Source organism: Muribaculum sp. NM65_B17, assembly GCF_004793735.1.
Lineage (GTDB): Bacteria > Bacteroidota > Bacteroidia > Bacteroidales > Muribaculaceae > Muribaculum > Muribaculum gordoncarteri.
The window spans coordinates 1-57,671 of the sequence record NZ_SRYY01000010.1; the positions used below are offsets into that span (position 1 = coordinate 1).

Sequence of the window (57,671 nt, forward strand, 5' to 3'; positions counted from 1 at the left end):
TAAAGCCGCAGAGGTAAAGAAAGAGATCACTTTTCACGTGAGCCGCCACACCTTCGCCACCCTGATGCTTACGCTCGATGTTGACCTATACACGACAAGCAAACTGTTAGGCCACAAGAATATTGTCACAACGCAAATCTACGCAAAAATCATCGAATGCCGTCAACCGCGTGGACGAAATCTTTAAGTGAAGACAACAAAGACAGGCAACCCCGACATCTATGCTGAGGTTGTCTGTTGTTTTAGTGTGATTAAGCTATTTTTATTCGTTTCGGCTATCAACCGTATATGGCGTATCGGTTTAGAATAATAATCTGACGCCTGCAGAGAGCGAGATTGTCTTTCTTTCCCAACCTTATTTGAAAAAAGGATATTGCGTTCTGAACATATAGGACAAATGTTTCCCTATTTCAACTGCAACTTCGCTAATCACACCTATATTGAATCAGTTTGAAAAGCTGGCCGACATAGATTCTTTATTCTCGCTGTCATTTCGAGACTGCCTACCGGTGATTACTTACTGTATATAAGAACCTACACATAAGTGAAGTCAAACATATTATGAAACAGGAGATCGGAAACTTTCTATTACCGAAATGTTGATATCCCAGATGCTATGTCAGTTGGCATGATTCGCATATAAATCGAGTTCCTCAAAGGAGAAAGAGTGGATATAACCTATATAATCAAACACTAACAATATAATCTAAAACCATCAGTATTACAGTATAACAATTAAATTTCAGGGAATAAAGTTTCGCCTATCCCGGAAGTAGACCGCTATATCGAAAATATTTGTTAATTTTGCATCGTCTTTGGGTGAACAGACGGTTAAACGTCTGCGAGAGGGAACCCGGTATAAAGCCGGGACAGTGCCAGCTACTGTAAAGTCCGTTATGGTATGTCAGCTATGGTCACTTCAGCAAGGAGGGAAGGCCGACAATACCGGGCTAAGTCAGGAAACCTGCCTAATAACATCTTTTAGAGTAATTATTTCTGGAATAAAATAATTGACTATGGTAAAATATATCTTCAGGCAGATTCATCTTTAGCTGTCAGTTCCGTTCGGACTTATTGTCGTTATTATTTGTCTGTCCGGCGCCTTATTGATATTCGAGAGGGATTTCGGACATATAGGACAAACAGAGGTGGAGAGTAATGGCAGGACACCTTTGCCAATGGATTCGATTCTCAATTCGGCACAACTATATTTGGCTGATGGCAATCATATTGTCGGTGTTACGATCTATCCCGATTCGGGACATGCTTAAAAAGTTATGCTTGCCAAGCCAGCAATGGCTGCTATTTGGGTTAACCAGTACACAGGAGAAGTCATGGGAAAGTATGACCGTCCGGCAGTTTTCAAAGTGGCAAGTGCCGCGCACCGCCGATTATTCGGGAAATCCAAGGCTGAGGGCGCTTTCGGTGCAATAACTGGTAAACTTGCGATTGGAATCACTACTATCGCTTTACTCATGATAATCATTTCAGGCCTGATAGTATGGAGACCGAGTAAAGGGCACGTTAGAAATAAATTCAAGATTTCGATCACCAAAGGAACCTATAAGTTCTTGTATGACTTCCATTGTGTCGGAGGTGCAGTGAGTGCCTTGATTATTACAGTATGTATCCTTACCGGTCTCAACTGGTCATTCGGATGGTATAGAAAGTTACTCTACAGCACTTTCGGAACCGAGGTGGCTGAAACCACAAGCCATAAGACTCCTGCTGAAAATTTTCCGGCCTGGGACTATGCCTACAGCAAGCTCTCATCAGAATATCCTGACAAAGAAATCCGAATGTATCAGAATGAGGCAGATATCGTTGTCGGTGGGTGTGGAAACCAACAGGCGACCGACACGTATAAGATCAATCCTGCCAACGGCGAAGTTTCCTCTGTAACGACATATGAGGATAAAGCGGAATCCAATCATATCAAGGGATGGATCTACTCACTACATGTTGGTTCCTGGCTCGGATGGCTTACCAAAATCATATATCTGGTCTGTGTGCTTATCGGTGCTGTTCTGCCAATTACCGGTTATTATCTATGGATAAAGCGATTGATTCTAAAGAAATGTCACAGCGCATAATTATGGTTACTGGCGGATAACGCAGCGTAAAAAGCTTTTTTGCCGAACAGCAAGCATTGGGAATGCCGGCACACCCTACTTATATTGCGACAGCAAGAGTGATGGACGAAGAAATGCGACGCAGAGTGGAGTTTCACAAAATTCGACATTGCAATCTATGGATAGCTGTTATTTCCCCTCTACTTTCGGTTATATTGCTCGTTCTTTATATGAAATACCGCATAGGGGGCTATACAGGTGATTGTTGTGGTGCGTCATCCCTCATTTGCAAAGTTTCAATGATATTTGGTGTAGTATTATCCTTAGTCCTATGAAACTCGTTTTTATCCGTCATACTTCTGTAGATGTATCGAAAGGTGTTTGCTACGGGAATACAGATATCAATCTTGCTCCTTCTTTCCCTCAGGAAGCCAGCGCAGTTAAAGACAATCTCAGTGCTTATCGATTTGACAAAACTTTTTGCAGCCCATTGTCGCGATGTGTAAAACTCGCTGAATTTTGCGGATATCCCGAAGCAATAAAAGACAATCGTCTGAAAGAAATTAATTTCGGCGCGTGGGAAATGCAGTCATATGATGCAATAAAAGATCCGACCTTACAGGCTTGGTTCGATGATTATATAAATGTCAGACCACCGCAAGGCGAATCAGTTAAAGACCAGCGGAAGCGCCTTGAGGATTTTATCGAAGAAATAAAAGAACTCAATGAAGAATCTATAATCGGTGTATTCACTCATGGAGGCATACTCATCAACGCACTTGTGGTATGTGGGAATAAAACTTATGATGAAGTATATAATGATATTCCTCCCTATGGTTCTATAATAGTAATAGAAGTCTGACTCCCAATGTGATAAAAATCATGAAGATTTCAGTTCTCCTATTTATTGATATAGCCTTCACTACATCCGTATAATCGAAATCACGATGATTTTCACCTATATACGGTTTATACACACTTTCACCGAAATAATCGTGTGTACCTCCAAAACGGCAGTCAAGTATACCGGCCAGTGCAGCTTCAGGATAGCCGCTGTTTGGACTTGCATGACAGCGGCCATATTTCCTTACAAATGACAGAAGTCTCATTTTGCCTGAAACAAAAATCATCAGAAGTGCTGTGAGACGAGCCGGAATATAATTTGCCAAATCATCAATTTTTGCAGCCATACAACCGAAATCAAGGTATCGTTCATTCTTGTATCCTATCATAGAATCAAGAGTGTTTACCATCTTATATGCCATCATTCCCGGAACGCCAAGTAGGGCATACCAGAAAAGAGGTGCTACTACTCCGTCACTCAGATTTTCAGCAAGGGTTTCGAGTGCTGCAGTTCTGATTTCCTGAGGAGAGAGATTTGCCGTGTTTCTTCCAACAATTCTTCCAACCTGAATCCTTCCATTTTCAAGCGAAATATCTACAGCCTCAAATACCATTCTCCCTTCTTTAATGAGCGTTGTTCCTGCAAGACAATAGAAAATCATAAAAGCCTGAACTACAACATTTAACCACGCATAAGGAGAAATGACATCAAGAAGAAGCCATGTTGCAATATAAGTGCCAACAATTAGAGCAACCGCCGTCAACCTTCCTTTTAATCGTTTGGATTTGCCATGATTAAATTTGTGTTCACAAACGCTGATTATTTTCCCAAACCACACTATGGGATGCGGCAACCTTGTCGGGTCTCCGAACAACAAATCTAATGTTCAACCTATGATTAAAGGTAAAACTGTTATAATAACATCCATTCTTTTATAGCTTTTATGAATATATCATTTTGCGCATGCTCTTGTGCCGCTATTCTAAAATATTCAGGCGTAAGTCCCTCGAAGTTTGATGCGTCACGAATGAGAATCCCATAATTCTCAACCATCCATTCCTTGAGTTCTGATGCAGCTTTATGCGGGAGTCGTGCCAACAGAAAATTACAGTCGGTCGGTTCCACCTCAATATCGGTCTCCCTTAAAGCCGCGGACAATCGCAATGCTTCTTCATGCAATGTCTGCCGGTCAATATTTGTCCCATCATTATTGTCGAGAAGATAATGGGCAGCCTCAATAGCAATAGCATTGACAGACCAAGGCATCCGCAATCTGCGCAAGGAGTCGAGTAAGCTTTTCGGCCCTATCGCATAACCGATTCTAAGACCAGGAATCATAAACTGTTTGGTCAGGGAATTTAGAACGACAATATTCTCTCTTTCCCAAACATCGTCAACTGAAAGAACCGTCTTGACAGAATAGAGCGCATAAGCCTGATCTATAATAAAAACTTTGTTCTTACATTGGTCAATCGTTGCAAGAAGTCTGTTTCTGTCGAATATTTGTCCCGTCGGATTATTTGGGTTGCACAGCCAGACGACATCAGCATCGGATCCCTCAATATCATTCATTGAATGGAAATAGGATATCGTATGGGTAAAAACGCCTGCGGCATCCTGATACTCCCTGAATGTCGGCACTATTATCGCCGATTTTTTGCCTTCGAAGAGGTGAGCAAGAAGATAAATCGCCTCGGTGGCACCATTGGTTACTATAATGCTTTCCTGAGGTAAATCATAAATCGATGCCAAATGCTGTTCAATACTTTTAGGTTCCGGCTCGGGATAGTTCCTGAAAACGGCACCACATTCATGCAAATGCTCCAGCAGACGGTCATGACAGACATTCTGAGGGATATTTGTACTGAAATTTATATGGATCTTACCGCTGTAGCGGTAGAGATCATCACCATGCCCGTCAATCATCTTTCTTGAATAATCGAATAGATTTTATCCACATCCAAATATTTTCTCAGCCAGTCTGCCAGCAGGTTATATTGCTCATCTCGGAAAGTTGCCGGGTCGCACTTCTCATTAGTTCTCCGATCCATGAACGGACTGAGAATTAGTTCGATAACCACTGGATTATCAAGTATGCCATGGATATAACTGCCCCAACATTTTTCATCAATCATGCAGCCTTCGGGTGTACCATCTTCAAACCAGATAAAAGGATTATTTGTATCAGTACGCCCCATGTGTATTTCGTACCCTTTGCAGATTCTGTCATCATCAAGGAAGCGGAAATTAACTTGTCGAGTTGTTTTCTCCTGACATATTACTGTTCTGGCAGGAAGAAGTCCTAATCCGGGAAGTGATTTCAGCTCTCCTTCGATGCTGTCCGGATCTTCCACAATGTCACCCATCATCTGGTAGCCGCCACAAATACCAATTACGGTCTTCCCTTCATCGCGAGCCTCTCTGATAGCTTTAGCCAAACCCTTTTTTCGCAGTCCAAGCAAATCAGACAGCGTATTTTTACTTCCGGGAAGAATTACGATGTCGGCATCAGCCAAATCATTCGAATCGGCCGCATAATAAAGATTGACTTGAGGATGCCGCTCAAGCACATTGAAATCAGTAAAATTAGAGATGTGGTCGAGAAGAACGACCGCCACATTTACTTTGTCTTTTTTTGCACTCTTTTCTTTTCCGGCAATAGATACAGAATCCTCTTCCTCGATATGTATATGGGAAGCTATAGGGACAACCCCGAGCACAGGGACTCCGCACAACTCTTCCAGTTGCTGTCTTCCATCCTCGAACAATCGTAGATCTCCACGGAATTTATTGATGATTATGCCTTTTATCAATCTGCGATGTTCCGGAGTCTGGAGCATTATAGAGCCATAGACACTTGCAAAAACCCCACCTCGATCTATATCCGCCACAAGAATAACTTTTGCCCCTGCATAAAAGGCCATCGACATATTGACAATATCCCCGTCGCGCAAATTAAGCTCCGAGATGCTGCCCGCTCCTTCGAGCACAATGGGATTATATCGTGCATTCAATCGGTCGAAAGCCTCGTGGGCAATTCGGCGCAGTTCCTCTTTCCCCTCTTTACGAAAATATTGATAAGCGTCGGTGTTGCCTGAGGGACGGCCATTAAGCACAACCTGCGAAGTATGTTCGCCGGAAGGTTTAAGGAGAATAGGATTCATGTCTGTAGTACAGTCTATCCCGGCCGCTTCCGCCTGAACAGCCTGTGCGCGTCCTATTTCAAAGCCATCCGGTGTCGCATACGAGTTAAGCGCCATATTCTGAGCCTTGAAGGGAGCAGGATGATAGCCGTCCTGCATAAAAATTCTGCAAAGTCCGGTGGCAATAAGGCTTTTACCCACATCGCTTCCAGTTCCGGCGAGCATAACAGGAGCTAATCTTTTCATTTCAGTTTACGTTTATATCCAAACTGCCGCCATATTTCTTCGCTACATTCCGATTGCTGAAGTTCGTAGCGGGACATTATAAAAAACAAATCCGACAGACGGTTCAGGTAAATCAAGATTTCCATAGGAACAGCATCCACTTCGTGCAGTTTCCATAGCCAACGCTCCGCTTTGCGTGCCAATACTCTTGTATGATGTAACTCCGATGCTAACGGAGTTCCTCCAGGCAAAATAAAGCTCGTGTCAGGAGTGCATAGGGCATTGATTGCGTCAATCTGTTTTTCCAGAAGTTCAACTAAATTATCCGGCAGACTATTCGGATTCTTTTCCTTCATGTCGCTGCGGGTCGCGACAAGACTCATCGATGTCATGAGGTTTAGTTGTATTTCTTTCAGTAATGGCTGCCACTCATGGTCGGATGGCATGGATGTTCGGACAATACCGATCGCTACATTCAATTCGTCAATGCAACCGTTCGCTTCAATTCTAACATCGGTTTTAAGCACTCTCAGACCACCATGAATAGCCGTTGTACCGGAGTCGCCGGTTCTTGTATATATTCTTTTCATTTTATTCCCATAGTTTAAAAATGTCGGTCTCAGCCCAATAAAAATGGGTGTATCCGGCAAAGACATTCTTGTATCTATAGACAGGAGTCGCTACTTTTTCGCTGCGGATATTGTATTGCTGTGCCACAGACGGAAGTCCGGACAAATCTAAAGTATCCGAATAGTGGAATTCATGTCCTGAAATTTCGAAATTATCAAATTTGACTCTTCGGTAGCCGAGTTTCAGTCGGGCATTCTTCATTGATGCCTTTAGCGGAAAGACTCCACACATTTTTTTACCGTTTATTTCCTCTGAGAGATAAATCATACCGCCACATTCAGCAAGAATTTTGCCGTCTTTTTCTGCAAAATTCTTTATAGCAGTTCTCATCTCCCTATTTTCCTCCAGATCATCAGCATAAAGTTCCGGATACCCCCCGGGAAGATATACTAAATCAGCTTTTGGAATCGCCTTGTCATGCAATGGAGAGAAATAAACTATATTGGCATTAAAACGCTCCACATTCGCGGGATAGATGAAGTTGAAAGCTTCATCGCGAGCGACTGCAACGGTCAGATTCCTCTTTGATTGAACGACCGATGGCATTTGTCGACAGTCAATCATAGTAGCTTCAAGTAAACCATTTATATCAACCGTACTTCCCACTTCCTTGGCTGCAGCATCCACAAAACGCTCTATCTCCGAAAGAGAATCGAGCGAAAGACCGAGATGACGCGAAGGTGTCTGCAATGATTCATTTTTCCTTATATAACCTAAATTTACCACGTTGATGATTTCACATGCTTCTTTTAAAAACGCATAATGGTTTTCAGATGCAACCCTGTTGAAAATAACGCCTGTCACCTTCACATCAGGGCAGAACCGCGTGAATCCATATATCGTGGCAGCAACTGAAAAAGATGTCGAGGCAGCATTAATTAGCAAAACTACCGGCACATCGAGTGTCCGAGCAATATCCGCCGCACTACCATTCATCCCGTCAAAACCATCGAACATCCCCATAGCCCCCTCGATGATACTGACATCTGCCGATTCGGAATATCTACCAAAAAGTTCTTTTACATGTCTTTCGGAAGACATAAACAAATCAAGATTCACGGAATCCCTTCCGGTGGAAATACGATGATACTGCGTGTCGATATAATCCGGACCGCACTTGAATGGCTGCACGACAATATTCCTGTTTGTCAATGCCCGCATGAGTCCGAGCGACAGCGTGGTTTTCCCGCTTCCGGATGATGTGGCGGCTATCATAAATGATGGTTTCATGACTTTATCCTACTTAATACTTTTCCATCGTCGGCCAGCAAAACCGATTCAAAAATATTCGAAAAAATTTCCGCACAGTGCTTATGACAAAGTGTTAACAATGCTGGAAAGAATAGAGCTGAGTCTTCTTCGTTTAAAAGTGATGGCAGTTCACGGGCAAGATTGAATCGGTCAATGACCTGAAGAGCGTCATCAGAACATCCCGAGTTTTTTGCCAAAGACTTGAGAAAGGCTCTGTTTACCGTGACTTTATGACTGTGGGTGTCCATATTCCCTTCTGCAAGTTTCACCGCTTTGCCAAGCATTATCCCAATCGCCATTTTTGGCACGTTTTTCTCTCTTCCTATTTCCATAGTTTCACCGACCGCATTTCCATAATGGATAAATGCATGTGGAGGAAGATTAGGATATAGCATTTTCATAAAGCGCTCACTCTTTCCGCCAGAATTGACGACTATACAATCGCAATTCATGGCAAGAGCCACATCCATTTCCCGACGGATACAATCAATAAACGCTTCATGTGAGAAAGGCCTTATAATGCCGGTAGTTCCGATTATAGAAACACCGCCGACAACCCCGACTCTGGAATTGAAAGTCTTATCGCATAAGACCTCTCCATTCTCCAAAGAGATGGTTACATCAAGCCCTCCGGCATAGATTGAGGACAATTCATTCTGTATATTTTTGCGTGGAGTAGGATTTATCGCTGGTTCTCCGACTTTAAGTCCAAGTCCGGGTAATGTTACCGTTCCGATTCCCCTGCCACCATGAAAAGAGATTCCCGGGCGAGAGGAATAAGAAACTATTGCAATAATCCGGCAACCATCTGTTACATCAGGATCATCTCCAGAATCCTTAATCACGCTTGCTGCCGCCGACTGAGAATTAACAACAACTGCTTCCACAGGCATTCTCATTGTTTCACCTTCGGGTATCTTAAAAGACACCTCATTCAATTTTTCTCCGGAAACGAGGGCTATCAAAGCTGCTTTCGCGGCGGCAGCCGCACAGGACCCGGTTGTAAAACCGGTGTGCAACGGAAAGAATTCCGGAAGTAGTTTTTCAATTTCTCTACGCAGACCATGCTTACCATCGACCACAATGAAATTGTCAGACAATTTTGGCCGACGGACTACGAATACTTTCACATTTCTGGACAACGCGGCATCTACCTTTTCCATGAATCCGCCGGTATCTCCACTTTCCTTTGTAAGAACCGCATCGGGTGATATCTCATCTATCAAAGGGCCTGCATCAGAGTCTTTGTAGTACACAATTTTTGATTGTGGAAATCCTGACTGCCGGACTTTTTCCTTCGACTCTTCGCGGTTAAGGATGCGAAACCAAGTATCATTATGCTTCCAGAATTTTTTAAGTCTGGGAATCGTCTGTACTCCCGTAAGTGTCAATAGGCATTTTATGCCGTCCTCTTCCATTTTCAATACTGCTTCTTCATAATCATCGCACCATACAACATTATGACTTGCGATTTCCGGATATTTGCGTTCAAATCTTATAACAGGGATGGAAAGTTTCGCTGCAATTTCAACTATTGTAGAATGGAGATGCTCCGCAAATGGATGAGCGGCATCAATGATTTAGTCCGGCAAAATAAAGTCATCATCTCGCCCGTCATCTCGCCGCTGATATGCATGCCGTGAGCACAGTCAATCTCTTGAAGCGAGCTTCGAGTGGAGTAATAGTATTTTCCCTCTCCGTCGTCAAGTGTCTTAACTGCAATGCGCCCTTCCGTAGTACCTCCGAAAACAAGTATCATTTTCTAAACAGATGCTTAAAGCTGTCAGCATATAGTCTTGAAAGACCTTCTCGATTGTCTATCGCCTTGCCTACTACAAGCAGCGTGGTGAGTGTGAGATTATTGTCATGAACTATTTTGGCAAGATCTTTGAGTACACCGCGATAGATTTTCTCTTCTTTCCAGGTTAGTTTATAGCATGCGGCTACCGGTGTTTCGGGAGGATACGCCATCAGCAGTTCCTTCTGAACTTCATCCACTATTCCGGCACTCAGATATATGCACATAGTGCTTTGTGAGGCCGCAAGCTTGTGCAACTGTTCTTTTTCTGGCATTGGCGTACGTCCTTCTCCACGAGTGAGAATAATAGTCTGTACTTTTTCAGGAATCGTAAACTGGGAACGCAAGGCGGCTGCGGCTGCCTGAAAAGAAGAAATGCCCGGAGTAATATGGTATGACATTCCGAATCTATCGAAAAATGACATCTGCTCCTGAATTGCTCCATAGATACAAGGGTCGCCTGTATGCAGTCTTACAATAAGTTTGTCGCGGTCATAGAACTCTTTCATAAGTTCAAATTGTTCTTCAAGATTCATTGATGCCGAACTTCTGACAACGCACCCCGGTTTTGCACAGTATGTCAGTTCTTTAGGAACAAGGCTACCGGCATAAAGAATCAGATCGGCTCGTTCAAGAAAACACCGTCCGCGAACCGACACAAGATCGGGATCTCCGGGACCTGCCCCGACAATTTCAATATGACCGCCGCGCAAGGCACCACGGTCGACAGCTACCGCAAAAGTAAAATCGGATGCTTCCGTAATTTTGGCTTTTTGCTTCTCAAGAATCAGTCTTCCCCCACCAGACGCTTTTATGGCGCAACTTTCAGCAACGCCTGCGACACCTGTAACCTCACGGACTTTTTCAGACGGATTTGGCACCCCGATATCCCGGAGTTGGTCAGAAGTATAGATATTGCAAGACTCCACGTTTTTCCAATGAGTAAGTTCTTTCACGACTGCCTCGTCTTTTTTGAGGTCTATCGTTGAAACAGACTTGATTGACAATGGAGATATATCATTATCAACCAAATGTTTATTGATATAGTCCGCAACTCCGGCAGGGTAACAGCCTCGGCGACAACCTACACCAAGATTCAATATACGTGGACGGAAATAAAAAATAGAACAATCGGAATAGTATATATACGGAGTAACTGCGATTATCAACTTGTAGTCTTTTGCTCCCTTGATCTCCTCTATCACTTTTACATTCGACGGCAAATTACTCTCCATCATATCGGTTCCGTCATCCCGAACATCCAGAAGCAATGCGACAGGGTCGCCATTAACAAGCGTAGATATTGCCCTATTCATTTCTTCGTGGGTTGCTTCACAAATCCAGCCATATTGCTGCGACAGGGTATCAAGAGCCCAATATCCGGTATTATCACTTTGGGTAGTTATCACCAGGTTGCCCCCTATGACATGAGCGACTTCCCTGCAGATGGCGTTCGCACCTCCGATATGTCCTGAGAGCACAGATATGACATTTCGTCCGACACTATCCACACAAACTATAGCAGGGTCAGTATGCTTGTTTTTTATGAAAGGAGCAATCATACGGACACATACGCCAAGGGCTCCAATGAAAACAATCGCACGACTATTGTCGAAGATATTTTCGTTAAAATCCTTGATTTTCGTGAGTTGGAAATCCTTAAGTTCAGACTGAATCTTTGTCGCCAGACTGAGCCCGGTTTCATTGAGGTAAACTATATGTTTCATATCGCTTTTATTATCGTTATTGGATTATGGGAATCAAGACTGAGAATGTGAGACTTCACGATCTGCCTTCCGCAGCTTTCTACTGCCGCAGTGAATGTCCTGCAGCTATCCTCGCTCACTGAGTTAAACACAACCGTGCCACCGGGGCGTAAATGATGAAATATACGTTTTACCATTTCTTCAAGTTTACCGCCGTGACCGCCTATAAACACGGCATCCGGTTCGGGATATCGGATTAAGTCACATTCCATGAAATCGGAGATAACCCCTTCTATTCCTGGAGTTCCGAATTCACGTGCATTAGCTTCCAACAATCTCCGCGATTCCTCCCGGCGCTCGAATGATATGATGTTCAGTTCGGGAAAATGCAGCTTAGCCTCGATAGAAACCGAACCTGTACAAAAACCGACATCCCACATTGTGGATTTACCATACAGATCCATCATGGCAAGCGACAGCAGACGGACGGGCATCTTGGTTATCATATTTTCCCTTCCTTCAAGGTGGCTGAAAAGATTTTCCGGTATTCCGAAAAGTCGTACTTTAGGTTTCATCATTTGAAGTATCACACAATTAGGCACTCTGAATTCAGTCGAGACAGCTTCATCCAAAGCAAGAGTTCTCACTGTTTCAGACGAATTGCCAAGACATTCGCCTAGATACATTACATAGTTGGAGTATCCGTAATCCAACATTCTGGCTGCAATCTCTGCCGGACCTTTCTTTCGGTCGGTAAGAACACCGATAAGCTGTTGATTTCGGATCAATGCAACATCCAGATTCTTCCAAGGACGTCCTGTTACCGAAACATTAACCATTTCGGAATAAGGGAGCAACAATCTATGGGCAAGAAGCTGCAATGAATTAAAAGAGGGGAAAACAGCTATTTCGGCATTAGGGAATTCCCGCTGAAGGGTGACCGCGAAACCATAGAAAAGAGGGTCTCCGGAAGCGAACACGACAATCTCCCGGTATGGGAGATAGCGATCATATACATCCTCCAATGGCACGGAAATGTCAATCCATACTGCATCTGCCGGCATAAGGTGAGCCACCAGCTCATGATGACGTTTTCCGCCTGAAAATACTTTTCCGCCTCGGATTGCCGCAAGTACTTCAGGAGCGAAAAACTGCTCGTTACTGTCCGATAATCCTATTACCGTGAATTTCTTGTCAGACATCTCTTCCGGGTTTTAACTGTTCGGCATCAGGCCAGCAGAGGATTGAGTTTACGAGTGTCGCAGCAAGGTTGCTTCCTCCTTTGCGTCCTTCAACGATGATTTTCGGTATACCGACAAAGGGTTTTACCATATGTTTGCTCTCACATACATGGACGAATCCAACCGGCGCGGCAACTATACCACAGGGGCCGGCCTTTTTGTGACGTATGAGCGTGCATAGTTCCATCAAAGCCGTAGGAGCATTCCCGAATACATACAAGGCATCCGGATGTTCTTTGGCAGCAAGCCGTATGCCGGCTTGAGTTCTGGTAATTCCTTTTTCCTTGGAAAGCTGGGTGGTGGCGGGATCGTTGAGATAACACTTTACTTCTATCCCAAGACGTTCAATGGCACCTTTCCTTATGCCTGACGCGGCCATTGTGACATCAGTGATAATTGTCCTTACCTTCCCTTCTGTCAATGCGGTATAAATCCGCTCAACAGCGTTATCGTCTACTCTCAGGATATTCTCCATGTCAAAATCCGCCGTGGTATGTATGGCGTGTAGTAACGGCCATTTATTCCCGATCGGTATATCGGGATTGACAAGTTCTTTCTCTATCGTGCGGAAACTTTCAACCATGATTGATTGTCCAGGTCTTTCATCATCCTTAGTTTCGTTTCTATAATAACCGCGAGGAGTAATAATGCTTTTATTCCATTGATACGACTGCGAGTTGCCGATTATGACAACAGTGAACATATCGACATCCTCAGAATCAAAATCGCGAAGCGTGGTCACTCTCACTTCTTCCTGGTCGCGTCCTGCTTGACGAACATATCCGACAGGCGTCTCAGGGCTACGACCTTGCAGGAATAACTCTTTCAAACGATAAAGCTCCCAATATCGCCCTGTGCTTTTGGGATTGTAAACAGCAGTAACAAAATCGGCATCCACGGCAGCTTTGATTCGTCTTTCGATAATAGCCCAGGGTGTCATCAGGTCGCTCAATGATATTACACAGAAATCATGACCGACTGGAACTCCGAGCAATGATGCCGCTTTTTGAAACGCGCTTATGCCGGGAATGACTTCCACCTCGGCATCAACTTCTTTTTCCTTCAGCATTTCATAGACGAGCGGAGCCATACCATAAATTCCTGAATCGCCGGAACTAATAACGCATACATCCCGACCCTCTTCGGCAATCTCAACCGCTTCTTCGATGCGTTTTTGTTCCTGCTTCATTCCATTCTCCACTATTTCGACATCTCCTTTCAAGAGATGGGATATAAAAGGAATGTAGTAATTATATCCTACTACTATACCGGCATTTTGCAGAGCTTCGATTGCGCGTGAAGTCATATCTCCCTCCCCTCCCGGTCCTATACCTACGACTGTTATTTTACTTTTCATCTCTAATTAATATATATCGTACAACTTCCACCGGCGTGTCAAGATGCAGACCGGAGATAGAAGATGTTCCGTGGTCGGATTGTACAGTTATTTCAAGATTTATTTTTTCTTTTAGCATAGACATAAGAAGTTCTCGGTCTATATCCTCAAGGACCCGCACTTTTTTTCACGTGTCTATGATGTGTGACACTTCGTCAGGTGCTTCTGCCTTAATCGAAGCTTCTGTTTCATGCACAATGAGGAGATTCCTGAAGTTACCACAGTCAATGAATTTAATTTTTTCGCTACAGTACTGATTGTTAAGCATATCTATTATTTCATGACATTGACGAGGTGAGACTTCAGAACCGTAATGAGAAGTCAGAATGCCATCGTGATGAGAAATCAGATTACACCTCAGACAAAAATCTCTGTCCTTGACTTCGAGACCATAACCTAATGCTTCAAACCATGATCGTGTACATAAATCTTTAGGAACATTTTCACGCATATGCTGCAGCGCAGGCATATAGGCAAAATGCGCAGGCGTCAGATTCCCCAATGCATGATGGGGATCATCGTCCATACCGTCGATAATTATCAGCAACTTCTTCATATCAATTCTTTCACCGCATCCAACAAAGCACCTATCGACTTTACCAGACGGCCGTTAATATTGTAACTGTCTCCATCAACCTCAATAATAATTTCGTTGGAGAGATTGCTGTCAGCCTCGATTCCTTGTCTTGCAAGTGCTTTCTTAACCATATTGAATCTTGGGCCTTCACCAATCAGCCTGACCACCCTATCCATCTTATGACAGATTTTGAAAAGCCCCCTTTCCCGATCAAACACTACTCCATCGCGATGGAAATATCTGCTCATTTCTCCTTCAAGCGCCAGATCTTCAGGTGTTCCTATAGTAACTCCATGAAGTTTATCGAGCAGCCATATCTTATCAGCTATCTGAAGTGCGAGTTCCAAATCATGTGTGGATAAAAAGACTGTTTTGTCTTTTTCACGGGCAAGACGCTGAAGCAACAGCATGATTTCTACTTTACTCGGATAATCAAGAAAAGCTGTCGGCTCGTCAAGGAAAATTACCGGAGTCTCTTGTGCGAGAGCTTTGGCAATCATCACTTTCTGACGTTCTCCATCGCTAAGGGTCTGAATCATCCGCCCGCTGAGGTTTCCTATCCCGACAAGTGAAATAGCTTCCGCTACGATTTGCCGGTCATTTCCATTCATGTGCCCCCAGAAGCCGGTATAAGGACTTCGGCCAAGCCCAACGAGTTCTTCTACCGACATATTATTGAGGTTCAGTTTCTCTGTCAAGACAACACCGATAACCTTGGAAAGCTCGGCGTCCGAATAATCGGATAAAGGTTTATTGTCGATGAAAATCTCGCCTTTTATAGGGGGAAGAAATGCAGTCAGCGTTTTTAATAATGTGGACTTGCCTGCGCCATTGGGACCGAGAAGACAAGTCAGTTCCCCCGAATAAAGCGAAGCACTGACACTGCGGGTTATGACAGTGGTTCTGCTGCCACTTCTGTACCCGGTCTCTAAATCGACTATTCTGATAGTTTCTATCTTATGACTCATACTTCGCTTTTACGTTTGTTAAACAACACCCACATAACAACCGGAGCGCCTACGAGTGCCGTCACGGAATTGACAGGAAGGGCTCCTTCGAATCCCGGCAAACGGGCAATCAAGTTGCATAACAGAGCAAGCGAGGCTCCTCCTAGTAACGACGCAGGAAGAATCGCGGCATGATTCGATGTGTGGAAAAGACCACGACATATATGTGGAACTGCTAGACCCAAAAATACTATAGGACCGCAATAAGCCGTGACGACAGCCACCAAAATTCCTGAACAGCCTATAACGAGCAATCTCGCCCGTTTGATATTGAGGCCCAAATTGCGTGCGTATGAGTCGCCGAGCAGCAAGAGATTAAGAGTCTTTATGAGGAAAAATGCTGAAGGGAGAATAATGAGCATGAGGACTATAAATACCCACGTCTGCCCACCTGATACCCGCGAAAAACTACCAAGACCCCATATTACATAAGCTCGAATATCCTCCTCGGCACTAAAAAACTTCAGAACGCCGATAATGGCATTCGCGATATAACCGATCATGACCCCCATGATAAGCAGTGTCACATTGCCTCTGACCTTTTGGGCGACAAAGGCGATCAATGCCATAATCAGCAGTGAACCTATTATGGCTGACATTGTGATTGTCACTTCGCCGATAACACCGAGTTTGCTCAGAGCCACACCACCGATGCTCCCGGACAGCAAAACCACACACGCCACGCCAAGGCTCGCTCCCGAACTAATGCCCAGTACCGACGGTCCTGCCAACGGATTGCGGAACACTGTCTGCATCAACAAACCGCTTACGCCCAGTCCGGCACCTGCCATCATTGCCGTAAGGGACTGCGGCAAACGGGATTTCATGACAATATTAGTCCATATCCGATTGTCGCTTTTGGCTCCGAACAGTATGGCGATAACATCTCCCGCCGGTATCCTGGCCGTACCCAACAGTAGATTCAGAACAAGAAAGACTATTATTGATCCTATCAATAACAGCATTAGGAAAATCCTTGTATTGCGGTTCATTTCAGTAGGTTCATTTCAGTAGATGATAATAACCTGGAGTATGTTCAGGAAGAATATCCGGATGGAAAACATGGATAAAATCGGCAAGAACCACTTCCGGTTCAACCGGCATTTTTTCATAAAATGGGACCTCTTTCATATTGCAATATATTACACCGTGATTTTTCCATGCGTCAAAATCCGTATATCTGTTATCCTGCTCTTTTAGTACGTTATAACTGAAGTCGCCATCGAAACTGTTTACAATGCGCCAGTATTCGGCGTTGGCGGCATTCGTATATACAGTCTCATAATCAAGAGCCACTCCACCCGACTCAGTATTGTCTTTCAGAAAATAACTGCCGCCGGCATCGCGGAAGAGCTGTGCGAGGAAACTTTTGCCACCGACTGCGTACCAGTTGCCGCCGCGCATTTCACCGCTGAAAACAGTAGGCCGGGTCTTGACTGTATCTGCCAACGCCTTCAGGTCGTTATACCGTCCTTCGATAGCGCTGAATTCTTTGTTGGCTTTTTCTGCATTGCCAGTGAGCAAGCCAATCACTTTTATCCATTCAGCCTGACCGAGTGGGCTGAGTTCCTTGTAACCGAGATGAGGAATCATCGGTATGTCAACGTTGCGGATGGCATCGTAGCCTCCTCTCTTGAATGGAGATATGAATATTACGTCGGGATTTAGCGCCATTATGACCTCATTGTCAAAATTGCCCTCGATTCCGATTTTATGTGTCTTGCCCTCTTTGAGCTGTCTGTTCATTTTTTCATTGTGCAGATGTCGCGTACTTGTTATCCCTACAACCTTTTCAGGTATGTCAAGCTTAATAAAATTAGATAGTTGAAGAGATGTCATGCAGATTGCCGTCTCTACAGGAATGTTAAGGCGGGTATAACCTTCGGGCATAGTCCCTGAGTAATCTTTATCAGTCAAGGCAAAGTGAAATCGTTCCGCTTCACGATTCTCAGGATCATTGATATCGAGAAGGACTATGTCGTCAAGATAATTCACTTTGAAGCCTTTGGCATACTTCGGTGAGACCATGGAAATGGAATCTACTGTCATATTTTCGTCATCACCTTGTCCTGAAGAAGTATGGCTTCCTCCACAAGAACAAGTAAGAATAACAGATACAAATGTAGCAATCAATCCTAAAAGTTTCATATTCTTCTTTTTATTTCATTCTGGGATGTATATTATCTCTCCGTTTTCAAGCTGATAGGCAGAACCTACTCGCCGACCTTTCGAGCCGGTTGCCTGGTTTTCAGTATCCGACGGGGTATATTTTTTAATTTTATTGCCCTCCTTCATAATAATTTCCATATTCTCAGTTCCTGGATTTTTCACTATGGTATAATCTTCTTTGGAGAATATTTCGTTCATGTTGAAATGTGCGACCAATGCAACCATAAGCGCCACTGCGAATACCATTGCGACATCAAACAGATTTGTCAGCATGCCCAAGGGATTGTCGCTGTTTTCATCTTCTGTCATTATCGGATTCTGTCTCATTGCGCTGTAATTTTTTGGAAAACAAAATCGAGGTCATTAAACGAACGGGCATAAAAGCGCTTGTTCATTTGCAGTGCGGCCAAGCCTATTGCCGCCACAGCCATTCCGACAACAGTTGTCGCAAAAGCGACCTGCATGTTATAAGCCATTGAAACAATATCACCGCTTGCCAGACCAATTAACGCAGGTCCCATCGGGATAAGAGTACCCATCAGTCCCAGCATGGGACCGAGCTTTATAAGTATTCTGTATTTTGAAAGCTGTTTCTGCACGTCAACCTGAAAATCTGCAAGAAGATGCTCGCAATATATCTTATCATCTTTGTGAGATAAAAGATTTTGAAAACATGCCGCCACACAGTCTTTACCGGGACTATCCAGTTGCTCTTGAGCTAAATCAAGCTCTTCTGGAGAATAATTCTGTATCATCTGTCTGAAAATACCGGCAATCTTCATTTTCTGCTTGTACTCGTTATAGAAACAGAACAGAACCCAGACCGCACGCATTGCAAGGTACAACAAGAGAATGATTACCGGAATGAGCAGTCCGTTAGAGATTACGAAGAGAATGTCAGATAGAGTTTTCATAAAAGGCCGTAGAATAAAATATTAACCAAAGTTGCAACAAGGACAGTCTTATAAAACACATTTAAGTTCGCTGCCAAGTATCTTAGAAGCACTACAAATCCTGCGGAGAGTGAAAAAACTATACACCCCACCATTGCTCCGACAAGAGTAAAATCCATTCCGGGGAACTGACCCACAAAAAGATAGGCAAATACACACACCGGAGCCAAAAGCATCAAACCGGGATAATAATCTAATATTTTCTTCAGAAGTGCGCCTGAAAAGAAATACGCGTACATTATCAGCTGTTCAACAAATTCAAGAGTGGATATATCTGACGTATTCAGAACGCTTAAAGCTTCAAGTCTTGACATGCCTGAAAACATAATTGTAGCCAGATATCCCGCAACGCCGAAGAAAAGTGACCATATTACAGATATTTTCAAGGACATGAGCGACATCTTCACTTCTGAAGAGAAGAAAATGATAAAGCATAACGATATAAGCATCCAGCTCATTTCCGCCTCCTTTTCTTTAATACAATAACCGCAAATATCAAAATCAGACAGCCGGCAATTATAAATATTACAACGCCGGAAATATTATCGCTGTCGAAAATAGACAATATATTGCCGCTGTTTTCTTTCAATACTTTAGCACCTGCCGGATTTGCAGTAGCTTTAGCCATGTTATCCTTGAAATTTTCCGAAATCTTACCCTCAAGATTTGAGCCAATGAATTCCTGCAACTTTTTATTGCCGCATACAAATTCCGTACATGGCGCACCATGATTTTCTGTAATCTGCGCATTCAGAGATGCCGTATTCAGCAGTTGCTCTTTATTTGCCTTCCAAAATCCTTTGCGGGCACTTTCAAGCATTGTCGCCGTCATTTCCTGCATAGCGGCAGGATTTACGTTCTCGAAGTAGTCTTTAACTCCGAGATTTTCTTTATCAAAGATATATAATTCATATAGATCATCATAAATATCCTTTGGCAGAGCGCTGCTTCTGGTAGCGCTCCAGCCAAAAATATTTCTGAAAATTTCTCCGAACATCTGAGCTGTCGTCGCATCTCCTTTCATTCGTTGTCGAATAAATTCAGGATTTAGGATCGTTGCTCTTGTCTCGACCGCCACAGCCTCACGTGTATCCTGAAGTCTGGGAAGATAGGAATTGCGGTAATCGGCAAAGACTGCATCCGGTTCCTTGCCGTTAATGGCTGCCGATGTCAGCGAAAGCGCACCGGTAAATTCATAAACGTGATCAAGAGAAATCGGTCCCCAGGTGTTGCTTTGACGAGGTTGTACGATAACATCTGTCTTCGATATAGCCGCAGAGAACAAATCTTTATTCATAGTCCCCCAGTTGTCGTCATCGCCATAAACAGCACACATATTGTTGAGATATCCGTCGACGAGTTCTGCCTTGTCGTCCCATTCGCCCGAACTTTCAGTATATCGCAGCATACCGGTACTGTAGCCAGAATTAACGGGACCGAATACTCTCATATTGGAAAGTTCACGCGCACGCTGTGGAGATTCTCCTTTTTCGACAAGCTCTTTCTCCTGCGCCAGCGTCCCCTCGGCGACAAAATTAGGATATATGTCATCTTTCGCTCCGGCCGCGAGCTCCACAGCTTCGGTCAACATTTTTAAACGGGAAGCGGCAATATCGCGCAACTGCCCCGATACCTGCACGAGAATGTTAATTCGAGGACGCCCCAAAGTCTCGGACGGTGTAAGTTTTAAATCCATCACGCGTCCCTGTTCATCCCTTACCGGCTCTACGCCCAACATTCTCATTGCCTGAGCAATGGTCGCTCCATGCGACGATATGAACTCACCGGCCCAGAAAGTATAGCTTACTTTACGGGGATATTCGCCGTGTTTAGAGAGATAATTTTTCAGTGTCTGTTCTGCAAGAACGACACCGTCATCCCATGCCTTCGGACCAGGAGTTGCTTCTGCATTTATACTGTACATATTCCTGCCCATAGGAAGGACATTGGGATTCAATACAGGATCGCCACCAGGAGCCGGCCAAACAGGAATCCCATTCAGCGCATTCACCATACTGTTAATTTCCGCACCTGCCGATTCTGTCAGCAGCCTGCGGTATTCGAGCGCCTCTTCACCGGTTTCGGAATGAGAAACACCGTTGAGACAATCTGTTATCTCCTTTTTTGCCATCGGCAGATAACGGTGAGCGATGAAAGTGAAATCCTGCAGTTCTTCTTTTGTAATCTTCCCTCTCTCAAAATCTTTTTTGGCTTTTTCATAAGCCTGTTTATCCGCACACACTGCAAGGACACTGGTTGTCATATCTGCAGGAGAATAAGACTCCCCCATAACATAATATGCGCCGGTGATTTTTTCATTAGCAAGCTCTTCGACAAATGAATCTATTTTCTTAAGTTCATCAATGGAATATGTTCCTGTCGGCACAGAATCAAGTCCGAAGTCTTTTTGCAGACCCAGATCCATGATTTTATTTTTAAGAGCGTTTGTGTTTCGTGACGGGTCTGCGATAGCATCATGTATTTCTTCGATTAGCGAGGCATATTTCTTTCTCATTCCGCTCTCTACGTAAGGGGGTGTCAGATGGGTCACTATCACAGCATGGCTTCTGCGTTTTGCGATAATAGCTTCACCAACATTACCGGTGGTATAGAAATAGAAATGCGGACGATTGCCGATCAGAACTTCCGCCCAGTCTGCCTGTGACAGTCCGGCATTCTTGCCAGGTGTAAACTCAAGGTTGCCATGAGTACCGAAATGGATAACCGCGTCCGCATCAAACCCTTTCTGCATATAAAGATATGGCGCAATATATGAATGAGGTGGTGGTACATCAACACCATGAACCAGTCTGAAATCGTCATCATCCAGAGCCGGTCTCGGCTGAGGAAACAGAAGGATGTTGCCATAACGCAATGCAGCGACAGCAAGGCTGTCACCTCTTGCCAACAAGCTGCCGGGAGCTTTGCCGTAACGTTCCTCGACCTCGTTATATTTTTCCGGAAGCAGAACATCCTTTACCCATCTTTCATATTCGTTTTTATTAATCCAAACCGGATGTGACTCGTTCATGAAAGTTTCCTGCGCTGCCGGAGCATACGACCCCATGACGCTCCCCTGCTTCATAAGCTGATGTTTAAACTCTTCTACTCTTGAGGGAAGTCCGTTGACATCATAGCCCTCTTTTTTAAGCCGTTCGAGGAAATTATAAAGCGACGGCACTACCTCCATGCCGGATGCCAATAAGGCATCTTTGCCGGGAGATTTAAAATAGGCAATGGCGATTTTTTTTTCGCTGTTCGATTTGGTTTTCAGACGCATATAGCGCTCAAATTGCTCCATAAAGGCATCTATTCGTTCCGGCTCCGGCGTATAGAGCAGATAGCCGGAATGGCTTGCGTTCTGCGTTGAAATGCATAGAGGAGTCATTCCGCCGTCTATTTCGGGAACAACGATACGGGCATTTAGAGTACCGCCGCCCATCGGCTTATTTACATCCAGCCATTCTTTTCTTGACTGAATGAGAGGGAATGGCATAAACAGCGGTATCTGCTGCCGGTATGCCCAGTTGATAAGTGAATCATTTCCTAAACGTCCCATCGGAAGATAAACGATTGCCTCAGGTTTCACCTCTTTTATCATCCAGGCACGCTTTGGTCCCGTAGCTGTAATCGGATAGATATTATAGCCGGCGCGGGTAAGTCGCGACATAAGCGTATCTATTTGCGCACGATTATTTTCCACCGGGAAACTCACTCCCGATACGAATGCTACATTTGTTCCTTTCGGGTTATATAAGCCTTCCTGTTTTAGATATTCAGTAAGCGTTGCCGCTCTATCGAAATACTTGCCTGGTTCGATATGGTAATACATATTGAACGGCATCTCAACCGGGTCTTCGTACAAATCACTGTCGATTCTGCGAGGAGCCGCAATGGCAGCTGTATATCTGACAAGATTGCGATAATTTCGTCCACATTGATTGGAGAAATATTTCTGAAGTTGTCGGCACTGTGCAGAATCAAGATTATGGTTGACGGCAAAACTAAAATTACGCAGCGTGTTGGTAAAAACAGGAACACCTTCTTCTGCTGCTCTTTCAAGCGAAACCAACTGTAACGAGTCAAGATAAAGACCTCGGCCATACATCAATACCGCGTCATACTTCTCGAAATCCCCGGCGTCCTCCATCGATCGACATGAAACTTCAATATCACTACAGTCGTTGTTGAGCACTATTTCTGCTTCTTGTGCCGGAAGTGCATTGACGACAAGGACAGAGATCGGCCTGAACCACAATACGTGGACACTGTAGATGCAACCACCAAGGACAATGATTATCCCGATAATTATTAGGACTTTATTCCTGACTCTTGTCATAATTATAGGTTTTCCTTTATGTATGATGATTTCTGACTCGCTGAATCAAGAACGGGCGCATCAAAGGCATCCTTGATATGGTCGATATAAATATCTTGAATCTCGGGTATCTGACCTAATCCATCCAGGATTGCCGATACCTTGAAACCTTCTTTTTCAAATTTCTCGCGCCACTCGCCGTCAATATCATTGCGGGCATGATCGCCTGCAACGAACATGAAAGGAACAAGCGTTACGCTTTTTGTCTTTGACGATTTCAATCGTGCCAATGTCGTTGCATATGTAGGATAACCCTCAACTGTAGCTACATGAAATTGAGGTGCGCCGTCGGCTGTCAGCATATAGTCTATCTGGGAATAAACAGCGTTAGCCGGAGTCGAGGTCCCGTGACCTATTAATACTAAGGCTCCGTTCTTCTGCGTGTTTTTTCCATATCGATTGATTAAAATACCGACCACATTCTGACAATCATCCACAGAATAAAGCAATGGACGTCCCACCCGTATTTCTTTGAAAAACGGTGTCATCAATTTAGCGTCATTACGCAATACTTCGGCTTCGATTCCATCGATTACGTTGGTTCCCTGAACTATGATATGGGTATAGCCGTCGGCAGCAAGTCGAAGTAAGGCCTCTTGCGGTGTCTGTTTATGGATTCCGCGTTTTTCCAGTCTGTTGATAATGATACGCGAAGTATATGCCTCCACGACAGTTACGCCTGGAAAATGTTCTTTCGTCTTTTCATTAATTGCGTCGATAGTCGCGTTACGGGTATCGTCATAGGTCGTGCCGAAATGCACCATAAGAATCGCTGTTTTTTCTTTCGGCACACTATCGAAACTTTGCGCATGTGCAGCCGCCATACTCAACATAGTTATAATAAACACTATGAATTTTCTCTTCATATCTATTAAATGGCTAAAGTACTCCCGGAACTTATTTGGCAGAATGTTCCGGGAGAACGACATATAAAGGAATAATTGTTCGTTTACTTAGCGTCTTCTACAACTCTGATTTGCTCAAAGTAGTAGCCTGAAGCCATCGTCGCACCAAGTGCAGTCTGGTTCTTTTCTACATCGTAGATATAAATCTGAGGTTTCTGACCTTCTGTATCCACGCCTACATAAGCCTTATGATTGACATAGGCCATACGCGACGAGAAGCGACCGCTGCTGTAAGCAAGACGTTGACCATTATAAGTGATAGGAGTGCTTGTCTTTGAGACAACATCAATTACAGTATAATAATGGCTGAAGGAATCGATGTCCGTTCCTGCGGCGTCATCACGCGCATAAGCCACGACTTTGTTGTCGCCAACATACATCACCGAAATCAGCTTTCCACCGGCAGTGAAACCATCGTAGCTTTGGTCAAATGAGGTTGAATTGGCCGGAATCTTGAGAAGATGGCTGTATTCTTTGCCATCGGCATCGTCTGTCACACAAGCTATATAAAGATTGTTGTTTCCGTCGATGAAAGTCGTTGTCTGGAGAAGCTCGCCATATGCAGTGCCTACCATTTCACAATCGAGGAAGCATGGGGTATTGCTTTCAACAGCCATTGTTGCAGGATTGATGACAGCGGTCATCATAGGTGTCACCCTCTTGCCGCGGCGTCCACTCTGCTTGGCGAAATAGAAGTAGAACAGTTTGTTGTCGGATGCGCGATAGTTAAGGATACCTGATGTAGTGAAAAGCTCACCGCCTTCGGGCATCGGCACATCAAGAGTCCCTTCGCTGATGATAGTCATGTCATCCGCGTTGAGCTTTGTCCATACGATTTTAGTAGCGTCACCGGTTGCTGCCATTATGACAAGGGTGTTGTCATTAATCCAAGCATGGGTGTACTTGCGGGTTGCGTAGGTGTTGGTTTGGAAGCGGCGTTCTTTGACAACCTCAACCTTATTGTCTTTGATGATGTACTTGGCAAAGCGATCGCCGGAAACAGGAACCTGATAATAGTACGCGCCCTTTAGTATGGTCTCAAGCGAAAGAATTGAATTCACTTCAGTACCTGTTCCCTGGAATGTAATTTCAGGCTGACCTGCTTCGAGAGAGTTTACGCTGCGTACAAGAGTCTGTACATCGCGCCCCATACCGCCGTGACGGTCAAGTGCGACCCAGAGGTCGAAATGATAATCCTGAATGACTGTTGGATCGTCCGGTTGATCCGGCTCGTCTTCGCTCGAGCAACTTGTCATGCCAAAGGCGATGAAAAGCGCCATGAACGAAATAAGTAAAAATTTGATTTTTCTCATTGCTTATTGTTAATTGATTGTTAGTTAATGAATATTCTGAATTTTGCCCCGAATGACCGCCCAGGCTTTTGCAGCATGTAGTTGTCGTAGGCCAGCCGGTCAAATATATTGTTACATTCTAAGGAGACATTATACCTGTCGTTGTGCCAGCAATAGGAGAGAGATACATTAGTAATATTCTGCGTCGGAATACGTGCTTTCGACGAGGCGGCACCAAATGCCTCCCAATTCAGATAATACCAATGGATATACTGGTACTCCGCTACAATCCCAAGTCGGTCGGTCTTCATGATAAGATCTCGAAAAGTATATGACGCGTCTATATTGCCGAAAAACCAAGGTCGGTTCGGAACTCTGTTTTTATATGTTGCAGAAAGATTGCCGTCGGTCTTGTATCTCTTCAGATCCCGCGCATCACTCCAGCTTGCATTAGCTGTAAACTGAAATGAATTATTCCAGACATACGAGACTTCTACGTCAAATCCCTTTATATCAATAGCTGGCTCGTTGACATACTGCATCATTCCCTCTCTTTCCGAAACTGTTGCACGGATATAGTTCTGCACATGACGGATGAATCCATTGGCTTCATAACTCAGTTGATTCAGACTGTCAAAATAATATATGCCGAATATTCCCAGATTATAGTTGTTGCTCGCTTCCGGGCTTAAAGCAAGATTTGGATAGACAGTAGTCCCGTTGCCAAGTAATTCTCTTGATAATGGCAACCGGACGCTGTGCTCATATGATCCTTTAACCGACAAGGGTTCACAAACAGAATAACGGCTTCCGACTCCCGCGCCCCTATAATTCTTCACATTATTTCTATCGATTTTGTCCGAACCAGTGATTACAATATCATCAGACTGCTTAATTGACAGAGCATTAATATAGTCTTTGACAAAATAGGAAGTCTGCCATTTTTTGTTGAAGAACGATTGAGAATATGTAAGCGACAGAATGTGTTTCGTAACAACATCATTCGACGGTTCGAAGTTCTTATCAATTTCATCATATCTGTTATTGCCCCGCCGATTAAGCATATAGTTGAACGCAAAAGTATTGTGTTCGTTAAGCTCATAGTCTACTCCGGTATTCAAAACAGTAAGTGGGCGTTTATAAACGCGAATTGTCCTTGCTCGATTATTCATTTCATTGCCGGATGAAGGCATCCATGTGCCGTCCCACGAATATTTGCGGCAGGCGGTATCAACAGTCTCACTATGATCCCATGTATGGGATAAGGTAAGACGTGTCGACACCTGTTCCCATCTCTTATTGTAGCGGGCTGAAATATTATAGGAATGTGTGTGTCGGCTGGCTTCACCATAGACCTTATTCTGCATAGCGCCTGTCTGAATATCCTTGTCCAGCTTATTATACGAAAAACCGACAAAAAACTTATGCGCCCATTTCACATCATTCACGCCAACTTCAACCTGACCTAACAGAGAAAAATAATCATCGTGGAAGCGCTGTTTGTTAGTAAAAATATAACGGTCTTGTTCCTCGCTCCATACCTCGACATTTTTCATCTTATAGTCATTCTTTGAATAATTGACGCTGAATGTCGGTTGTATGACTACAGGTGTGCCAGGAATGTAATACTGTCCTGTGATATCTCCTAAATACGTATGAAAAGAACCTATCCCATACGAGGCATCAAGATAATTCTGCCGTTTCTTACGGGTTACGATATTTACCGCGCCGCCTAACGCATCAGCACCGAGATATGAGGGAACGACGCCCTTGTACAATTCTATTCTCTCGACGGTATTAAGAGGTACATTGTCAAGAGTGAGACCTGTGCCTTTTGTCTCCAGAGGGACTCCGTCTATAAAATAACGGATTGAATTGCCCGACATTCCGTTGATGGTCAGATCAAAGTCAGAACCTGCCCCACCTTCTCGCCTAACTTTCACACCCGAGGTACGGTCGATAAGGTCGTTCAGAGTGACCATCTTATTAAGATTCGGAGCTATTTCAACCGCATTGACTGAAAATGCGCCCTCCTCAAGTTGTTTTCCGACTGTCTTACCATAGACATTAACAGACTGAAGTTGCACCGCATCCTCTTCCATCACAATGTCGAAGACAGTATCCTTTGCCAATTCTATCTTAAAATCAACTGTTCTGTAGCTTACAGCTGACACTATTCCGGAGTATACGCCTTTCTCCAACTTAATTTCATATCTGCCGTCAACATCAACTGTGGTTATATATTTTTTATCGTTGAAGGTTAACGTCGCAAATGAAACAGGTTCGCTCAATCTGTCCGAAATTCTTCCCGAAAGTGTATAAAAGGGCTTAGCCGCCTGCGAAGGCAGGTGGAGTACTAAGATGACGATAATAAGTATCCAATTTTTCATTTGGTTTGCTGCAAATTTAAATTGGGGTACTATTACGCAGCAAACCATAATCGTTCTCCCTTTAGGAGAACAATGGCTGTTTTGTGGTAATAAACCCGAGAACTACAAAACTATATGTTGCCTTGGCAGGTCTCCTGACTTATCCCCTCGTCAACGCCTTCCCATCGGTCAAGCCGACAGTGGCATAATATTGATGAGTTCTGAAGGAATTACAGTAGCGGGTCTGTCCCGGATTTTCACCGGATTCCCTATTAATCGCGTTATGCGAGCCAAAACTGGCGCAAAATTAATCATTTTTTTTCATCCGCCAAAATAGAATTTTACATAAAGGGAACGATAATTGTATTTCATTCTCAATTGAAGTGAACCGTAAATACGGCCTTTACCGTGGCGATGACATCCAAGTGACCGGCGCACGCCATCGCTCGACCGCTGAATACAATCGCGACCTTCACCGTGAGAACGCTAGACTCGAAACACTTATAGACGACAACCGCGAACAGTTGCGTCAGCTCGAAGATGAAATTCGGAAATCGGAGCGGCGAGTGAAGGGTCTAACGACCATGATTGCGAATCTTGAAAGACAGGAGGCTGAACTGAATGACGAGAAAGCCCGGTTGGAGTCAGACATCGAGAATGGTGCCGGAGATGTTTCCGAACTGCGTCGCCGCATCGCCGAACTTGAAAACCAGCTTGAATCTACCGGACGGAAACTTGCCGACAAGCGCGACAAGCTAAAGACCGCCGACCGGCAACTCACCGAGCTTCAGGATGAACTTGACGCACTCAGCGAGAAACGAGATAATGCGGAAAAGAATTTCCACGAGTTCACGGAAAAGAATCAAGAACAGGTGCGTATGAGGCTTACTGATGCCGTCTTTGCCAGAATGGTTGTCGATGTCCGTTCCCTGTTGGATACCATGCCGTCGGAACAGAAAGCCAGGGTTGATGGCGAGTTCCTGACTGCAATCGCCGAGCGACCCAACGAGATATTGAAGTGTGCGATGTATTTGTTCCTCGGTTATCTCGATGGCGCGACGCAATTCGCCCAGTCATGCGGAGGCGGAGGCATCTCATCAGACCTCCCGTGGGGACGCAATCCGGATGAAGACGACCGCCGCTTCGCCTATCGCTGCATGATGCAAGCCCACCGAATGATGAAACCATCTCAGCCCAAACGCTGCGGTATTGGTGGCAGGCGATAAGATACTATATGTTCTACAGCATATTGCTTTGTTGTTAAACCTAAAATCACTATCTTTGCAAGATAAAGTACCCAGATAGATATGAGCCAACTATATCCATACTCAGAAATAGATATGCTAAGGAGCTTTTCCTTAGTATTCTCTCGTTCTGTCTTTAAGGATATAATTGAATATAATGACTTTACTAGGTTAAACGCTATTGTTGAGCAGTATGATATTGACATTAGTTCTTATGTCACATACGGAGATGTCGTTAGAAAGATCTACCGGGCTATAAGGAAAAAATATTGTTGTGAATATGTGTATAAGAATGAGTTCATAACAAAAATTCTTATCAATAAATATGGCACATCGAAAACTGTTGTATTTAACGAATTTAAGATACCTCCTTCGATAGTTGACATAGCGCTCTTTAATGGTGAGAGTAAGGCATTTGAAATTAAAACCGAATATGATTCTCCTAAACGACTAAGTAGTCAATTGGAGAATTATAGTAAATTTTTCGACAAATGCTACTTAATCGTTTCAGAAGATTTACTGGATAAATACATCCATTTGATTGATGAAAATATCGGTGTACTATTGTTTTTCCATACAAAAACTTCTGTTGAATTGATTCAATTTCGAGATGCTCATAAGAATCAGCTTATTGATATTGCTTTGCTTATGAGAGTTCTCCATACACAGGAGTATAAGAATATCATTGAGACTTATTATGGTATAATTCCAAATGTTTCATGTTTTAAAATGTTTGATCATTGTTTTGAAATGATGAAACAGATTCCATTGGAAGTATTGCGGCCATTGATATTAAAAGAAATCAAACACCGAAAGAATAATACTTCTCTTTTAAGGTCATCTCCTATTGAATTGCGTCAGATAGCTCTGTCGTTAAATCTGAAAAAAGAAGAGATTGACATTTTAAAAGAATCGTTGAACAAGCCAATATTAAGCATATAAAATTATGTATTATCCATATCTAAGGGGTAAGCAGTTCGAGCTAATCGCTTTGAGAGAGTTTTCAAAAGAGACTCCAACGCCCTCTCATGTATGTCCCATTATAGAGCCTGTGAAAAGTTCGTTTAATGGGCTGAAGGCAGCTATTGATGCTTTGTCTGGCAAAAATATTAGTTTTGCATTGGTGCTTAACCCAAGCGATGGCGATTTTAAGCGAGAGAATCAAGACATTATGGCAAATCTTCCCTCCCTTAAAGAACTGGTAGGCTGGATTCCTGCATTTATCTACAGCGGGACAGGTAGTTATATCGAAACTTATATTGCTACTAATTCGCTTAATGATGTTATGATTATTTTTCAAGACTCTATCGATCTTTCCAAAGAGGATGTGAATCAACTCCTGAGGAATAATTCGGTTAAATATGTTGTGGCTAACATAGAGGGAGATCGTCGCAATAGACGACTGCTTGCAAAGTCCGGGAAAGAGCTGATCAGACTTGATGATCAATTTCATGAACAGCCAAGAAATGCCGATTATCTAAATATACCAGAAGAAAAATTCACTGAGGAGCACAGGTATTATAGTGAAGACGGATATAAGGGGTTCGCAGACTATGTAACATTACCAAGTTCTTTTAAAGAGAGTGGAATGTTGCCTTATGCTGTGGCCATTCATATGACATATCAAAAGAATGAAGACGAAATATTCGTAAGACATTTTGTGTCAGACCACAATAGTGACAACACGAATATTCCCGGTAAATTCTATGAAGCGGCAACTAAATTAAAAACGTTTTATTCCGAAATACAGGGTACGCAGGCCAGTTCAGAATTGATAGCGATATTAGATGCTAGTCGTTATCCCGGATTGGGAGTTCTAAAGAAACTTTCAATAAAGAACCATTTAGAACTTATCGAGAATTATCTTACGCAGCAAAAATGAAGGTCTGTTCCAATTGTTTTAACGATGAGGAAATAAAAAATTTTATAATATCTTCTTCATCGGAAATAGCGCATTGCGATTGTTGTGAAAATGATGATTGTGTCATTGACTTAAGCGAGCTTTACGATTTCTTTATAGAATTTACGGGACTTTATTGTAAAGACGAAGGCAGTTCAACTGACTTAATCGAAGCATTAAATTCTCAATGGAATATTTTTTCATCAGAAAAATGTGCGAAGCAGATTCTTAATGACCTCTATGAATTTGGAATCATTAAATATGGAGCTCGTGACAAAGTAAGATACATTGATGAGATTTTAGAATGTACTAAGGTTTGGGATAAGCTAAAAGAAGATGTCACTACTAAATCTAGATTTTTTACTGACATTACATATTTTGAATGGGGCAGTTTTATTCAACCTAATGACATATTAGCGAAGCATAAACTTTTATACAGAGCGCGGATTGTCCCAGATGGAACTGATAAATTGACACCTAGCCAAATGGGGTGTCCACCTGCTCATAAAACTCCGGCTGGTCGTGCAAATCCATTGGGTATTGGAGTTGGCAATTCTTTTGGGTTGAATCCATTTGGGCAATATTTGCTTTTGCTGGTCTTGAACTTTAAGAATGACGTAGCTAATTCAGATAAGTTATTCTCAAGAGTCTTGGGGTGAACCATAAATGACTCAATCCAACATTCGGCAATGAGATTTTGTCTTTGAGCATAATCAATATAACATTCACTCTTGCCTGTTGTCGGATTACACCCAAATTTTAGAATAACCTTAGCCTTGAAGGTGTCATCAAGTGGAAGTGCATGAAACACCGCAGCATTATATATGTTTCTAAAAATCTTAACATTCTTTGACCCCTCCAAAAGAATATCTAACAGTTCCTCGGCAGGATAGCATAAGTGCAAGAGCTTAAATGCTTTTACTATCGTGTCATTCAGTTTTTTATTTACTTTAGAGGATATAGCTTCAAGAGCATACTCATTACCATGACTATTATGCCACTCTAACAAAGATTGTTTAAGGTTTTCAAGTTCTTTTTCTTTCCTTATCTTATCTGCTTTCTTGCGGGTCTCATTATCTAATTTGATATGTTCCTCTTTCTGTAATAGGAATGGAGACATTGTTATAACCTCTTGTCCATCTTCTTTTAGTGCTTTTTCAAGTTCCGATTGAGAGGTATACAATGTATGCCTCAATGTCCACTTCTCCAATAGAGAGTCTATGTTAAAGTATGCTGGGACAAACTTGTTGGATATAGAGTCCTGCCTTATGATAGTTAACGGATAGTCATATACAGTAGGTTTAGACTTGGATATGTAACTCATATATGATTTGATAAAATATTCCATCGGCTCCAAATCCTTATCTTCTGCTATCATTTCTTGAGCAGCATTAAGAAATGTGATATACTTTGTTGCCCGGCTCAATATGGAGTCTCTATACTCTTCTATATTGCCAAACCTGTCATATTCTTTCTTTGCTGGAATATCATATATGATGGTTTCCGATATATTACCATTCCTCCCTCTACCTGCTATTTGTGTCATTTTGTTTACAGACAAATATGTATAAGCAGTATTCTTGGATGAGATTATTATAAGGTGACACCTGTCTTGAATGTCTATTCCGGCAAAATATGCACAGGTCATAAAGGTAACCTTCTTCAAAAGATTTCCATCCTTATCTATTGCTCCCTCAGAATCATCCTTATAGTATGTGACTTTATCAGAGCTTCTCTCACTGCATAATATTCCACACTCTTTTTTAGGTATATCCAATTGGTCTATTATATTGAAAATACCATCAAGTGAATTATATGCTACAAGAATCTTATCCTGAGTTATTTGAAGAAGGTTATTTATCTCATTAATAGCTGCATGTTCAGCATAGTTGGTATATAGCAGATGTATTTTTCTTACAGGCTTTTTATCCCATACAATCTTCAAGTATGGTTCTTGTGCAAACAATGGATTGGAGAATGGGATTATAGTTGCAGATACAACAGCTCTATTATTGAAATCAAACTTAAAATAGTGGTCTATAACCGCTTCAAGTCTCGGTCTATATGAACTATCTGATTGAAGGGTGTCTATTTCATCGACCATTAGAAAGTAGTCAGAATAGACATCAATATCAAGTTGAGACAGGTAATTCAACAGCATTGGAAGACTATCTGCAACCACTACAAATTTATTTACATCATCACTTCTCTTGGCTCTAACATAATCTCTTACACTGGTCAAATTGATATTTGATTTCACTTCACCAATGGGACTACCGACATACATTGCATAATTATCTCCTTTAGCTTTATTTGCTGTTAGAACCTTACTGTATGCCAAAGTCTTAGTAGGTACAACTATGATAGAGTTTCTTTTAGGAGTCATCAGCTCTAATGTAGTTGCTCCAAGACCAGTGATTGTCTTGTTGATTATGCCATACGGTACTCTGTCGAAGACTTCTCCCAGCTTTAATCCATGAGGAATAGTCATATCCATCACACTTACAGCATAACCATCTGATGTGATTCTACTATGCTTAAAAGTTACACCACTATTATATGCCTCATCAATTAACAAAGCATCATTCAATTCAGATGGGAAAATTTCTCCTTCCGGACGTAAGTCCACAGATACCCAATGCCCATAAGGAATAAGGTATTCAGGCTGATTGATATAGTGTTTTGGTTTCTTCATGGCTGAAAGGGTTAAATGCAACGCCAACTCCGATTATTTTCTTATATAAATGAAAGTTGGCGTTGCAAAATTAGTCATTTCAGATGAGAAAATGCCTCGTCTATCTGAGAATTCTCAAAGCTATCAAGGTAAATCTGGGTGATTTTCTCTGAACTATGCCCTAAAGACTCTGATATAATAGATGTAGAAACTCCAGCTCTCTTCAGGACTGTGGCAAAAGAGTGACGGGCTACATATGTTGTTAGTTTGATTGGCAGACCTAACTCTTGACCAATCAACTTCAGGGCTTTGTTTACCTTAGCAAGCACCTTATGTAACCTATTGGCTACTTGTGCTTCACTCTTGTGGAACTCTGACAGAATAGGAAATAGATAGCCTGACCTGTTTGCAGAATCAGCAGAATAATTGGATATAATTCTCTTTGATTCTTCTTGAAGTGGAATCACTATCTGTTTCTTTGTCTTGGCTCTCTGGTAACACAGGTTGCCATCTATGATATTATCATGCTTCAGCATAGCTATATCTATGAAGTTAATGCCAGCTGTGAAGTATGAAAAGGTAAACAATGCTATAGCTAGACTTTCTATATCTGTTTTACCTTTGTAATCAATCACTCTTTGAATGTCAGCCTTACTCATTGCTCTCTTGGGTGGATATTGAGACAACTTGGATACTTTGTAAGCATGGAAAGGATAGCACTCCTCGTCTATGACATGGTGTTCTATAGCCATATTGAAAACAGCCCTAAGATGCCTTATTCTCGTTCCTATTGTATTAATAGCCAATCCTTGTTTTAGCATCCAAGCTTCATACTTCTTTAGCCACACCACATCTACATCACTAAAAGGAATGTCAAGGCTTCCAGCATACTTGATGAATGAGTTTAGGCTGACTTCATACATTCCTGCATACCTTAGTCTGTCTTGCTCTTTCAGTATTCTCACATAATAATTGAAACACTCTCCAACATTATTGTGTAGACTGAGAGAGCCGCCCTTGGGCTTAAATAGAGAGGAGGCAGTAAAATCCTTTCCCTCAATTCTCTTGCTAAGAATAGTCTTTTGCAGGTCATAGAGCTTCTGCTGTATCAGTAATCTTATTTCATCTCTGTTAGGACATAACTCATTAGGCTCGTTCTTTTTGAAGTCCCAGTGAGTAGGGTGGATGGATATTCCAAGACTCTGGTACTTTCTCTTTCTGTCCTTACAGATACACACCATCAGTGGGTGTTCTCCGTTTGCTAAAGTCTTTGACTTGTAGCACAACACTTTAACTGTTGCATCCATTTGGTTTACGGTTTACACCTTGGTTTACACAAATGGTCAAAATACAGTGTTTTTACAAAGAAAAAAGCAGTCAGACTTTCATCTAACTGCTTGATTTTTAGTGATCCGCCTGGGGCTCGAACCCAGGACCCCAACATTAAAAGTGTTGTGCTCTACCAGCTGAGCTAGCGAATCAGTGCTTTCTAAAAGCGTTGCAAAGGTAGCTACTTTTTTTGTACTATGCAAATTTTTGTTCATTCATTTTGGCCGATCCGCTATAAATCACTATCATGAAATATTTTAACAATACACAAAATAATTCATTTCCCAATTACAGATGGTCATGCTCTATAATTACAGATTGTCCGAGTAATAATTACAAGAATTCATTTGTCATAATTACAGGCTGCCACGAGTCATAACCTTCATGCCGACACCTTGCCCAATTCAGCAAATCGGCCAACGGGCCGCCCTATGCCCCACCCTTTAATAGAACCGAAATACAGTGCCGGTTGTTAATAATTACGAGTTTATTAATTAAATTTTCAGAAACAATGAAATCACGCGGATTAATCATAGCCATAGCGGCTTCTGCCATTACCCTTACAAGTTGTGTAAGCAATAAGAAGTATTCTTCACTACAGGGAGAGTATGACGCGCTAAACAAGGAATACAACGCCACCCAAATGGCCCTTGCCGAAAGCCGCGCCAATAACAAGAGCCTCGAAACAATGCTTGCCGAGGCCCGAAAACGCAATCAAGAGCTCAAGGATGATTATGCAGCCTTGCAAGGTTCTCTCGACCAAAGTCTTAAGCAAAGCGCACAGGGAAGCGTAAACATCTCGAAACTTGTCGATGAAATCAATGCTTCCAACAAATACATCAAGCAGCTTGTCGAAGCTAAATCTAAATCCGACTCACTCAACATGGTGCTCACCAACAATCTGACCCGTTCACTGAGTCGTGATGAATTGCAGGATGTCGACATAAAGGTATTGAAAGGAGTCGTGTACATATCGCTCGCCGACAATATGCTTTTCAAATCGGGAAGCTATCAGATAAACGAAAAAGCGATGGAAACTCTTAGCAAAATCGCAAAGATTATCAAGGATTACCGTGACTACGATGTACTGGTTGAAGGCAACACCGACAATGTACCCATATCGCGTACAAACATTCGCAACAACTGGGATCTCAGCGCCCTTCGTGCGTCATCGGTCGTACAGGTTCTACAGACAAAATTCGGTGTAAATCCTTCACGACTGTCAGCTGCCGGACGCGGAGAATACAACCCCATTGCCGACAATTCAACCGATACGGGCCGCCAGAGAAACCGGCGTACCGAAATAATCATCACGCCCAAGCTCGACCAGTTCCTCGACCTAATAGATCAGGCTCCAGAGCATGAATCTACAGATGATACTACAAAGTAAGCTCACACGATTTGCATAACAAGAGAGTCCGTCGGCAATAATTACCGGCGGATTTTCGTTATATCCGATATAATACTACAATAACGCCTCGATGGATTACGATATAATAAAATCAAGACATTCAGTACGCACCTATACGCTACAGCCTTTGTCGGCCGATGAAGTTGTCATGCTTGACAGTCAAATCAGACGATACAATGCCGAAGGCTCATTAAACATGCAACTTGTTGTCAATGAGCCAAACGCATTCGGACGGTCACTTATGGCTCACTACGGCAAATTTCGCAATGTCACCAATTACATAGCGTTAACAGGGCCTAAAAGCAACGACACCGAAGCCAAACTCGGATATTACGGTGAAAAAATAGTACTCGAAGCTCAGAAAGCAGGACTCAACACCTGTTGGGTAGGCCTATCGTTCAGCAAGAAAAATACACCCATAGACATTCCTGACGGCAACAAATTATACGCCTTGATAGCCATAGGACATGGAGCCGAATCGGGAACCGCCCATCGCATAAAGGCACCACAACAGATAAGCGACGACTACGCCACGGCACCCGACTGGTTCAAACGCGGAGTCGATTATGCACTCCTTGCGCCCACGGCCTTGAATCAACAGAAGTTCCGTTTCCAATGGCTTGACGACAACCGCGTCAAGGCATCGCGCGGCATCGGATTTTTCACCAAAATGGACCTTGGCATCGCTTGCTGTCACTTTGAATTGGGAGCCGGCATACCCATCGATTGGCAATAAACATCAGTCGAGGCATTCAATAGGAATCATAAAAACAACGGGGTTGCATCGGTTGATGCAACCCCGTTGTTCAGGATATTGAGTATAGAATGTTGTTACCTTATTTTAGAGGATACCCTGTGCCATCATAGCACGTGCCACCTTCATGAATCCGGCAACGTTGGCACCCTTCACATAGTTAACATATCCGTCAGGTTCCTTGCCGTATTTCTCACACTGGCCATGGATATTAGCCATGATGCCCTTAAGCTTTTCGTCAACCTCCTCGGAGCTCCATGACAGCTTCTGTGAATTCTGAGCCATCTCAAGACCCGATACCGATACACCACCTGCGTTGGCAGCCTTTCCGGGAGCATAGAGAATTCTTGCTTTCAAGAACTCCTTGATAGCCTCGGGGGTAGAAGGCATGTTTGCACCTTCGCTCACTGCTATACAGCCGTTGGCAAGAAGTGTGCGTGCATCATCACCATCAAGCTCGTTCTGAGTTGCCGACGGCATTGCAATGTCACACTTGTAAACCCAGGGACGACCGCCTTCAACATATTCGCAACCGTATTCTTCGGCAAATTCACGGATACGACCGCGATATTCATTCTTCAGTTTGAATATATAGTCAAGCTGCTCTTTGGTCAATCCTTCGGGAACGTAGATGCAACCGTCAGAGTCGCTCATTGTCACAACCTTAGCACCAAGTTCAAGAAGCTTCTTGGCTGTATAGGTGGCCACGTTGCCCGAACCCGATATTGCCACTACCTTATCCTTAATATCGATGCCGCGTGTAGCAAGCATGTTAAGCAGGAAGTAAACGTTACCGTAACCGGTTGCCTCGGGACGGATAAGAGAGCCGCCAAATTCAAGGCCCTTGCCGGTGAATGTTCCGGTAAACTCACGCGACATCTTCTTATACATACCATACATGTAACCTACTTCACGACCGCCTACACCTATGTCACCGGCAGGCACATCGGTGTCAGGACCGATATGACGCCAAAGCTCTTCGATGAAGGCCTGGCAGAAGCGCATAACCTCCATGTCGCTCTTTCCGCGAGGCGAGAAGTCGGAACCTCCTTTACCGCCACCCATAGCGAGCGTAGTAAGCGAGTTCTTGAAAGTCTGTTCAAAAGCAAGAAACTTAAGAATCGACTGATTTACCGATGAGTGGAAGCGTATACCTCCCTTATACGGGCCGATAGCGTTATTATGCTGAATACGATATCCCATATTATTTTGCACTTTTCCCTTATCATCAACCCAAGATACACGGAATGAGAAAATACGGTCGGGAATGCATAGACGCTCAATCAGATTGTAGCGGTCAAATTCGGGATGCTCGTTGTATGCATCCTCGATTGTTGTGATTACTTCTTCTACCGCCTGAAGATATTCAGGTTCATTGGGAAAGCGACGCTTCAGGTCGTCCAATACTTCAGTTGCTTTCATGTAACTTTCTTGTTATAATTGTAGATAATTCTTAATTATTGCGACAAAGGTAATACAATATTCACTATTTTCCTAACATTTTTCAACTTTTTTATGCGTTTTTGTCGCAATTAGCTATTTCATGGCTTCGTATACGGCGTTCATTATAGCCGGACGTATGTTCAGGCGAGTAAACGCACTGTTGTCGCGTGATGGATTGACACGGTTGCAAAGAAACACGTATATAAGTTCATTATCTGGATCAACCCAGAAGCAAGTTCCGGTAAATCCAATGTGCCCATAAGTAGAAGGCGAAGCCAGTGGTGCCGTCGGAGTCTTGTCCTCGTTTTTTGTGTCGGGACCGTCAAATCCCAGCCAACGGCGTGACTTATTGCTTTTTGTAGTTGTAAAAAGCTTAACAGTTGAAGGCGACATTATCTGTCGGCCGCCGTAACTACCGCCATTAAGCCACATCTGACACAGTTTTCCAAGGTCATTTGCCGTTGAGAACAATCCTGCATTTCCCTGTACTCCACCCGAAAAAGCAGCAAGTTCATCATGCACATAGCCGTGAACCGTTTGGCGACGCAAAAAATTATCCTTTTCGGTAGGCGCGATTTCCGATGCCTTGTGATTCTTGGCAAGTGGGACATAGCAGGTGCGTGTTGCCCCTATCGGGCCATAAACCCTCTTCTCCACAAACTCATCATGTTTCTTACCCGTCACCTTCTCTTCCATTGCCATGAGCAAGGCGAAATTAAGGTCGGAATAAAGGTAGTTTTTGGATTGACGGAGCTTTGAGTCGAAAATTCGCTGCATAAGAGTATCACGAGTAGCCGCACCCACATACACACCCTGCCCTATCTTCATCGGAAAATCCTTGCTTTCCGAAGCAGAAGTGATGTCCTTGCGCATTCGAGCCGTGTTGTTTCCATAGACACCTCGCGATATTTTTATTGTATTGGCTCCCCGCTGGCGATAAGCAATCAGCCGTCCCTTATAAGTCGCCGTATCCATTACAATTCCGGGGATACTCAATGATGCTGGCAATCCGCTTTCATGTAGCAGCATCTGCCGTATGGTTATATCACTTTTATCGCCAGATTTAAGTCCTTCTACATATTTCGATACCGGATCGTCAAGTTTATAAAGCCCTTCGTCGTAGGCGAGCATCAGACCGGGCAATGTTCCGGCAACCTTGCTCACCGATGCTATGTCATACATGGTCGAGTCATTGACTCTACGAGTCTTTGCGGCATCCACATATCCGTAACTACGGTCGATTATTACATTACCACCCTTTGCCACAAGCACCTGGCATCCGGGGAATGCACCTGTACGCAATCCCACATTCACGAGCGAATCGACACGCTTGCCAAGCGATGAGTCAAACCCCATAGCGGCCGGCGAGGTGTAGCCAAGACACGTCTTGACAAGCCCCACACATGCTCCCAACGACGCAATGCCCTTTACATTCACAGGTAGAGAACCATTTACGCGAATGCCTCCAAACACCGCCTGCGCTCCGTATTCCTGTGCAAGTTCACCGTTTTCACCTACAAGCAACACCGCTTTACTGCCAAGCGGTGCAAATTTCGACATCTTGTAGGGGTTCATAAAGAACACCGTCACCAATCCTGAACAACCTTTGAGCTGCTTAAGCGCATTAACCGAGGCCGACTTGTCGTTATATACAGCCGCAATGACTATGTCATGCTTCTCCATTGATGCAATCTGAGCCGCAGTAAATGCTGTAGTTGTTCCGTAAGCATCGACATCGGCATACTTTCCACAATACTGAGCAAACGTATTGCCTTTGCCCTCTCCTATATTTACAACGGCTATTGATTTACGCTCAATGTCACGCACGGGAAGCAAGTCATCGTCATTGCGTACACACGCTATCATGGCCGACACGAGCTTGCGATTTACAGCATCGGCCTCAGGCGAGTTTAGCTTGCCCTTCAACGAAGCGCTGCTTACAGCCTTGTGACCGACCGAAAGTCCAAGCGCATATTTATATTCGAGCATCTTGCGACAACGCTCATTGATTGAGCTTTCCGATATCTTGCCCGACTTTACCGCCGCCAAAACCGCTGCAATGTCACCCTTGACCGACGACGGTGAGAGCAGCACATCGGCACCCGCCATCAATGCCGCCACGCAATTATTCTCGCCCACTATGGCCCCTTTCATGGCAAGTGCATCGGTAAACACCATGCCGCGGAATCCCATGTCGTTTTTCAGCAAATCGGTGATTATGCGATGTGACATCGATGCAGGCACGCCCGTGGAGTCGAGCGACGGCACGTTAAGGTGTCCAACCATAACGCCCGATAATCCGTCATCGATGTAACGGCGGAACGGCATGAGGTCGACATCGCGCATCACCTCGGCACTGTGGTCAATTGTAGGCATCGACTTATGCGAGTCGACCGAAGTGTCGCCATGTCCGGGGAAATGCTTCGACACCGACATTACACCTCCATCCTCAAGGCCACGCGAATAAGCGATTCCGAGTCGTGCCACACGGTCGGCATCCTCACCAAACGACCGATAGCCTATAACAGGATTATCGGGATTGGAATTCACATCAAGCACAGGGGCGAAATTGACCGTTATGCCCATCAGTTTGCACTGACGAGCCACTTCACGACCGTAGTCATAGAGCAGATTCTCATCGGCAATGGCACCAAGTCCCATATTATAAGGAAAGCGCGTAGTTCCCGGAATTCTCATCGACAGCCCCCACTCTCCGTCAAGTGTTATCATCAAGGGCACTTTGGCTATCGATTGCGCGTAGTCGATCAACGTTGCATATTGGTCTATGCTTCCTTTGCTGAACAGCAAGCCGCCCACCCCTTCGGTCTTTACATAACGGTATATCACCTGTTTGGCGGTGGCGATGTGCGTCGGGTCGACCACAGGCACTACAAGCTGTCCGACACGCTGTTCCATTGTCAGCGAACTAAATACCGAGTCAACCCATGCATCGCGATCGCCGCCTTTGCTGTGCGACAACAGTTTGGGCTGCACCGCACCTACATGAAAAGCCGTTGCCACAAGCAACGACATTATTATAAGCACTCTCTTCATAATCTCATCCATAAAAAACCGTTACATTCGCGGCTTGTTGTCATTGTATTTTATTGTCTTGTTTTTCTTTTCAACGATATATTTTATCATCACCTCGTCAAGCTTTTCATCGCTGCGGGCTGTGATTTTTCCATGAGTCAGCGGCTCCATGTAGTCGCCACCGTTGGCAAGATAGTCTATTGTCACCACTCGATAGAGGCGTTCCGGATCGATGTTACGCCAATCAAAACCTGCGCTCACGCCGTCGCCACCGCGATGTTCCATCACCTTGAACGCGCCAATCAGGTCGCTTCCTTCCAACTCAAGCAGCACCAGATGATTGTCAAATGGCAGCATCGTCATTATCTGCCCCATAGTGATGTCACCCTTCGGAAGTCCGCGTCGTATTCCGCCTTTATTGACTATCGACAGATCCACATTGCTGTCAGGCGACAATCGGCCGCCCATCTCCAGCATCACATCGGCCACCCAGTTAAGCAACAGGTCGCTGCTCGACGACATCTCCTTGTCAAGTCGTCCTATGCGCTCTCCCATCAGGCGCTCCACACCGGCCTTGTATGGCTCAAGTATCGATGCGGCATCACGGTCTATGCGGTCGTCAAGGCGACGGTCCACAGTCAGGAGCCGATAGTCGCTCTTCATCGAGGGCAGGTCTACGACAATCTCACCGAGATACTGTCCGCGGCTTCCGGTCTGTGTCACAAGCACGGTGTCGCCCACGGCATTGACCACATGAAAGGCCGGAGATTTCGGCGACTTCGGGTCGATTGCTGTGTGAGAATGTCCTCCTATTATAAGGTTGATATTCTTTGAAGCGGCCGCAAGGTCGATATCGCTCGGCGTGGGCGGATTGCTTGTGTCATATCCTATATGTGTCACCGCAATAACCCCGTCGACATGCTCGTTGTGCTTAAGGTGCCACGCCGTGGCATTGGCAGCTTCAATGGCATCGAGATACACGATTCCCTCGGAGTTCTTGTCGGCTATCATTCCTTTGGGGTCGAGATTCAGCGCAATCACGCCTATCAAACTGTTGCCATACCGCTTTATCGTATATGGAGCAAAAAGTGTATCAAGCGGAGTGCCGCGCATGTCGTAATTGGTCGACAGCTTCTCGGCATTCACGCCGCGCCACTGCTCGGCAAGAGCCTCCATGCCGTTGTCAAACTCATGGTTGCCCAATATCTGTATGTCATATCCGAGAGCATTCATCATTTTACGCTCGACTTCGCCGCCATATAGGGTGAAATAGAGCGTACCCTGCACGGCATCGCCGGCATCGATGAGCAACACGTTGTCATGAACGGCTCTCACGCTGTCGACAAGCACCTTTCGGCGCAGTATGCCTCCAAGGTCACGGTCGTTAGGCTCAATCTGGCTATGCGTGTCGTTGGTGTGGAGTATTACAAGCTCCTCGGCATCGACAGCAATGCCACCCGCCATCAATACGCCGCATAATAGCAATCTTTCAAGTATCATATTTTATTCAAATGTAATTTATAACTACGAAGATAGCCAAATAAGCCATAATATACAAATCAAACCGTAACATAATAATACAGAATCGGCCCTGCTTCAATGTAGAAACAGGGCCGATGAAAAATTCCAAAAAACCAAATATTAAATCAAGAAGGTAAATAGTGAATCGTATTGAATAGTGCATTCATTAGGTTAGAAATCAGCTTGAATCACGCCATCTCCTTAAGCTTTTCCTCAAGGTCGGCGGCCGTGTGTACTCCTGCGGCTCTCCACTTCACCTCTCCGTCTTTGAAGATGATGAGCGTAGGAACCGACATAACCCGGTATTCCTGGGCGAGAGCCTGATTCTTGTCGACATCAATCTTGACTATGGTCACCGAGTCGCCAAGTTTATCCTTCAACTGCTCAAGAATAGGATGCATCATTTTACAAGGGCCACACCATGTAGCAAAGAAGTCGACCAATGTCGGCTTGCTATCTTTGATAATATCAATAAATTCGCTCATAACAGTAAGTTTTAATTACGTTGATATAACATATAAAAGGCTCGTTAAGTTCTTGGACGATGCTTAATTTTATAATCTCTGACCGATGCCTCACCTCACAATCCGAATATTTTTAGCCCTGTTCAATGATTTTTATCGGCAGGTGTTGTGAAAAATATCGAATATGCCTAACTTTGTACCGCAAAAACAGCATCTATCGATACGCTATGGCCCGAATTAATCTAAAAGGCATGGGTGTGGCTCTTGTCACCCCTTTCAAGCAAGACAAGTCGATTGACTTCGACGCTCTTGCCCGCTTGCTCGAATATCAGATAAAAAGCGGCGTCGACTACCTCGTGGTTCTGGGGACGACAGCCGAAACCGCAACTCTCACGCCCGACGAAAAACATCGGGTGCGTGACTTCGTCGTTGAACGCGTAGCCGGTAGAGTGCCGCTCGTCATTGGAATCGGAGGCAACAACACAATGGCGCTTGTGGAAGAACTGCGCACAACCGACCTATCGACATTCAGCGCCGTGCTTTCGGTAGTGCCCTACTACAACAAGCCGTCACAGGAAGGAATATACCAGCACTACCGTGAGATAGCAAAAGCTTCGCCTATTCCTGTCATATTATATAATGTACCCGGGCGCACAGGCGTAAACATGACTGCCGAAACCACACTGCGACTTGCAGCTGAGTTTGACAATATAATAGGAGTAAAGGAAGCGTCGGGCAACATATCGCAAATGGACGACATCATAAAGAACAAGCGCGACGACTTCATGGTAATCTCGGGCGACGACGGCATCACATTCCCGCTCATAACACTGGGAGCCGTAGGCGTTATCTCGGTTATCGGCAATGCATTTCCCCGTGAATTTTCACGCATGGTGCGACTTGCGCTTCAAGGTGATTATGCACGCGCCCTCACTATTCATCACCGATTCACCGAACTGTTCAGCCTGCTGTTTGTCGACGGAAATCCGGCAGGAGTAAAATGCCTACTGCATGCCATGGGATTCATCGAAAACGAACTTCGACTCCCACTCGTGCCTACACGCATCACCACTTACGAAAAGATACGCAAGGTGCTTGAAAGCCTTGGCTGATTTCGATAAATATGAAACGCATAGGAGCACATGTATCGGCCGGCGGAGGCGTTGAGAACGCACCGATCAATGCAGTCGGCATCGGCGCTGACGCATTTGCTTTGTTTACCAAAAATCAAAGGCAATGGGTGGCTAAGGCTTTGACCGTCGACAGTATCAACCTGTTTAAAGGCCGCGTGAAAGAGAGCGGACTTGATACACGCTACATATTGCCCCACGACAGCTACCTCATAAATCTCGGACATCCCGACCCGGAAGCAATTGCCAAGAGCCGTGACGCATTCATCGACGAGATGAAACGCTGCGAGCAACTCGGCCTGCAGTTGCTGAATTTCCATCCAGGAAGCCATCTCAATAAAATAACCGTTGAAGAGTGCCTCGACCGTGTGGCCGAATCAATCAATATCGCGCTTGGCCAAACATCGGGTGTGACAGCCGTGATTGAAAACACTGCCGGACAAGGCAGCAACATCGGAAACCGGTTTGAACATCTGCGCTACATAATCGACCGCGTCGACGACAAGAGCCGCGTAGGTGTGTGCATCGACACCTGTCACGCATTCGCGGCAGGATACGACCTCGCCGACCACTATGATGAAACTTTCAACGAATTTGACAACATCGTGGGTTTCAGCTATCTGAGGGCATTCCACCTCAACGACTCCAAGAAGCCGCTCGGAAGCCGTGTCGACCGTCACGAGTCCATAGGCAAAGGATGCATCGGCATAGATTTTTTCAAACGGCTCATGGCCGACCCGCGATTTGACAACATGCCCCTCATCCTCGAAACACCCGATGAATCAATCTGGCCCGAAGAGATAGCCCTGCTCCGCTCTTTCTGCTGATAAACTATTGATTTGGCAAATGTTCCGAAAGATAATCAAGTAGAATCTTGGTTTGGTTAAAGCGTCGACACTGTTTTATCTTGTTCCAATCCCGAGGTAATACCTCTCTATTTTTCCAAATTGAATAACATTTAAGAATCATGCTTTTAATGCCTTCAATATCTGATTCTTTTACAGTAAATCCAGCTCTTGTTTCTCTAAGCAAATCGCCGACTACATCATCAGGATCGTATAATGCCAATATTGGTTTATTTGTTGCAAGATAATCAAATATCTTACCTGAATAAACCCCTTTTCGCCCTAAAGGATGAATCATTACCAATACATCAACTTCAGTTGTAGATATACGTATAGCTTCATCATGTGGAACCGATTCAATCTCAAATACATTATTAATGATATTGTCAGGGATTTTAATTTTCATATTATTCCCTATGATTTTTATAATACTGTCTTTTGGAATCCGCCCTTCGGATATCAATTCTGAAAAAGCATGAAACCAGTTATCCGGCTTAATTTTATCATAGAATTGTCCGATATAACCCATAGTGAACTTTGATTGGAAATTCACATCATACACTTCTTCATAATCATATCCATTTCTGACTTCTAAATAATTGCTACTACTATGCATTTTCCTAAAGTCATCCAATATGGGTTTTGAAACAGATAGCACAAGGTCGGCATTTTTCAAAAATAGACGTTCATAAATTGCAATATATGCCGATTTATATTTTTTACTAAAATATGGATGTTTTGACATTTCATCCCTCATATCTGCAATCCAAAAAAATTTGTGACCAGCTAACTGCAAATTCAGGGCCGCTAGATGCGGTGATATAGGCATATAAGAACTTAGCACTACATCATATCTATTCTCTTTAAATAATTTATTGGCCTTTTTAAAAACTCGGAATCCCCAAAACAGGTTATAATCCAAAAATATTCTGTTCAGTAATGACGCAGTTATTCTACGCACCGTCCATCGCTTTCGTCTTTTAATTTTATCTCGAAGATACGATTCGGTTATTATCTTGTTCTTAACATAACTTACTTTGCAACCGTTCCATTCAGTATCCATGTCATGATCACCTTCGGCAATTACAGTGACAGAATGTCCTGCATTTCTTATATATTTTGCAAATGCATTTATACGAAATGAGGCTATACGATTTTGCGGATAAAAATACTTGCTTATAATCAAAAAATTCATGTTCTTAGTTTATTTACTCTCCTCCATAAGTTGTCGAGAAGATTCCGTTTTAAATTTATTGGCAAAAATATCAAGCATGGGTTTAATTATATCAATATACCCAACTCCTAATCTTGATACAAAAGGGAAATATATGAGTGCATATACAACTCCTCCTATAGCAAGAACAGCAAGGACATTTGTAATTCCTGTAATATGAACTAAAAAACGCGCCATAAGGCATGAAATAATCGATGCAAACAGAATCTTAGACATTGCTCCCAAAGGTATCAATTTAAATAAACTTGATTCCAATGACTTCGCTATTGTAATTAGCATAACAAATAGGCAAAACACAGTACAACACGTGGCTATCATTGCGATAGCGATTATGTTTGGAAAAAAATTGACACACAGTACATCAAGCGCCAAAATCATTATAGCCGCAACAAGATGAGTATTAGCAAATTCACGACCAAGCCCCAATGAAAGCATTATTGGCGAATATGCAACAACCCGTACTATGCCAATAACAGACACAATTATGAATAGAAAAGCAGCACCTCTATAGTTTTCACCATAAATGAATGCCATAATATCACCTGCAAATATTAAACAAAATACTGACAGCGGATATATTATAGTCGATGATTTATACCACACAGTCCTCCATAAAGCAACAAAATTCCGCTTATCATCACCATTGCCCGACATTCTCGAAAATTCAGGGAAAATAACTCCTGAGGTAGCACCAATAACCATGCTTAAAAAGGGCAATTCCTTATAACCGTTAGAAAACAATGCAAATTCTTCTACTCCAAAATAACGACTAACAAAGAACAGACTCGATGCCCCAATAAAAAATCCATAAATTCCCTGCATCATCACAGGAAATGAATATGACATTATATCTCCGATCCTAATATTGCTCTTATATGATGTCACTCTCTTAAACGGCCAATAGGATAACCATAACCCTGCTATACTTGAAAAAGCCGATGAAACCACAAATCCACAAATAGCCCCTGTAACACCACCATCAAATACTACTACAGACATAACCGTGCACACAATCATCATCAGCCGTCCGGCAAATACATATAACAGCACCATAGCCCCATACCCGTAAACGACCAATATACTCTCCACTCCCATTACAGGCATAAGCAACATAGGTGTTATTGCAAAATAGCGCAAATTATCAACGAGCAACTCATTGCCCATAATATCAGAAATAAATTCGGCTCCCAGATACAAAAATATCGAAAACAAAGCCGATAAGGCAAAAAACAATTTGTTTAATAGCTTAACAATATCGGCACCATATTCAATAGATGCACGTGCGAGAAAATAGGAATAACATTTCGGCAAACCCATTGAAAAAACAACGAGCAATGTTGTATATATGAAAATCACTTGTCGATATGTGCCATATTCTACAACATCCATATAACGGCTAAGAATAGCGGCGGTTATTATGCCTACACTAAATGACATAAGATTGGCCAATGCCAACAAGAAAGTCAACACAGTGCGATTCTTAGGACTCTTTGTTGTAACGACATCGACAATCATAAGTTATAAACTATAGTAATTCAATGTTTTCACCTTACTTTTATATATTCCCCTAATGTCTACAAGCAATGATTTATTGCTACGTGCAATAGACATAAAATAATCATTATCAAGATCTATATAACAATCATGAGCAACTGTCACCATTATCAAGTCATAAGGAGCTTCCGGTTTTAATTTCAAGTCACGACCATACATAGCTTTTGCCTTGGCCGGATTAACAAATGGATCTACAATGTCAACCTCCATAGAGGCTTCTTCCAATTGCTTAACAATAGGCTCTACAAGCGTATTGCGTATGTCGTCAATATTTTCTTTATAAGCATATCCCATTACCAATGCTCTTATCGGTTGTTCAGCGCTTTTAACAATGGTATCAATACGTTTAAGCGATTCCTGAACAATGAATGATGCCATATCGTCATTGACTAAACTACTCATTTTTACAAGCCTCATGTCAATATTCCGTTCCAATGCAGCAGACACTAAAAACCAAGGAGCGACAGGTATGCAATGACCACCCACCAGTCCCGGAGAATAATTTACAAAATTCCATTTAGTCGACGCAGCTTTCAAAACTTCTGTCATATCGATATCCATAGCAGAAAATAGCATCGCCATCTCGTTCATCAATGCGATATTGACATTACGCTGAGTATTCTCAAGCACTTTTGATGCCTCTGCAACCTTTATACAGGACACTAATTCAACTCCTGCATCCACAATATTATTGTATATATTGGCAATACAATCCAACGCTTCATCATCACAAGCACTCACAATTTTAACAGTATTAGTCAGTGTATGTTTCGCGTCATTTGGATTTATACGTTCAGGTGTATACCCTACTTTAAAGTCATCACCACAAACAAGGCCTGACACCTTTTCCAATACAGGTATGCATTTATCCTCAGTACATCCAGGATAAACAGTAGATTCATATACGACAAAATTCCCGGGGCTAAGACATTTTCCAACAACGGCACTTGATTCAAGTAATTGATTCAAATCTGGATTTTTATTCTCATCAACAGGAGTTGGAACAGAAATAACATATAACGAAGCGTCCGAAATATCAGCAACATTTGATGTGAAAGTTATGTCAATAGCTTCTTCAAATGTCCCTCGCAATTCTTCTATACGCTCCGAACTTATATCATAGCCTATTGTACGAAAACGCTTCGCAAATTCAATTGCCAACGGAAATCCGACATAGCCGAGTCCCAAGACTGCAACTGAAGCCTTATGCTCTATGAGCTTTTCATATAAATTAAAATCTTTACAATGCATAGACACTATCTTTAAATTTACAATATCGATGTCCCGACTCTGGACATATAGCCACATCGTACTTGTTGAATTCGAGTCGATGCCCACATTGACACATCCATCCTTCACAGCGAGCAGGCACTCCCATAACAATTGCATAATCAGGGACAGAACAGGTCACTACTGCACCTGCACCTATAAAAGCATACTTGCCAATCTCTACACCACATACAATAGTGGCATTGGCTCCTATCGTTGCTCCACAATGCACAATCGTAGACTCGTATTTCCCTTTACGGGGAAATTTGCTCCTCGGATTTCTCACATTAGTGAATACGCACGAAGGGCCTAAGAATACATCGTCTTCACAAATGACACCATCATACACCGATACATTATTCTGAATCTTTACATTATTACCTATTATCGCACTACCGGCTATCATAACATTCTGACCTATATTGCATGAATTTCCCAATACGGCACCTTCCATGATATGCACAAAATGCCAAATGTGACATCCATTACCTATAATAGCGCCATTGTCTATAACAGCAGTGGGATGAATATATGTATCAATCATGATTTATAAACATTATGATTATTAAAATACGCTTTCACTGCATATGCTATTTCATCTTGTTGGCCATATGTAAGTTCACCATACATAGGCAATGATAAAACCGATTTACATAGAGAAGGACAAATATTCATTTCAGGATCACACAACCCCTTACCACAATATGCCGGTTGTTCAAACAATGGCATAGGATAATAGACCATTGATTGTATTCCTCGGGACATCAACATTTCTTTAAGGTCATCGCGCATGGATGGCTTAGTCTTGATCGTGTACTGATGATAAACATGTTTACCGTAATTAACTTCAACCGGCAGCTCAATATCCTCTATATCACTCAGCAGTTTCGAATAGTGTTCGGCTAACATCCTGCGTCCTCTTATAGATTGTGACAAATGCTTTAATTTAACCCTTAACACAGCGGCCTGCATAGTGTCAAGACGAGAATTAAAACCTATCATTTCATGCATATATTTATAACATTGCCCATGGTTGGATAATTCTCTCACACGTTTGGCCAGAATATCATTATTTGTAAATACGGCACCACCATCACCATAGCATCCAAGCATTTTTGTCGGGAAAAATGAGGTATAACTTATATCACCAATTCCACCCGCATAAATTTCTTTTCCGGATTCCATTCGGCATAATGCTCCAAATGATTGTGCATTATCCTCAATAACCACTATTTTATGGCTACGAGATATTTCCATCAACTCCAACATATTACATGGCTGTCCAAATAAATGAACCGGAACTATCGCCTTTGTCCTATCCGATATTACCCTCTCAACGCTTTTAACATCAATATTGAAAGTTGTATTATCAACATCGGTAAAAACAGGCACACCTCCAAGCAATAGCACAGCTTCTACAATAGAAGCAAATGCAAATGACGGAACAATAACTTCATCGCCGGGCATTAAATCCATAGCCATAAGAGAAAGTATCAATGCATCAGTGCCGTTACCACATGTTATGCAATGCCTGACACCTATATATTCGGCCAATTCCTCCTCAAGCAATGCAACCTCAGTTCCCTTTATAAAATCAGATGATGCAACAACACCCATTATGGCACTGTCAATCTCCTTCCTCATACTAAGATACTGACTATATAAATCAACCATTTTTATCATAGCCGCAAACGATATAAAAGTGGATGATACTCTTTGTTCAATGTAGATATTCCGGCATTACGGATAGTTTCAAGCGTATAAATTGTTGTCTTTACATCATCTATAGAAAATCCCGAGCCATTGATTATATTGAAATAACTATGTCTATGTAAATCAGTAAATCCACTGGTAAAATCAATGCACTTTCCATCTACAATAATCTGTCTATAAGGCGACATTCTATCATCTGTCACATCAGGTTTATGATGTGGATTTATGCTCAAAAAGAATCGCACCCTTGCATTCTCTAATTCCAGATATCCGGCGACACAATCTTCAGATGAATAATGAACACTGACATTATTGGCCGGACCAAATATCCAATGAAGCATATCTATGAAATGAACACCTATGTTTGTCACCAACCCACCACTCTTCAACAGGTCACTTTTCCATGACTCGGCATACCAACGACCACGTGGAGTAATGTAGGCCAAATCCACATCATGGAATTTATTTTTGCCTGCATTAGAAATTGCCTGTTTCAACTTCACAATCTCAGGATGAAGCCTTAATTGCAATATCGTCCATATATCATGCCCTAACGACTTACGGCATTCATCCATTCTATTTAATTCTTCACAAGTTAAAGCCAACGGTTTTTCGCATATAACATCAACTCCGGCTTCAAGTCCTGCCAATGTATGAGGACAATGCAGATAGTTTGGCGTACAAACAGTAAGGTAATCAACATTATCTTCATGAATACTATGCATAAACGAATTGAAGTTTGTAGTGAAATAAGCGTCAGGGAAATAACTGTCAATCACACCGACGCTGTCAAATAAATCATGGGCTGACACTACATTTTGACCCAATGACTTAATGGCTTTCAAATGTCTTAAAGCAATGTATCCAGCAACACCGATAATTGCAAAACGTTTATTAATATTTTCCATCACAATCCGTTCAGATACTTTAATATACCAATAATAACACAAAAATAAAGAATTAAATCATATTTGACAAGCAATTTATAACAATAATTACCCCCCCCCCATTAAATCATTAATTATCAGCCAATTGTATCGTAGGCACATCTATTCACAACCATTAAAAGCACATACGAATAGGTTATTATTTTGCTCATAAAAATATCCTCTAAAAAAACGATGTGACTATAAAACATATAAATAATTAATCGACATGGGTCAAAATTTTGTCCAAGTCAAAATAAAGCATTAACTTTGCACTCGCAAGTAAATGCTGGTTCGGTAGCTCAGCTGAATAGAGCAACAGCCTTCTAAGCTGTGGGTCCTGGGTTTGAGTCCCAGCCGAATCACCAAGGGTCACCATCACGGCGACCCTTTTTTCATGCCTCTTGCCGCAATTATTGGCCGCAGCCTCAGGAGCAACGACACGACTCGATTATTCGGATTCCCGTAACTTATGCCTGAAATGTATTGTCAATGTAATGCTTTTAAATTAACTTTACATCCTTTACGGGAAACATATCGTTATATAGATATATAAGATTTAAATCCACGATTTATGTATATAGCTTCTCAGAAACGAAAAGAAAACATAGCGGAATATCTGCTGTACATGTGGCAGATAGAGGACCTGATCCGCGCAAACGGTCTTGACCTTGACAAGATAAAAAGCAATGTGATAGACAAATACCAGCTGTCGGAGCCGCAAATAAAGGAGATGACTGAATGGTATGAATCGCTAATCGACATGATGAGGCGGGAGAATGTGCAGCAAAAAGGGCATCTGCAGCTAAACAAAAACGTTATCCTGCAGCTCGATGACCTGCATCACGCACTGCTCAAAGACCCGAAGTTTGCCGAATACGGAGCCGAATTTTACAAGACACTGCCCTTCATTGTAGAGCTTCGAGCCAAGCAAGGCGATGAAAAGCTCGATGAAATCGAAACCTGCTTTGCCGCCCTTTACGGCACATTGATGCTGCGACTACAGGGTAAAGAGCTGTCGGCCGACACGCTCAAGGCCATCACCCAGATATCGCGATTCATCGCCATGCTCGCCCACTACTACAAGCTCGATTCCGAAGATAAGCTTTGGAATGACAACGATTAGGGTAATCGGTTCTTTAATTCAATAAAAATTCTTAACTTTGCATCCGCAAAATTTCATTAGACGCATTATGAAAGTTTTAGTAACCGGATGCAACGGACAGCTTGGTCATGAGATGCGGAACATCCTTGAAAAAGAGATGCCCGGCAAAACCATCTACACTGACATCAAAGAACTCGACCTCACTGACGGTGACGCAGTAAAAAGCTTTGTCGAGAAAAACGAGATTACCCACATTGTCAATTGCGCAGCCTACACAGCTGTCGACAGAGCCGAGGAAGACAAGGCCCTTTGTCATCAAATCAATGTGGATGCAGTGCGTAACCTCGCCAACGCTGCAAGCGCTACCGGAGCCAAAGTCGTACACATTTCCACCGATTATGTGTTTGACGGCAAAGCCTATCGTCCCTACAGCGAAAGCGACAAGGTAAATCCCATGTCACATTACGGAACCACCAAGCGCCAGGGCGAAACAGCGCTCATCGCATTGGCCCCCGACAGCGTAATCGTACGCACGGCATGGCTCTACTCTCCCTATGGCAACAACTTCGTAAAGACCATGATACGCCTCGGTCGCGAACGCAAGGAGTTGCGCGTGGTTGTCGACCAGATAGGTTCACCCACCTACGCAGCCGATCTCGCAGCAGCCGTTTACAAGATAATCGAGTCGCATCAGTGGGTTCCCGGAATCTATCACTTCACCAATTCAGGTGTCGCATCGTGGTATGACTTCACAAAAGCCATACACCGCATAGCAGGTGTAACCGACTGCAAAGTCATCCCCATTCCCACCGAGGACTACCCCACCGCGGCATCGCGTCCGTTTTACAGCGTGCTCAACACTCATCGACTGAGAACCACCTACAACGTTGAGATACCCTATTGGGTCGACAGCCTCGAAAAGTGCATCGCACGCCTGAAGGAAGAAGAGAGCAACAACTAAATCATCAGTAACATCCCATCAACAACCCACTCCATTGGCTACATTAAACGATGAAATAAGCCGCAGACGCACGTTTGCAATCATCTCGCACCCCGATGCGGGTAAGACAACTTTGACCGAAAAGCTACTGCTCTTCGGTGGTGCCATTCACGTTGCAGGTGCCGTAAAATCAAACAAAATCAAGAAAACCGCGACATCTGACTGGATGGAGATTGAAAAGCAGCGCGGAATATCGGTTGCCACATCGGTGATGGGATTCAACTACGGTGATTACAAAATAAACATCCTCGACACTCCCGGTCACCAGGATTTCGCCGAGGACACCTACCGTACACTCACTGCCGTCGACAGCGTAATCATAGTGGTCGATGTGGCCAAGGGTGTCGAGCAGCAGACACGCAAGCTGATGGAGGTGTGCCGAATGCGCAACACCCCCGTGATTATATTTGTCAACAAGCTCGACCGCGAAGGCCGCGATCCGTTTGAGATTCTTGACGAGCTTGAAGCCGAACTAAAGATTGCGGTGCGACCCCTATCATGGCCCATCAACATAGGTGCCAAATTCAAGGGGGTCTACAACATCTACGAGCACTCGCTCGACCTGTTCACCCCGAGCAAGACTCAGGTCACCGAACGTGTAGAAATCGAAAATGTCGACGACCCGCGCATCGACGAGGCCGTAGGCGAGAAGGATGCATCAAAACTGCGCGAGGATCTGGAGCTAATCGAAGGTGTGTATCCCGAGCTTGATGTCAACGAATATCTTGCCGGAAAGGTGGCACCGGTGTTCTTCGGCTCGGCATTGAACACATTCGGTGTAAAGGAGCTTCTCGACTGCTTCGTAAAGATTGCTCCCTCACCCCGTCCCGTTCAGGCTGAGGAGCGTCAGGTTAATCCCGAGGAAGAACCGTTCAGCGGATTCGTATTCAAGATTCACGCTAATATGGATCCCAACCACCGCTCATGTATAGCATTCGTCAAGGTGTGCTCGGGTCGATTTGAACGCAATGCCAACTACAAGCACATACGCTCGGGCAAAATGATGCGATTTGCCGCTCCTACCGCATTCATGGCCCAGAAAAAGAACATTGTCGACGAAGCTTTTCCCGGCGACATCGTGGGTATTCCCGATACCGGAAACTTCAAGATAGGCGACACTCTCACCGAAGGCGAAAACCTTCATTACAAGGGACTGCCAAGCTTCTCGCCCGAGATGTTCAAATATATCGAAAACACCGACCCTATGAAGGCAAAGCAGCTTGAAAAGGGCATACAGCAGCTCATGGACGAAGGTGTGGCCCAGCTGTTTGTCAACCAGTTCAACGGACGAAAGATAATAGGTACCGTAGGTCAGCTGCAATTTGAGGTAATCCAATACCGACTCCTCCACGAATACGGAGCTACGGTGAGATGGGAACCGCTATCGCTCTACAAGGCATGCTGGATTGAAAGCGACGACGAGGAGGCTCTCGCAGCATTCAAGAAGCGCAAGCACCAGTTCATGGCTGTAGACCGCGACGGACGCGATGTATTTCTCGCCGACTCAAACTATGTGTTGCAGATGGCTCAGTCCGATTTCCCCAAGATAAAATTCCACTTTACAAGCGAGTTTTAACTGCGGCCTACAGGGCCGACACAGACTAATACTCCCTGTTGACAAGCTCGAAAATGTCGTCGGCCGTATTGACTATATGATCGGCGTGATACTCTTTCAGCTCTGTCATAGGACGGAATCCCCAGGTCACGCCTACTGATTCGACACAGGCGCGACGCGCCGTTTCCATGTCGACACCCGAGTCACCCACATAGAGCACGGCAGCCTTAGGAGTCGGCGACTTTGACAGGATGTCAAACACAATTGAAGGGTCGGGCTTTACCGGGACATCCTCTTTTTGCCCCTCAACGGCAGCCCACTCGAGATTAGGGAAGAAATGTCCTATCAGCTTCTCTACCGCTTCCTGATACTTATTTGAGGCTACAGCGATCTTCACGCCTTTTTCACGAAGGCTTTCCAACAATTGCGGAATCCCGGGATAAGGCACCGAATGATCGGCTGAATGCTCATCGTAATACTCTTTAAAATAGGTGCGCAGTTCCGTTACAGTGTCTTCATTGTCAAACCCCGACGGAAGAGCCCGGCAAAGCAGTTTTTTAACTCCGTTTCCCACCATGGCAGGATAAGCCGACAGCGGATGCTCGGGAAATCCCATCTTTTTAAGCGCATAGTTGGTAGCTATGCCGAGGTCATCTATCGTATTCAGCAAAGTTCCGTCAAGGTCAAATATAACCAACTCCTTCATAAGTGTAATCGATTTTTTCTTTTAGTTCATTAATTAAAACGGATAACCCACCGAGAAGTGGAATGTAGCATCGCGTCCCCAGCGAGGATGCAGCAACGGCCAACGTTCCTGATTCTGCGCCGGATTGTAGGCCTTCATTCCAAGGTCAAGTCGCAACAGGAAATAAGTGAAGTCAAGTCGCAAGCCTATTCCATAGGCGGCAGCAAGCTCCTTGTAGAATTTATTGAACTTGAACATACCTCCCGGCTGATTCTCATAGTTATGTATCGTCCAGATGTTGCCGGCGTCGGCAAACAATGCGCCTTCCATTACCCAGAACAGTTTGGCCCTGTACTCCACGCTGAGGTCGAGCCTGATGTCGCCGCACTGATTGATGAAGTCAGTAACCGAGTTCTTGGCATCATAACTACCGGGACCAAGTGTTCTGACTCCCCATCCGCGCACACCGTTGGCACCACCGGCAAAGAATCGCTTCTCAAAAGGCAACATAGAAGAGTTTCCGTAAGGCACCCCAATGCCCAGGCCGGCGTGAAACGCAATCGAGCTGCGCTCATTGAAATTGCGAGTGAACGTATAGTCGGCATCGGCCTTGACATATTGAGCATACTGTATGCCGAAAACCTTATAGGCGCCTTCGTGACGCTTCTGTCCGGTCAACGATGATATTCCATAAAGCAGATTTCCCGCCGCTTCAAAAGTAGCCCTGATTGTGAATACCGAAGGCTGCAAAGCGTAACGACGCAATGCACCTGACGCAATCATGCGCTTGTTGGTACGGTAGTAACTGTAGCCGGTGCGCATTATGAAGTGATCCTCGTAGCTGTAGCGGAGAAGCGGATTGGACGGTGCTATCTGGTTTATGAAGTCGATAGTGCTACGTGGCAGATAAACGTAATTGATATCCA

At 43.7% G+C, this 57,671-nt stretch carries 46 protein-coding genes, 2 tRNA genes, 2 pseudogenes and 2 riboswitches (1 of these 52 running past the window's edge); of the genes and pseudogenes, 15 read left to right on the plus strand and 35 right to left on the minus strand.

The features are described from left to right. From E5354_RS12075 to cobC, 4 genes and pseudogenes are all read left to right on the plus strand, one after another. On the plus strand, positions 1-187 hold a 187-nt coding region (locus E5354_RS12075), incomplete at its 5' end, for a tyrosine-type recombinase/integrase (protein ID WP_168353899.1). 613 nt (positions 188-800) lie between these two features. Continuing rightward, positions 801-987: riboswitch (cobalamin riboswitch) on the plus strand. Positions 988-1,277: 290 nt separating this feature from the next. Then, positions 1,278-2,093 carry a PepSY-associated TM helix domain-containing protein gene (locus E5354_RS12080; RefSeq protein WP_135947614.1) on the plus strand — a complete coding sequence of 272 codons (816 nt, stop codon included), beginning with the start codon at positions 1,278-1,280 and terminating at the stop codon, positions 2,091-2,093. Positions 2,094-2,125: 32 nt separating this feature from the next. Further along, a pseudogene (locus E5354_RS14475) lies at positions 2,126-2,407 on the plus strand (bifunctional adenosylcobinamide kinase/adenosylcobinamide-phosphate guanylyltransferase); the annotation flags it as partial. Beyond that, positions 2,404-2,934, plus strand: coding sequence for an alpha-ribazole phosphatase family protein (cobC, locus tag E5354_RS12090; protein WP_135947616.1), 531 nt, complete (start codon positions 2,404-2,406; stop codon positions 2,932-2,934). The pseudogene E5354_RS14475 and the gene cobC, both read left to right, overlap by 4 nt. Here the strand turns inward: cobC and cbiB are convergent. The 20 genes and pseudogenes from cbiB to E5354_RS12190 form a co-directional block, all read right to left on the minus strand. Continuing rightward, the gene (cbiB, locus tag E5354_RS12095; protein WP_135947617.1) at positions 2,912-3,793 is read right to left on the minus strand and encodes an adenosylcobinamide-phosphate synthase CbiB; all 882 of its coding nucleotides are present in this window, start codon (positions 3,791-3,793) and stop codon (positions 2,912-2,914) included. The genes cobC and cbiB overlap by 23 nt on opposite strands. Positions 3,794-3,828: 35 nt before the next feature. Continuing rightward, positions 3,829-4,842, minus strand: coding sequence for an aminotransferase class I/II-fold pyridoxal phosphate-dependent enzyme (locus E5354_RS12100; protein ID WP_135947618.1), 1,014 nt, complete (start codon positions 4,840-4,842; stop codon positions 3,829-3,831). Continuing rightward, positions 4,839-6,305: a cobyric acid synthase gene (locus E5354_RS12105; RefSeq protein WP_135947619.1), complete on the minus strand. Its 1,467-nt coding sequence runs from the start codon at positions 6,303-6,305 to the stop codon at positions 4,839-4,841. Before E5354_RS12105 ends, E5354_RS12100 begins: the two co-directional genes overlap by 4 nt. Next, on the minus strand, positions 6,302-6,874 hold the full coding sequence (locus E5354_RS12110) for a cob(I)yrinic acid a,c-diamide adenosyltransferase (RefSeq protein ID WP_135947620.1): 573 nt from the start codon (positions 6,872-6,874) through the stop codon (positions 6,302-6,304). The genes E5354_RS12105 and E5354_RS12110 overlap by 4 nt, the downstream gene beginning before the upstream one ends. 1 nt (position 6,875) lies before the next feature. Then, positions 6,876-8,144: a cobyrinate a,c-diamide synthase gene (locus tag E5354_RS12115; protein ID WP_135947621.1), complete on the minus strand. Its 1,269-nt coding sequence runs from the start codon at positions 8,142-8,144 to the stop codon at positions 6,876-6,878. After that, positions 8,141-9,924, minus strand: a pseudogene (gene cbiD, locus E5354_RS12120) (cobalt-precorrin-5B (C(1))-methyltransferase CbiD). The gene E5354_RS12115 and the pseudogene cbiD overlap by 4 nt, the downstream one beginning before the upstream one ends. Further along, on the minus strand, positions 9,921-11,690 hold the full coding sequence (gene cobM / locus E5354_RS12125; RefSeq protein WP_135947622.1) for a precorrin-4 C(11)-methyltransferase: 1,770 nt from the start codon (positions 11,688-11,690) through the stop codon (positions 9,921-9,923). The pseudogene cbiD and the gene cobM overlap by 4 nt, the downstream one beginning before the upstream one ends. Then, the gene (gene cbiE, locus E5354_RS12130) at positions 11,687-12,871 is read right to left on the minus strand and encodes a precorrin-6y C5,15-methyltransferase (decarboxylating) subunit CbiE (protein ID WP_135947623.1); all 1,185 of its coding nucleotides are present in this window, start codon (positions 12,869-12,871) and stop codon (positions 11,687-11,689) included. The genes cobM and cbiE overlap by 4 nt, the downstream gene beginning before the upstream one ends. Continuing rightward, positions 12,864-14,267, minus strand: a complete 1,404-nt coding sequence (cobJ, locus tag E5354_RS12135; protein ID WP_135947624.1) for a precorrin-3B C(17)-methyltransferase — start codon at positions 14,265-14,267, stop codon at positions 12,864-12,866. Before cobJ ends, cbiE begins: the two co-directional genes overlap by 8 nt. Positions 14,268-14,433: 166 nt before the next feature. After that, positions 14,434-14,862, minus strand: coding sequence for a hypothetical protein (locus E5354_RS12140; RefSeq protein ID WP_135947625.1), 429 nt, complete (start codon positions 14,860-14,862; stop codon positions 14,434-14,436). After that, positions 14,859-15,851, minus strand: coding sequence for an ABC transporter ATP-binding protein (locus E5354_RS12145; RefSeq protein ID WP_135947626.1), 993 nt, complete (start codon positions 15,849-15,851; stop codon positions 14,859-14,861). Before E5354_RS12145 ends, E5354_RS12140 begins: the two co-directional genes overlap by 4 nt. After that, positions 15,848-16,882 carry an iron ABC transporter permease gene (locus E5354_RS12150; protein ID WP_135947627.1) on the minus strand — a complete coding sequence of 345 codons (1,035 nt, stop codon included), beginning with the start codon at positions 16,880-16,882 and terminating at the stop codon, positions 15,848-15,850. The genes E5354_RS12145 and E5354_RS12150 overlap by 4 nt, the downstream gene beginning before the upstream one ends. 10 nt (positions 16,883-16,892) lie before the next feature. Beyond that, positions 16,893-18,038, minus strand: coding sequence for an ABC transporter substrate-binding protein (locus tag E5354_RS12155; RefSeq protein ID WP_135947628.1), 1,146 nt, complete (start codon positions 18,036-18,038; stop codon positions 16,893-16,895). A 15-nt stretch (positions 18,039-18,053) separates the two neighbouring features. Next, a complete protein-coding gene (locus E5354_RS12160) occupies positions 18,054-18,386 on the minus strand; it encodes a DUF2149 domain-containing protein (protein ID WP_135947629.1) in 333 nt (110 codons plus the stop codon). After that, positions 18,383-18,973, minus strand: coding sequence for a MotA/TolQ/ExbB proton channel family protein (locus E5354_RS12165; protein WP_135947630.1), 591 nt, complete (start codon positions 18,971-18,973; stop codon positions 18,383-18,385). The genes E5354_RS12160 and E5354_RS12165 overlap by 4 nt, the downstream gene beginning before the upstream one ends. Continuing rightward, complete coding sequence (locus tag E5354_RS12170; RefSeq protein WP_135947631.1) at positions 18,970-19,470, minus strand: hypothetical protein; 501 nt, start codon at positions 19,468-19,470, stop codon at positions 18,970-18,972. Before E5354_RS12170 ends, E5354_RS12165 begins: the two co-directional genes overlap by 4 nt. Beyond that, positions 19,467-23,351, minus strand: coding sequence for a cobaltochelatase subunit CobN (locus E5354_RS12175; RefSeq protein ID WP_135947632.1), 3,885 nt, complete (start codon positions 23,349-23,351; stop codon positions 19,467-19,469). The genes E5354_RS12170 and E5354_RS12175 overlap by 4 nt, the downstream gene beginning before the upstream one ends. A gap of 2 nt (positions 23,352-23,353) precedes the next feature. Then, a complete protein-coding gene (locus tag E5354_RS12180; protein ID WP_135947633.1) occupies positions 23,354-24,256 on the minus strand; it encodes a sirohydrochlorin cobaltochelatase in 903 nt (300 codons plus the stop codon). Positions 24,257-24,339: 83 nt separating this feature from the next. Next, positions 24,340-25,608, minus strand: coding sequence for a hypothetical protein (locus tag E5354_RS12185; protein WP_135947634.1), 1,269 nt, complete (start codon positions 25,606-25,608; stop codon positions 24,340-24,342). 20 nt (positions 25,609-25,628) lie between these two features. After that, the gene (locus E5354_RS12190; protein ID WP_135947635.1) at positions 25,629-27,977 is read right to left on the minus strand and encodes a TonB-dependent receptor; all 2,349 of its coding nucleotides are present in this window, start codon (positions 27,975-27,977) and stop codon (positions 25,629-25,631) included. Positions 27,978-28,083: 106 nt separating this feature from the next. Further along, a riboswitch (cobalamin riboswitch) is annotated at positions 28,084-28,266 on the minus strand. Between the two features lie 73 nt (positions 28,267-28,339). On the opposite strand from E5354_RS12190, the gene E5354_RS12195 reads away from it, so the two are divergent. The 3 genes from E5354_RS12195 to E5354_RS12205 all read left to right on the plus strand — a co-directional run bounded on the left by E5354_RS12195 (position 28,340) and on the right by E5354_RS12205 (position 31,082). Then, positions 28,340-29,182 carry a hypothetical protein gene (locus tag E5354_RS12195; protein ID WP_135947636.1) on the plus strand — a complete coding sequence of 281 codons (843 nt, stop codon included), beginning with the start codon at positions 28,340-28,342 and terminating at the stop codon, positions 29,180-29,182. Between the two features lie 81 nt (positions 29,183-29,263). Beyond that, a complete protein-coding gene (locus E5354_RS12200; protein WP_135947637.1) occupies positions 29,264-30,142 on the plus strand; it encodes a sce7726 family protein in 879 nt (292 codons plus the stop codon). A 4-nt stretch (positions 30,143-30,146) separates the two neighbouring features. Next, complete coding sequence (locus E5354_RS12205; RefSeq protein WP_135947638.1) at positions 30,147-31,082, plus strand: sce7725 family protein; 936 nt, start codon at positions 30,147-30,149, stop codon at positions 31,080-31,082. A 520-nt stretch (positions 31,083-31,602) separates the two neighbouring features. Here the strand turns inward: E5354_RS12205 and E5354_RS12210 are convergent. The 3 genes from E5354_RS12210 to E5354_RS12220 form a co-directional block, all read right to left on the minus strand. Next, the gene (locus E5354_RS12210; protein WP_135947639.1) at positions 31,603-33,795 is read right to left on the minus strand and encodes a hypothetical protein; all 2,193 of its coding nucleotides are present in this window, start codon (positions 33,793-33,795) and stop codon (positions 31,603-31,605) included. 74 nt (positions 33,796-33,869) lie between these two features. Further along, positions 33,870-35,081 (minus strand): site-specific integrase, encoded by a 1,212-nt coding sequence (locus tag E5354_RS12215; protein WP_135947640.1) that lies wholly within the window; start codon positions 35,079-35,081, stop codon positions 33,870-33,872. A 101-nt stretch (positions 35,082-35,182) separates the two neighbouring features. Then, positions 35,183-35,255, minus strand: a tRNA-Lys gene (locus E5354_RS12220). A gap of 359 nt (positions 35,256-35,614) precedes the next feature. Here E5354_RS12220 and E5354_RS12225 point away from each other — a divergent pair. Beyond that, on the plus strand, positions 35,615-36,493 hold the full coding sequence (locus E5354_RS12225) for an OmpA family protein (protein WP_135947641.1): 879 nt from the start codon (positions 35,615-35,617) through the stop codon (positions 36,491-36,493). A 91-nt stretch (positions 36,494-36,584) separates the two neighbouring features. Then, entirely contained in the window at positions 36,585-37,250 is a 666-nt protein-coding gene (locus E5354_RS12230; protein WP_135947642.1) for a nitroreductase family protein, read from the plus strand. A 105-nt stretch (positions 37,251-37,355) separates the two neighbouring features. Here E5354_RS12230 and E5354_RS12235 read toward each other — a convergent pair whose 3' ends face one another. From E5354_RS12235 to trxA, 4 genes are all read right to left on the minus strand, one after another. After that, entirely contained in the window at positions 37,356-38,690 is a 1,335-nt protein-coding gene (locus tag E5354_RS12235; protein WP_123397149.1) for an NADP-specific glutamate dehydrogenase, read from the minus strand. A 114-nt stretch (positions 38,691-38,804) separates the two neighbouring features. Then, the gene (locus tag E5354_RS12240) at positions 38,805-41,777 is read right to left on the minus strand and encodes a glycoside hydrolase family 3 N-terminal domain-containing protein (RefSeq protein ID WP_135947643.1); all 2,973 of its coding nucleotides are present in this window, start codon (positions 41,775-41,777) and stop codon (positions 38,805-38,807) included. A 9-nt stretch (positions 41,778-41,786) separates the two neighbouring features. After that, a complete protein-coding gene (locus E5354_RS12245; RefSeq protein ID WP_135947644.1) occupies positions 41,787-43,244 on the minus strand; it encodes a bifunctional metallophosphatase/5'-nucleotidase in 1,458 nt (485 codons plus the stop codon). Between the two features lie 209 nt (positions 43,245-43,453). Then, the gene (gene trxA / locus E5354_RS12250) at positions 43,454-43,750 is read right to left on the minus strand and encodes a thioredoxin (RefSeq protein ID WP_135947645.1); all 297 of its coding nucleotides are present in this window, start codon (positions 43,748-43,750) and stop codon (positions 43,454-43,456) included. 206 nt (positions 43,751-43,956) lie between these two features. Here trxA and dapA point away from each other — a divergent pair, with 206 nt between their 5' ends. Next, positions 43,957-44,841: a 4-hydroxy-tetrahydrodipicolinate synthase gene (gene dapA / locus E5354_RS12255; RefSeq protein WP_135947646.1), complete on the plus strand. Its 885-nt coding sequence runs from the start codon at positions 43,957-43,959 to the stop codon at positions 44,839-44,841. A gap of 11 nt (positions 44,842-44,852) precedes the next feature. Continuing rightward, complete coding sequence (gene nfo / locus E5354_RS12260; RefSeq protein ID WP_135947647.1) at positions 44,853-45,686, plus strand: deoxyribonuclease IV; 834 nt, start codon at positions 44,853-44,855, stop codon at positions 45,684-45,686. Positions 45,687-45,690: 4 nt separating this feature from the next. Here nfo and E5354_RS12265 read toward each other — a convergent pair whose 3' ends face one another. Genes E5354_RS12265 through E5354_RS12290 form a run of 6 tightly spaced genes read right to left on the minus strand, consistent with a single transcriptional unit; the run spans position 45,691 to position 52,382 of the window. Continuing rightward, entirely contained in the window at positions 45,691-46,899 is a 1,209-nt protein-coding gene (locus E5354_RS12265; RefSeq protein ID WP_135947648.1) for a glycosyltransferase, read from the minus strand. Positions 46,900-46,908: 9 nt separating this feature from the next. Continuing rightward, on the minus strand, positions 46,909-48,453 hold the full coding sequence (locus E5354_RS12270) for an oligosaccharide flippase family protein (protein ID WP_135947649.1): 1,545 nt from the start codon (positions 48,451-48,453) through the stop codon (positions 46,909-46,911). 3 nt (positions 48,454-48,456) lie between these two features. Then, entirely contained in the window at positions 48,457-49,743 is a 1,287-nt protein-coding gene (locus tag E5354_RS12275; RefSeq protein WP_135947650.1) for a nucleotide sugar dehydrogenase, read from the minus strand. After that, positions 49,733-50,302, minus strand: a complete 570-nt coding sequence (locus E5354_RS12280) for an acyltransferase (RefSeq protein WP_210433148.1) — start codon at positions 50,300-50,302, stop codon at positions 49,733-49,735. Before E5354_RS12280 ends, E5354_RS12275 begins: the two co-directional genes overlap by 11 nt. Continuing rightward, on the minus strand, positions 50,302-51,405 hold the full coding sequence (locus E5354_RS12285) for a DegT/DnrJ/EryC1/StrS family aminotransferase (RefSeq protein ID WP_246863811.1): 1,104 nt from the start codon (positions 51,403-51,405) through the stop codon (positions 50,302-50,304). Before E5354_RS12285 ends, E5354_RS12280 begins: the two co-directional genes overlap by 1 nt. A 35-nt stretch (positions 51,406-51,440) precedes the next feature. Continuing rightward, positions 51,441-52,382 carry a Gfo/Idh/MocA family protein gene (locus E5354_RS12290; protein ID WP_123397160.1) on the minus strand — a complete coding sequence of 314 codons (942 nt, stop codon included), beginning with the start codon at positions 52,380-52,382 and terminating at the stop codon, positions 51,441-51,443. 309 nt (positions 52,383-52,691) lie between these two features. Here E5354_RS12290 and E5354_RS12295 point away from each other — a divergent pair. From E5354_RS12295 to E5354_RS12310, 4 genes are all read left to right on the plus strand, one after another. Beyond that, positions 52,692-52,768 (plus strand) — tRNA-Arg (locus tag E5354_RS12295). Positions 52,769-52,974: 206 nt separating this feature from the next. After that, complete coding sequence (locus E5354_RS12300) at positions 52,975-53,526, plus strand: DUF4924 family protein (RefSeq protein ID WP_123397161.1); 552 nt, start codon at positions 52,975-52,977, stop codon at positions 53,524-53,526. A gap of 67 nt (positions 53,527-53,593) precedes the next feature. Continuing rightward, positions 53,594-54,466 carry a dTDP-4-dehydrorhamnose reductase gene (gene rfbD / locus E5354_RS12305; protein WP_123397162.1) on the plus strand — a complete coding sequence of 291 codons (873 nt, stop codon included), beginning with the start codon at positions 53,594-53,596 and terminating at the stop codon, positions 54,464-54,466. Between the two features lie 34 nt (positions 54,467-54,500). Continuing rightward, positions 54,501-56,081 (plus strand): peptide chain release factor 3, encoded by a 1,581-nt coding sequence (locus E5354_RS12310; protein ID WP_123397163.1) that lies wholly within the window; start codon positions 54,501-54,503, stop codon positions 56,079-56,081. 25 nt (positions 56,082-56,106) lie between these two features. Here E5354_RS12310 and E5354_RS12315 read toward each other — a convergent pair whose 3' ends face one another. Beyond that, a complete protein-coding gene (locus E5354_RS12315; protein ID WP_123397164.1) occupies positions 56,107-56,766 on the minus strand; it encodes an HAD family hydrolase in 660 nt (219 codons plus the stop codon). Positions 56,767-56,799: 33 nt separating this feature from the next. After that, a protein-coding gene (locus E5354_RS12320; protein WP_123397165.1) for a BamA/TamA family outer membrane protein crosses the window boundary here: on the minus strand, positions 56,800-57,671 show its end. 1,477 nt of this gene lie beyond the right edge of the window; the window shows 872 of its 2,349 coding nt (coding positions 1,478-2,349); its start codon lies off the right edge, out of view — the gene reads right to left on this strand; it ends in the stop codon at positions 56,800-56,802.

Bases quoted from the DNA above. Each gene is read 5' to 3' on its own strand.
- E5354_RS12080 (WP_135947614.1), top strand. From the start codon at position 1,278: ATGCTTGCCAAGCCAGCAATGGCTGCTATTTGGGTTAACCAGTACACA.
- cobC (WP_135947616.1), top strand. From the start codon at position 2,404: ATGAAACTCGTTTTTATCCGTCATACTTCTGTAGATGTATCGAAAGGT.
- E5354_RS12100 (WP_135947618.1), bottom strand. From the start codon at position 4,842: ATGATTGACGGGCATGGTGATGATCTCTACCGCTACAGCGGTAAGATC.
- E5354_RS12105 (WP_135947619.1), bottom strand. From the start codon at position 6,305: ATGAAAAGATTAGCTCCTGTTATGCTCGCCGGAACTGGAAGCGATGTG.
- E5354_RS12110 (WP_135947620.1), bottom strand. From the start codon at position 6,874: ATGAAAAGAATATATACAAGAACCGGCGACTCCGGTACAACGGCTATT.
- E5354_RS12115 (WP_135947621.1), bottom strand. From the start codon at position 8,144: ATGAAACCATCATTTATGATAGCCGCCACATCATCCGGAAGCGGGAAA.
- cobM (WP_135947622.1), bottom strand. From the start codon at position 11,690: ATGAAACATATAGTTTACCTCAATGAAACCGGGCTCAGTCTGGCGACA.
- cbiE (WP_135947623.1), bottom strand. From the start codon at position 12,871: ATGTCTGACAAGAAATTCACGGTAATAGGATTATCGGACAGTAACGAG.
- cobJ (WP_135947624.1), bottom strand. From the start codon at position 14,267: ATGAAAAGTAAAATAACAGTCGTAGGTATAGGACCGGGAGGGGAGGGA.
- E5354_RS12140 (WP_135947625.1), bottom strand. From the start codon at position 14,862: ATGAAGAAGTTGCTGATAATTATCGACGGTATGGACGATGATCCCCAT.
- E5354_RS12145 (WP_135947626.1), bottom strand. From the start codon at position 15,851: ATGAGTCATAAGATAGAAACTATCAGAATAGTCGATTTAGAGACCGGG.
- E5354_RS12150 (WP_135947627.1), bottom strand. From the start codon at position 16,882: ATGAACCGCAATACAAGGATTTTCCTAATGCTGTTATTGATAGGATCA.
- E5354_RS12155 (WP_135947628.1), bottom strand. From the start codon at position 18,038: ATGAAACTTTTAGGATTGATTGCTACATTTGTATCTGTTATTCTTACT.
- E5354_RS12160 (WP_135947629.1), bottom strand. From the start codon at position 18,386: ATGAGACAGAATCCGATAATGACAGAAGATGAAAACAGCGACAATCCC.
- E5354_RS12165 (WP_135947630.1), bottom strand. From the start codon at position 18,973: ATGAAAACTCTATCTGACATTCTCTTCGTAATCTCTAACGGACTGCTC.
- E5354_RS12170 (WP_135947631.1), bottom strand. From the start codon at position 19,470: ATGAGCTGGATGCTTATATCGTTATGCTTTATCATTTTCTTCTCTTCA.
- E5354_RS12175 (WP_135947632.1), bottom strand. From the start codon at position 23,351: ATGACAAGAGTCAGGAATAAAGTCCTAATAATTATCGGGATAATCATT.
- E5354_RS12180 (WP_135947633.1), bottom strand. From the start codon at position 24,256: ATGAAGAGAAAATTCATAGTGTTTATTATAACTATGTTGAGTATGGCG.
- E5354_RS12185 (WP_135947634.1), bottom strand. From the start codon at position 25,608: ATGAGAAAAATCAAATTTTTACTTATTTCGTTCATGGCGCTTTTCATC.
- E5354_RS12190 (WP_135947635.1), bottom strand. From the start codon at position 27,977: ATGAAAAATTGGATACTTATTATCGTCATCTTAGTACTCCACCTGCCT.
- E5354_RS12200 (WP_135947637.1), top strand. From the start codon at position 29,264: ATGAGCCAACTATATCCATACTCAGAAATAGATATGCTAAGGAGCTTT.
- E5354_RS12205 (WP_135947638.1), top strand. From the start codon at position 30,147: ATGTATTATCCATATCTAAGGGGTAAGCAGTTCGAGCTAATCGCTTTG.
- E5354_RS12210 (WP_135947639.1), bottom strand. From the start codon at position 33,795: ATGAAGAAACCAAAACACTATATCAATCAGCCTGAATACCTTATTCCT.
- E5354_RS12215 (WP_135947640.1), bottom strand. From the start codon at position 35,081: ATGGATGCAACAGTTAAAGTGTTGTGCTACAAGTCAAAGACTTTAGCA.
- E5354_RS12225 (WP_135947641.1), top strand. From the start codon at position 35,615: ATGAAATCACGCGGATTAATCATAGCCATAGCGGCTTCTGCCATTACC.
- E5354_RS12230 (WP_135947642.1), top strand. From the start codon at position 36,585: ATGGATTACGATATAATAAAATCAAGACATTCAGTACGCACCTATACG.
- E5354_RS12235 (WP_123397149.1), bottom strand. From the start codon at position 38,690: ATGAAAGCAACTGAAGTATTGGACGACCTGAAGCGTCGCTTTCCCAAT.
- E5354_RS12240 (WP_135947643.1), bottom strand. From the start codon at position 41,777: ATGGATGAGATTATGAAGAGAGTGCTTATAATAATGTCGTTGCTTGTG.
- E5354_RS12245 (WP_135947644.1), bottom strand. From the start codon at position 43,244: ATGATACTTGAAAGATTGCTATTATGCGGCGTATTGATGGCGGGTGGC.
- trxA (WP_135947645.1), bottom strand. From the start codon at position 43,750: ATGAGCGAATTTATTGATATTATCAAAGATAGCAAGCCGACATTGGTC.
- dapA (WP_135947646.1), top strand. From the start codon at position 43,957: ATGGCCCGAATTAATCTAAAAGGCATGGGTGTGGCTCTTGTCACCCCT.
- nfo (WP_135947647.1), top strand. From the start codon at position 44,853: ATGAAACGCATAGGAGCACATGTATCGGCCGGCGGAGGCGTTGAGAAC.
- E5354_RS12265 (WP_135947648.1), bottom strand. From the start codon at position 46,899: ATGAATTTTTTGATTATAAGCAAGTATTTTTATCCGCAAAATCGTATA.
- E5354_RS12270 (WP_135947649.1), bottom strand. From the start codon at position 48,453: ATGATTGTCGATGTCGTTACAACAAAGAGTCCTAAGAATCGCACTGTG.
- E5354_RS12275 (WP_135947650.1), bottom strand. From the start codon at position 49,743: ATGCATTGTAAAGATTTTAATTTATATGAAAAGCTCATAGAGCATAAG.
- E5354_RS12285 (WP_246863811.1), bottom strand. From the start codon at position 51,405: ATGAGGAAGGAGATTGACAGTGCCATAATGGGTGTTGTTGCATCATCT.
- E5354_RS12290 (WP_123397160.1), bottom strand. From the start codon at position 52,382: ATGGAAAATATTAATAAACGTTTTGCAATTATCGGTGTTGCTGGATAC.
- E5354_RS12300 (WP_123397161.1), top strand. From the start codon at position 52,975: ATGTATATAGCTTCTCAGAAACGAAAAGAAAACATAGCGGAATATCTG.
- rfbD (WP_123397162.1), top strand. From the start codon at position 53,594: ATGAAAGTTTTAGTAACCGGATGCAACGGACAGCTTGGTCATGAGATG.
- E5354_RS12315 (WP_123397164.1), bottom strand. From the start codon at position 56,766: ATGAAGGAGTTGGTTATATTTGACCTTGACGGAACTTTGCTGAATACG.